Below are 57,671 nucleotides of genomic sequence, written 5' to 3'. Positions count from 1 at the left end.
ATATGGCGAAGCCGTCGAAGATGAAAGTGTTCGTGTATGGTGGCACCCGTAATGAGAAAGACACGACCATGAGCCCCATGGACTCTATTCGGTACTACAAACGGTTGCTCAATACAGGCTTTATGTCGATGGACCCCCGTTCAGGCTACGTCAAAGCGTGGGTTGGTGGAATCAATTTCAAACACATGAAATTTGATCACGTGCGCCAGAGCCGACGCCAGCCGGGTTCTACCTTCAAACCGTTCGTTTACCTCACAGCCATGGATCAGGGTTTTGTGACGCCTTGTAGCCACGTTGTCGACCGGCCTACTGTTTTCGCCCATGGGGAAGACAACAACAATGGTCCACCATGGATGCCCAAGAACTCCACCGGCCGCTACAGTGGCCAAAGCTTATCGTTACGGGAAGCGTTAGGACAGTCGATAAACACCGTCAGCGCGCAGCTGATCAAAAAAACCCGTGCGGCTGCTGTCATCAAGTACGCCCAGGATATGGGCATTCAGAGTAAAGACCTGCCCAATAACCCTACGCTCTGCCTTGGAACAGGCGATGTATCGGTGTATGAAATGGTGGCGGCCTACTGCGCGTTTGCCAATGGTGGCACCCGGGTTCGGCCCATGATGCTTGTTCGGATTACCGACAAAGATGGTAATGTGCTTAAAAACTTCACCCCAGATGCCAATCAGGTGATTAGCGCCAATCGGGCCTATGAAATGCTCCATCTTATGCGAGGGGCCGTTGAGGAACCCAATGGTACAGCCCAGCGCCTGCGAACACAATACAAACTGCTGGAAGGCGGCAACGAAATAGCCGCTAAAACAGGAACAACATCAAACTATTCAGATGCCTGGTTCATGGGCATGACCCAGCACCTGGTGTCGGGCCTGTGGGTTGGTGGCGACGATCGCCCCATTCACTTCCGTACCATCGAGCTAGGACAAGGGGGGCGCATGGCTATGCCTGCCTGGGCTATGTACATGCAGAAGATCTACAAAGATCCCTCGCTGACCCAGTATCGTCCTGAGCCATTTCGAAAACCCAACAACTTCAAGATCGACTGTGGCGGTTACCATATAGACTCTTCGCAACGGTATATTCCACCCAAAGTTGTACCGGAAGATGAAGAAGAAATTCTTCAATAAAACAAGCGCTTAGCGGGCTTGAAGTAGCCGTCTACAGCAACCTTTACCGCCTGTCATTTGTTAAGAAATACAGCTCGCGGATAATAGAAGGAGGACAGATTTTCACGAAAGCGTCAGCGTGTGTCTATCCTTTTCCTGTTGTCCGTGTGCTGTTTCCTATACATAACTATGCCGGAATTCGACCACAAAAAAGAACTCGCCAAGGTACCGCACGAACCGGGGGTTTACCGCTATTTCGATGCATCGGGTGAAGTGATCTATGTTGGTAAAGCCAAAGATCTGAAAAACCGCGTTGGCAGCTACTTTACTAACTCGAAGGGCCACGATCGGAAAACATTGCGACTTGTAAGTCAGATACGTAAGATCGAGTTCACTATTGTCAATACCGAATTCGATGCGCTATTGCTGGAAAATCAGCTCATTAAGCGGTACCTGCCAAAGTTCAATATTTTGCTGCGTGACGACAAAACGTACCCATTCGTTTGTGTCACCAATGAACATTTTCCACGGGTTATTACCACCCGGCGCATCGATCGTAAACAAGGCACATTTTATGGACCCTTTGCCAATTTAAAGCCTATGTACACGGTGCTGGACATGTTCAGCCAGTTGTTCACGATCCGTACCTGCAATTACAATCTTGCCCCGGAGAACATCCAGGCTGGCAAATACAAGGTCTGCCTGGAATACCACATCGGCAATTGTAAAGGGCCCTGCGAGGGTAAACAGGCCGAACAAGAGTACAATAAAGATATTGAGCAAGTTCACCACATTCTGAAAGGAAACCTGAAACCCGCGCAGGATTATTTTCGGGGGCGAATGGTGGAAGCAGCCGGTGAACTGGCCTTCGAGCAGGCCCAGACCTTTAAAGATAAGATGGATGTGCTGCAGCGCTTCCAGAGCAAATCGACGGTTGTAAACCCAAAAATTGCCGACGCCGATGTTTTCTCGATTGCCTCCGACGAAACAGCCGCTTATGTCAACTTCATGAAAGTTGTCAACGGCACCATTGTACAGGCCCATACCGTTGAAATCAAGAAGAAACTCGACGAGAGCGACCCTGATTTGCTGGCCATGATGATCATCGAATTCAGGGGACAATACGGTAGCAACGCGAAGGAGATCATCACGAACATACCGCTCGATATCGATTTACAGGCGGAGGTGACTATTCCGCAGATTGGCGACAAGCGTAAATTGCTGGACATGTCGTTGAAAAACGTACTGTACTTCCGGCGGGAACGCCAGGAACGGGCAGCCGCCGAAGCTACGGCCAGTGCCAGCAAAAAGGACCGGGTGCTCATTACGCTAAAAAAAGATTTACAGCTAAAATCGCTGCCTAACCGCATAGAATGCTTCGATAACTCCAATATTCAGGGTACCAACCCTGTATCGGCAATGGTCTGCTTTGTTGGTGGAAAGCCCGCCAATAAAGAATATCGACACTACTCCATAAAAACAGTGATCGGTCCCAACGACTTCGCCAGCATGTACGAAGTCGTTACACGTCGGTATAGCCGTGTGTTGGAAGAAGCTACGGGCTTACCCGACCTGATTGTTATTGATGGCGGTAAAGGCCAGCTCAGCGCGGCCTGTGATGCGCTCAAAGCCCTCGACCTTTACGGAAAAGTGCCCATCATCGGCATCGCAAAACGGCTGGAGGAGATCTATTTCCCGGAAGACAATCTGCCTTTGTACATCGATAAAAAGTCGGAATCGCTCAAACTAATCCAACGTATCCGGGATGAAGCTCACCGGTTTGCTATCACCTACCATAGGGATAAACGTAGCCGAAATAGCCTCATCAGCGAGTTGGAGAGTGTAGACGGTGTTGGCAAAAAAACAGCGGCCAAGTTATTGAAGCACTTTAAAGGCGTTACCAAAATCCGCGAGGCTTCACTAGACGAAGTAGCAGAGATCGTAGGGAAAGACCGGGCCGCTAAGCTGAAACAGTATTTTGAAGCCATGGAGCAGTAACGTACCGCGGACTTCAGTCCGCACTTAACTATTCAACACGGACTGAAGTCTGCGGTACAACAAAAAAGGAGCCATGTGGCTCCTTTTTTGTTGTTTCAAAAGACTCTTAGTATTCCCAAAGGCCATGCTCGGTTTCCATAAGCTCATACTCTGTCTGGTACGACTTCATAAGACCTTCCTTATCACCGTACATTCCCACTAAGTCGGTATCTCCAGGGTTAGCCACTTTGGTGATGCGACCGTAGAACAGACGAAGATCAAAGGCATCGGCCAGATTCTTGTGCTGAGCCTGGTTTTGTGGGTTATACCAGATAAACTTCTTCGGGTCGCTCCGGAACAGCTTGTCCAGATCTTTGTATTTGAAGGTAGCTAATGGCGTTTCAACACCAGCCGAGTTTTTGTCAGAAGGCAGATATACCGTAACTGTCTGGATGTCATAATACAAGCGGGACCGCTTGCGATCAAATATCCAGTCCTCCTTGATCTCCATAATATTGAAGTCCTTCGCGAAATATTCATCCCCCTGAATAGCTGGTACGGCTGCTACAGCAACGGTATCTTTAGGTGGCTCCACTACAGGCTTGGTACCCTTCTTGCCCTTCGTGTTTTTGGCAGTTGCCTTTTTCTTTGGCGATGGTCCCCAACCGTCGTCAGCTGGTTGAGCGGCCGCTTTCTTCGGCGTTCCCCAACCGTCGTCGGCAGGCTTGGCAGCTGTTTTCTTGGCGTCCTTTTTAGGATCGCCCCATCCATCGGAAGCACCGGTCGATGTTTCGGTTCCAAAGCCAGCCGCAATCTCTTCAGCTGATAACTGAGGAGCCGAGTTTGGCATGATCAACCGCTGCTGCATTTTCTCCGGAGTCAACTTGGTCGCTACCGAATCATTCTCATACCCATCGATCAAACCGGCTTTCATGGCTTCGATCAGGTACTTCGTTATTTCGTTGTTTTTCGAGAACATCGATTGATTCTGTTTCTCCTTCAGGTCGATCCGACGCCAAAGGGTCTTCTTCATCATAATGTCATTCTCGTTGATTCCGCGAACCGACAGCGAGTTGGTGCCGGTACTTGGTTTCTCCTGCGCCATTGCCCCCGTTCCGGCTACCGCCATCACGGTGGCGACTACTGCCATTGTTCTGATTTTTTTCATCTTCAGGTGTTTTTTCTTCGCCCTTGTGCGACTAGATAACGAACAGTAATTCGCTTTAGTACGCTTAATAGAGAGGAACTGTCTGTTGGGGACTACCCATTGGAACATCGCTGATATCGCCCCGGAAGTTACGGCGCTGTACCCCGTCGACCTGTATTGAATACCGGTCACCGGCCTGCGCTTCGGCGGCCAGCGAACCAAGAGAACCACCACCGGCACCCAGGTTGACCTGCCCTACTTTACGGGTTCCGCGAGCCAGAATGACCGTTATTCCCGTTACCCGGAAATTGGCATCATCCGGCGAGTAGTTACGAAAACTTTCGTCAGCAACCGCATTGACCCGAATACTACGCGCCGAACCTACCGGCACGCCCCGAGGATCACCAACTTTGGTTCCGCCAACAAAATACTCGATGGTTGGACGAGGTACCCGGTTAACCCGAAACTCGTTCTTACCCAGTAAGCTACCAGCGTTGCTTACATTCAGGACTACACGGTTTGAGCTTGGGATAATGGTAATCTTGCCTTTCTCTCCAGAGGTAATAACTGCACCACCATCTGCCGAGAAGTTTGGATTCCACAAAGCACCTAACTGCGGACTTTGTACACTCAGTTTATTAGCACAACCCAGATACAAAGGCGGGAAAGATCCGGATTCAATCTCATAAGAAGGCTTCGCAACGAAGTATTCCTGATTGAACGAGACCGTCTTGTTTTCGCCGTTCGGCTGCTGGTAAGAGATCGAGCCATTCAACGTGCGACGTGCCAGTCCATTTTTATCATACGCCCCACCCTGGGCCGTAAACTCGATGATACCCTGACCATCCTGAATTCGTACGGGACCACCGTTCAGGCTCATCCGTGGTTGAATTCCGGAAGAAGAAGCAGCCAGAAACATCTGACCTTTAAATTTCGTACCAGCAACGACCACCTTCGACTCCATGCTCAGCATGGCTAAGATCTTATCGAACTTCACATCCTGCGCGCCTACTTTGCTGGCCAGCAGGTTAAGCACTTCACCCTCAATTCGGCGAACATCCGATTGGCGCTGGGTCAATACGGCCAGGGCAGCGGGAACTGGAGTCTGCGCGAAGTTAAGCTCGGCAAAATCTTTAGTACGTTGCTCCGGCGACCGGCTCATAATTGGATCTTCTTTGCCATTCAATGCCAGTGATCCGTACTTGGCAGGTGAATACTTACCCAATCCGGTGATATAAGCGTCCAGTTTGTTTTTCAGCGAATAAGCTTCTCCGTTGCGGTTACCACCAATCATGATTTGAGCAACTTTCTCTTCTTCACTCAAATTACGAATGGATCCGGCTTCATCAACGCCACCACCCGCTTCAGTAATTATGCGTTGTTTCAGCGCGTCTATTTCGCCAATAACATTGCTCGTTTGCTTCCGTACGTCATCAGCCTGTTGTACGATAGCCAAGTCATTGGCCCGGTTACCGGATTTCTCTACGGTTGCCCGAATATTATCAAGGGTCGATTGGTTGACTTTATTAGCTGACCCGGTAGACTGCTCTAAGCTATTATTCAACAGAACGAATTTCTCCAGAATGGCCGACGTGACCTGCAGGGCCAACAGTGCGGTCAATACCAGATACATCATCCCGATCATCTTCTGACGGGGTGTTTCTTTTGTGCCTGCCATGAAATTTAATGAGTTGTAAAGTTATCAAGTTGTAAAGCCGCAAGGCTGTAAAGTTGTAACCAGGCGAAGCCTGACCATCACAACCTTACAACCCGCTGGCTCCATAACTTTTTTTAGTTACCGCGCATAGCGGTTAGCATGCTGCCGTATACGTTATTGAGCGATGCCAGGTTACCAGTAAGTTTCGCCATTTCGCTCTTAAACTGCTGCGTATCGCGGCTCGCGTCAGCCATGTTTTCCATCGCCGATGTCAGGCTGCCATAAAAAGCATTCATTGCTTTCAGGTGCTTGTTGGTGTCCTGTAACTCCAGCTCATAAACCGCATTGAGGGCACCCATATTCTTGGTTACCTTCTGAAACTGGTCACGGTAGTCTTTGGCATCAGTTGTCGCGTCGGCCATTGAGTTCATAGCTGTGATCGCTGTACCATAAGACTTATTCATTTCACCGATAGACGACGACGCCGACTTTACGTTGCGGGCATAATCATTGGTAGCTACCGTTGCGTCGGTCAAGTCGGTCAGTTTAGAGACCGTGTCATTCAGGTTGCGGAATCCGGAGCCAAGTCGCTCAAACACGTCGGGCGTCACTTTTGCTTGTGCCAGCATCTGGTCCATATTGCCAGTCAGGCCGTTTGCCTGTGGAGCTGGTTTACGAGCTTCGCCCTTGAAGTCGTCACCCAGTTCCGGGTATACTTTCTCCCAGGCGTAATCAGTTCCTCCTGGTATAGGCTGTGTAAAACTTTGTACAGCGTACAGTGCAAAAATAACTACTTCGGTAAGCAGACCGAGCGTCAGCATAAAACCGAACTGCTCGTTGTGGGTAATCTTGGCCCAGGCTCCGAAAATAACGACGGCGGCCCCTGCACTATAAATGGTTGGTACTAAACGATCCCAAAAGAAATTAGTGGACTTTGCTGTTGCCATGATAGCGATTATTGATTGAATTGGGTAACTGTCTTGTTGGATGTGTTAGGCTTTTGTTTTAGCCGATGACTTTTTGCTGCTTTTAGCCTTGCTACTACCCCCTACCCGACCACCGCGAGCCGACGCGGTACGACCTTCGAGGTTGTCCATTACGCAACGGAAACCGATATACGAACGCTTCTGATCTTCGTACTCAAAGTAACGGGTTCCAGTCTCAAGGTAATAAGCAATATCTTTCCAGGATCCACCCCGAACCACCTTACGAGGTTCATCAGCATTCTGGTTGTCGGGGTTCATATCCCAAACAATAGCGTTGGAGTTATCAGCGTAAGCATCGCGGCACCACTCGGCTACATTACCCGACATATTGTACAGACCGTAATCGTTAGGACTGTAAGCCGTTGCGGGGGCAGTGTATGGGTACCCATCGGCGTCGAAATTACCGCGTTGTGGCTTAAAGTTAGCCAGATAGCAACCTTTGCCATTGGCTACGTAGGGGTTACCCCAGGGGTACTTGGCTCCGTTTTTACCACCACGGGCCGCCCATTCCCACTCGGCTTCGGATGGAAGCCGGAACCGGGGGGCGTTAAACTGACCCTCTTTGGTACGGTAATCGTTGTAAGTATTGGTACGCCACTGGCTAAAGTGCTGTGCGGCTTTCCAGTTTACACCCACTACTGGATAGGTATCGAAGGCTGGATGCCCGAAGTAGTATTCCAGCATTGGATCACCGTTGTGGTACGTAAAGTCATTTTTCCAGACGGTTGTGTCCGGATAAAAATTAGCCATTATCTCTTCCTCGCCCAATACTGAGACTGAATCGGCCAGCAGTGCATTTACGTACTGCCGGTATTCATGGTTCGAGATCTCTGCATCATCCATATAGAACGAGCTGATTGTCACTTGCCGGTTCATATTGATCTGGGTGGCAGCCACATCTTCGTCGGCCTGACCCATTATAAACGAACCGGACGGTACCAGAACCATACCATATGGTGTCGTTTGTTTGTAACCCTTACGCCCGGTAGCTGTAATCTCTCCGTTTGTAACGCCTACATCACCCCCCTTACCACCTCCGCCAAACTTCGATTTCACAAATCCGCAACCCTGCATTAGCAGAACTACTGTTGCGACCATCATCACACGGGTTGCGTTGACTGTAAACCAGTTGTACTTCATCATTATAGGCTATTTTGACCGTCTTCTTGTGCGAGACCAGACTAAAAACGAAAATCTGTTTGGTTATTGTATGTAACAAATGGTTCAACCTGAAATTCTATGGCCATGACAACACAAGAGCGCTTACTTTATGAGGTATACTGCACCGTTGGCATAGCCTGTTTCCTCAAAAATACGGCACCAATTGCAAACAGCCTAACAAGAATGTTGCCAAAATGTTGACCATACCCCTACTCCGTTGAAATCCTTCAACTTTGTGCTTGCTTAATACCGGAATCGGGGAGTCCGGATAATTGGTTTTTTCCGGGCGTCGGGGGCAGGGAGTGCATAGCCTACCAGAATCTCATGGGAAGTCAAACTCTTGATTTGCGTACCGCCCGCAACAAGGTCCAGCGAGTATCCAATTCGTAACGCATTGTTACGCATCAGGTTGATGCCTGCCGTAGCCATAATTGCATCACCCAGCCGGTAGCCAACACCCGCCCAGATTCGATTGTCGTAGGTACCAACCAGGTTAGCCGTTATCGCAGTCGCTTTTGTCTGACCAGCCGTACTATACTGTACCAGAATCGATGGTTGTACATCAATATCATACCCGATACCGAGTCGATAACCAGCCGTCAGATTAATATTACGATCGAGAGGGTCGGTAGACCGGTCCGTCACCAGCGTATACGTAGCCGCGTTGAGGTGAGTCACACTTACCCCCAGCCAGTAATCCGTGGAATTATAATAGACACCCGCCGAAAAATCGGGTCTCGCCTGGCTGACACGTCCCGTTGGGATGGCTGGGTCGCCAGGTTCGCCGGGGCGGAACAATTCGCCGTAGTTGATACCCCTGTTGTACATCCCCGCCTGAACACCCAGCGCCAGTGTGCCACTCTTGAGCGCCATTCGATACGCGTAAGCAACCTGCACGGATTGATTTACGATTGCGCCTAATTTATCGTTAAACGCATAAACACCTATTCCACTTTTGATCTTAGCCAATGGCATATTGAACGAAAGCAGCTGTGTACTTTGTGCTCCTCCATCGCTGGCAATCGTTGGCTGATAACCCAGGTATTGGGTTCGGTGCGTAATCTGCATCCGCGACACACCCTCCGAACCGGCAGCCGCCGGATTATAGTACAACGGATTGTACATATACAGACTGAACTGAGGATCCTGTTGCGCCAGAGCCCTTGAGCCTAAGGCGGTTAGGAGTAGACATGAAGCAAAAACGTAAACAGTGCGAATCATACTACCAAAGCAAGAAAATGAAAACCACCACTAACCGAATCCGGGCGAAGAGCAATATACAACTTGAACCGATTCAACGTCTCTACACTAAACGCCTGCACGTCCGAAATATTGAACTAAAAAACAAAGGTTGGACGCCTTAAACGAGCACATATACCCGATTAGCGGCATCCAACCTTCTTATAACGTTACCCCCTTACTGATTGTTGGCCTTCTTGATGTAGAGTTCAAGCGCTCCGGTCATCGAAGGGGCGTTGGGTAATGGTGCTTCAATATCCAGCATTAGACCTGCTTCGGCAACAGCCTTAGCGGTGGTTGGACCGAAAGCCGCCATCCGGGTTCCATTTTGTTTGAAGTCCGGGAAGTTAGACATCAGCGAGTTAACACCAGACGGACTGAAAAATGCAATGATGTCGTAGCTTTCTATAGCCAAATCCGACAGATCGGTTGGTACAGTTTCATACATCACGGCCTCCGTCAGATGGAGACTGCTGGTATCCATGAACTCCGGAATATCATTGCCCCGAATATTGGAACAGGGAAATAGGAATTTCTCCGTCTTGTGTTTTTTAATCAGTTCGAAAAGCTCAGTAGCGGTCTTCGTCCCGTTAAAGATCTTACGCTTCCGAATGACAATGTATTTCTGGAGGTAATTAGCGGTTTGCTCCGATATGCAGAAATACTTCATGTCGGCAGGAACCTCGATACGACCTTCCTGGCAAACTCGAAAGAAGTGATCAATAGCATTTCGACTTGTAAAGATAATGGCCGTATGAGCCAGTATATTTATCTTCTGACGACGAAAGTCCTTGAACGACACGCCGTCGATCTGAATAAACGGCCGGAAGTCAATTTGAAGGTTGTACTTGCTGACAAGATCAAAGTAGGGAGACTTTTCGTCGGCAGGGCGGGATTGGGTGATTAGAAGTCGGTTGACCTTCGTAAGCCGGTCTTCGGCCGATTGTATGCTTGTATCGTTCATTGAATCTGTACTCGTTTCAATGGTCAGTTTAAGGCTGTACGTTTTGTTGTGTTTCGGTAAAATACCTGTGCTGAATATTTCCAGCGGCAACTTCCGTACAGACTCACTCATCAAAGTGCAAAACGCAATCCAATGATAAGTGGAATCAATTCAACGATACAAAGGTACGAAAATAAATAAAGATTCTTGATAGGCTCCATACTCCGAATAGCCAAATAGAGCAGAGCCAGACGGGCCGTGTAAAATATGATCAGGGGTATGAGCAGGCTATTCTGAGACCAGGTCAGCGTCGGCCCATTGAAGGCAACAATAGCCAGCAACAGGGTCATACCCGTAAAAAAAAGCAGTGATGACTGTAGTATCTTGAAAAAATGGACGTTGATAATACCCTGTAGTTTATAAAGTCCGCCAAGCACTTCCAGCAGTACATACTTGCCCATCAAAAATAGAAACGCCACGGCACTCAACAGAAAAAACTCACCGGTCAGCGCAACAAACCTATGCCCTCCCAGGAGCAGCGCCCGCGAAGCAAACACGTCTATATTACGGCTTTGTACAAATAGAATCAGGTAAGCCAGTACGAAACTCAGGTTGATCGTAAAAAGTATGTTCGTACTGCTAAGCGGTCGATTAATTAGAAAAGACTCTTCCTGAGCACGGAGCGACAGCAAATCGCGCAGGCTGTAAAAGCGCAAAAAGGCCCGGTGGTAGAGGCTGAATAAAAAAGCGTGTGTGGCTAGCAGGAACAGTAACCCAACGCTCAGAAAGCTATCATAGTCCGAAAACTCGCGGGGACGCAAACTCAGATTATCGTCGCGCAGTACAACCGTTTTCTGCGTTGCCGACTTGGGATATCCAATAAATAGCTGACGGTCGCCAAGGCCCGGCGCACCATAAAGGGTAAGAAATAGTTCGGGCTGCCGGTAAACGCGGTATAAGCTGTCGATACTCAACACCTGCCAGGTGCCCGCCCATAGTTTACGCTTCAGGGCAGCATTGATGAACAGATAGCCATCCTGCTGGGTCGAAATAAGCAGTACGTAATGACGATTGCTTTCCAGGTCGATATAGGCACTTAACGCCGTTTTATCGGCATGCTGCTCAACGATGTAAGGTACGTAGGCCTTTACAGCATCATCATACACCTGAAAATCATCCCGAAAATTCTGGACCGGATAATACCGATTTTCCGGACCTATACCTACATTCTTGCCGCTACTCTGCGCATTCGCAGACCAGCTCAATAGTAAACAAAGAAGCCCTGGCAACCAGCAACGTATCCAAATGGTAGGCATAAATAAAGCCGAAACGTTACCATTTCGGCCTTACAAAGGTAGTTCTTTTCGTTGCTCTTTCGATAATGGCCTTTTATTTGCCAAGTGCTTTAAGCATCGTATCACCGATAAGCGCCGGCGATTCAACTACGTGGATACCACACTCCCGCATAATCGCCATTTTGGCAGCAGCGGTATCGTCGGCACCACCAACGATGGCACCGGCATGACCCATCCGGCGACCTTTTGGCGCGGTCTGACCAGCAATAAAGCCAACAACCGGCTTACGGTTACCGTCTGCTTTGATCCAGTTAGCAGCCTCGGCTTCCATACCGCCACCAATCTCACCAATCATCACGATGGCCTCCGTATCGGGGTCATTCATCAGTAATTCAACAGCTTCTTTGGTGGTCGTACCAATGATCGGGTCGCCCCCAATACCAATGGCCGTACTCTGACCCAGCCCGGCTTTCGTCAGTTGATCGACCGCTTCGTAGGTCAGGGTACCTGATTTTGACACAATACCAATAGTGCCTTTTTTGAAGATAAAGCCCGGCATGATCCCGACTTTACATTCTTCAGCCGTCATAACGCCAGGGCAGTTAGGCCCAATCAGCCGGACCTCTTTATCACTCAGGTAGTGCTTGACAGCAATCATGTCGCTGGTAGGAATACCTTCTGTAATGCAGATGATGACCGCAATACCAGCCTCAGCCGCTTCCATGATGGCGTCGGCAGCGAACGCAGGTGGCACGAAAATAATCGATACGTTGGCGCCAGCCTGATCGACTGCTTCCTGAACGGTGTTGAAAACAGGCCGATCGAGGTGCGTTTGCCCCCCTTTGCCGGGTGTTACGCCCCCAACAACGCTGGTGCCGTATTCGATCATCTGCTGGGCGTGAAAACTGCCCTCCGAGCCGGTAAAGCCCTGGACGATAACTTTGGAGTCTTTATTTACTAGAACAGACATGACGGTTTGTAAATCGTTGGCAATGCAGTTAGTTTCCGGGAACGATGGATGATCGATAACAGGTACAAAAGATCAGCAAAAACAACAGGCGATGTAGTTGCGCGATCGAACGGCTTTTCTCGAACATCCAACGGCTTTGGGTGGCAAAAGTAGCCGAATCTTCGTAAATTACGTGATGATTTTTTCGCACATTCTATCCGGTTCCATTCTGGTCGGGGCGGGCATAGGCGTATTCTGGCATTATTTCGGTCGTATTTCTCTGTTTAACCGGCTGCTATGGGGGTTCTTTCTGCTGACGACGTCGCTGGCTGCGCTGATTGGCGTGTTCCAGTATGCAGGGAATGATTTGCTTGAGCCACTACACCGGTCGATGATTATTTTGTCCGATAGCCTGGGGGTCGTATGTGTCGTGACGGCGGTTTATGCGCTGCTCAACCAACGCACACTCTCGCTGCTTACCTTCCTGTCAACGGTTATTTTCGGGTTGTTTCTGTTTATTAGTCTACTACTCCCCGATATCCGTGTCTTTACGCCTATTGTGCCTTCTCTGGGCATTCTGGTGCTGATGTTGCTTGCCGTGTTTTCGCTGCTACAACGCAACAAACGGGGTTTGTGGGTAGTGCTGGCGGCAATGATGATGGGGCTGGCCACCAAAGCCGATGCCTTCGACGGATTTATTCATCCAACGGATTTTTACCACTACGCGAGCGCCCTGGCTTTGTGGTTTTTCGGAAAAGCAGCCCATCGCGATAACCAACTGCCTGTACGTTGAGTTTGCTAGCGAACAGTAGTGCCCGGCGGTCGGTAATTCAGTAACCGGCCGGCGTATCCTGACATAGGTGGCACCGCTTTTTGCTAAACTCAACGATCGTGAATTTATTAGAATTAGCCCATGACCCGGTGCAAACGGCCAAAGCAGCCCGATTGCGCTACATGACCGACAGCATGCCCGGAATCAGTCGTCAACTCACTGGCGATCAGTTTCAATACATCGATGCGCATGGAGATCCAGTCGATGATGAAGCAACACTGGCCCGCATCCGCAGTATGGCTTTGCCTCCGGCCTGGGAACGCGTCTGGATCAATCCCAAACCGAACGGTCATTTACAGGCCACTGGTATTGATACCAGAAACCGTAAACAATACCGCTACCACGCCAACTGGAACGCCATCCGGAGTGAAACGAAATTTTTTCGTATGGTGGCTTTCGGCGAGTCGTTACCCTTGCTGAGGGCTCGGCTGGATAAGGATCTTAAAAATCGGGAGCTGACACGAGAAAAAGTGATTGCCATTGCGCTGAGCGTTATGGAGCAGACACTTATCCGGATAGGTAACGCAGCTTATGAGAAAGAGTACGGCTCCTATGGGCTCACCACCCTGAAAGACCGACACGTAAAAGCAGAAGGCGCTGAACTCCGATTCAGCTTCAAAGGCAAAAAAGGCATTTATCATGACATAACACTCCACGATAAGCGCCTGACCAAACTGGTGAAGGCCTGCCGTGACATCCCCGGTAAAGAACTATTTCAATACTTCGATAAAGACGGTAGCCGGTGTTCCATTGACTCAGGGATGGTCAACGACTACCTGAAAGAAACGATGGGCGATGATTTCTCGGCCAAGGATTTCCGAACCTGGGCTGGCACGGTCAATGCACTGCGTTTACTGGTCGAACTGGAACCCTGCGACGCAGAAAAAGAACTGAAGAAAAATGTGAACACGGTCCTGGACGAGGTATCACATACCCTGGGAAATACCCGAACAGTTTGCCGAAAACATTACGTGCACCCGCAAATTCTGGAGGCTTACGAATGTCAGGATCTGAACCCCTACATCAAACAGAAAGCGCGGTTTCGGCGCAGCAGTCCACACGGCCTGGACGGTGTAGAAAAGTTGCTGTTGAAGTTCCTGAGCGATCAAGTCAAAAAGGTCGTGAAAAATCCGGTGGCTAAGAAAGAGCTGGCTTGATCTGATCGAACTCACTGGCTGATAGTAATTGGCCAGTGAGATTTTCATTGCGGCTTCGTGCGAATAGCCTTCACCCAACTCGACTGACTGCACCGGGAGCAGAATGGCCGATTGACGGGGGCTTCGAAGGTGTGTACATTGCCGCAGTTACAGCAGGCATAGCGTCCGGATTCGGCGATATTTTCTATTTTCCGGTCAAACTCTTTGGGCAAAATAGGTAACCCGGCCTTTACGCCCTCAGGCTCGAACCTGAAGAGGCTAAGTTGCCCGTTCGGCTCCAGGATAGCCACACGAATCTGGCCCAGATGCTCCACACCAGCCGCCCTCATATCGGAGAACAGTTCTGCAATTGTGAGATCTTCGCGGCCAAAATTTTCGATCAGGATACAGCCGTTCTCAATGACGTACACGGGCTTTCCTTCGATGACCTCGCTTACCCCTTTGTTGTGATCACTGATGTAGGTTATGAGCTTATAACAACTCATCATTACCACAAACACTACCACCGCCGAACTTAACGGTACATCGTGGTAAAACATGGGGTCGCCAGCGGCCGAGCCCAGACCGATCAGCAACACTAGCTCATAGATCGACAGTTGCCGTACTTCACGCTTGCCCGATATGGTCAGCGCCGTCAGTACAACCGCAAACATAAACACCGTCCGAAAAGCTACTTCCCCTAAATACGACCAGGGAAACTGGTCAATAATCATTCGTTCCCAATCAAAGGGCTGAACGGGATCGGGCATACGTAAGGAAGCAGAGTGAGTGAGGTAGTACAAAGGGTAAAGCAATAGAGGAGACAGGGCAGACTATAGTAGCCCGCTCTGCGCCACTTACTTTTTATTCTCCGGCGCGTTGTCCTTGCGGACTTTGATACTGCGCTTAAGCGCCCACGTTTCGGCCTGCGCGGTGGCAATAGCGATGGCTTTTTTCTCGTCGCTCCCGTCGGCCAGTAAAGCATTGGCTATTTCGATAGCCTTATTGCGAACCGGGGCCATAAAATTCTTCAGGGAGTCAGGATAGTCTTTTGTTGTCCAGGGCATAGCAGTGATCTGTTATTGATTGGCTAAGCATTGATTCAGTACTATAACTGACCAACTGGCTAATCAGATAACTGTTCAAGTAACTTACTGCACCAACTCCTGCGTGATGGTGCTGCTCAGACGAAGCAATTCAATTTCTGCCGCTTTAGCGTTGTATTCCGCTTCGATCAGGCGAATCTGGGCGTCGATCGCATTGCGCTGCACATCACGAAATTCAACAAACGTCGAATTACCAATGCGATACCGATCGTAAGCAATGTCTACGTTCTGATTGGCCAGCTTGTTATTCTGAACTTCCAGATTGAGCAAAGCCAGGCTGTTTTGATACGCCTGATACGTTTGAACCAGCGCTGACTGAAGCTGGAGCCGCTGATCGTTCTCCTGATTCTGGGCGATCAAGGTACCAACGCGGGCATTCTGAATCTGCCGTTTCAGGTTGTAGCCGTTAAAAATGGGGATTGTAGCCTGAAACACATAAGTCAACCCATTGTTGCGCGCGTTTCGAACACCAAAACCACCCTGGTTATTGATGAATTGATAGTTGTAACCTGCCTGAGCCGTTACTATCGGCAACTGTTGCGCATTGGCCAGCCTTATGCTCACGTCAGCCAACGTCCGGTTCAGGACAGCCGCCACTAACTGTGGGTTGTTCGTAGCCAACGATTCCTGCAACGGTGGAAGCTGTAGATCAGGACGTACCTGAATAGTATCCCGCACTGCGAATTCAGTTTGCACGTCCCGCACCAGCAGGGTGTTGAGGAGTACTTTGGCGTTGCGGAGTTGCTGCTCCTGCGACAACAAGGCAGCGCTGTCTGTGTTGTAATCGACTTGTGCACTCAGAAAATCGACTTTCGAGCGGGTGCCGACGTCGTAGGTAGCGCGAGCCAGTTCGAGCCGTTCGCGCGAAATGTCGAGCGCCTGCGTAAAGGCAATCAGCCGTTGCAACTGCCGCACAACGTCGAAATAGCCAGTAGCCACACTCGCTACGGTTGCTTCAACGTTAGCACGGGTCGTAACCGTGCTGATCTGTACCAACTGGCGCAGTTGATTATAAGTAGCCGACCGGCCATACCCATTGAAAATGGTGTAGTTCACATTCAGGCCCAGGTTCGTTGTCCGGTTGAAAATACCATTGATGATCTGACGGGGACGCAGGCCGTCCAGAAACGTTTGATCAAGGTTTTGCAAACCACCATTCGACGTAACGTTGCCGCTTACCACAGGTAAATAACCAGCATTTCCTTTGGTGTAATTATTTCGGGATATCTCCTCCTGCGACCGGTTTATCTGCACCTGATAATTTTTTTCGGTCGACTGGGCAATAGCCTGCTGCAACGTCAAGACTTCCCCCGGCTGAGGAAGCGTAGCAATAGTAAATGTTCGTTGCTGAACGCGCTGAATGGCATTTTGGGGTTGTTGAGCAAAGACCGGAAGGGTAAGCAAACTAAAAAGAATGCAACTATTGAGCTTCATTGATATGACGTTAACACGACTATTGGGTCAAATTTACAAGAATATGCCGTTGTTCAGCAGGCTTGTCAACTTTAGCTTAACTTGCGGGCTTTCCCAACCATTAATCATGAAATATAGTCTCCTCCTTTTTTCTACCCTATTTGTCGCGCTATCTGCCTGTTCGTCGAAAAAGAAAGCAGACCTTCTTGTCAAAAATGCCCGTGTTTACACCGCCGATTCGAGCTTTTCCACGGCCAGTGCTTTCGTTGTAAAAGACGGTATTTTTCTGGCAGTAGGATCAGCCGACAGCCTTACCGCGCTGTATGATGCCGATAGTACCGCCGACCTGGGCGGTCAACCGGTTTACCCAGGCTTATACGACCCCCACGCCCACTTTCTGGGCTTTGGCCAGGTGTTGAGTCAGGCAGATCTGGTTGGTGCCGAATCGTACGATGAAGTCATCGAACGGCTTAAAACCTTCTACCAGAAAAATCCGCAGGTGACCTGGCTTACCGGCCGGGGCTGGGATCAGAACGACTGGCCCGGTGAGGCATTTCCAACCAAAGAAAAACTGGACGCTGCCTTTCCGAATGTACCCGTTGCCCTGACGCGGGTAGATGGCCACGCTTTGCTGGTCAACTCCAAAGCACTCCGGCTAGCGCAGGTCACACCTACTTCGAAAGTAGCCGGGGGTGAAGTCATGCTGGCGAACGCCCAACCAACCGGTGTGCTGGTCGACAATGCCATGCAGCTCATCCGGCGCGTGTTACCCCGCCCCGACAACGCCGACAAAACCAAGATGTTGCTGGCTGCCCAGAAAGCCTGCGTGGCACTCGGCCTGACAAGCGTTTCAGACGCCGGTATCAGCCCCGACGAGATCAACCTGATCGACAGTTTGCAAAAAGCGGGGCAGTTAAAAATCCGCGACTACGCCATGGTGAGTCTGGGCGAACCAAACCTGAATTATTTTCTCAAACGCGGACCTTTCCAAACCGACCGGCTTACCGTTCGCGCCTTTAAACTCTATGCCGACGGTGCCCTGGGCTCTCGGGGTGCCTGCCTGCGCAAACCGTATTCAGACCGGGCCGACACGGGCGGTTTCCTGCTCCTTAGCCCTGCTGAACTGGAACGTGTCACGAAACTACTTTATGCCTCTAACTTCCAGGCCAATACCCACTGTATCGGCGACTCAGCCAATCACTTGATGCTGGACTTGTACGGCAAATTGCTAAAAGGAAAGAATGACCGGCGCTGGCGCATCGAACATGCACAGGTAGTGTCTCCGGACGATGTCTGGAAGTTCAACCGGTATTCGATCATACCGTCGGTACAGCCCACTCATGCCACTTCGGATATGTACTGGGCCACCGAACGCCTGGGATCGGTCCGGGTGAAGGGAGCCTATGCCTTTAACGATTTACTGAAGCAGAACAAGCTGATTGCGTTTGGCAGCGACTTCCCCGTCGAGCACCCCAATCCACTCTTCGGCTTTCACTCGGCCGTAGCCCGTCAGGACGCCAAGAACTTCCCGGCTGGCGGTTACCAGATGGAAAATGCGGTAGATCGGAAATCAGCGTTGCTGGCTATGACCCGCTGGGCTGCCTACGCCAACTTTGAAGACAAATTACGAGGCAGTATTTCGGCGGGCAAACAAGCGGACTTTGTCGTACTCGACCGCGACATTATGACCGTTCCAAACCCGCAACTACGACAAACAAAGGTCAAACAAACCTGGATCGGTGGTGATCGGGTTTATTGAACGGTTAAACGTATAACAGCCCACAACTTTAGTTGTGGGTGAACAAGCAATGAACACAGACTCAACGCCCCTTCCTGAGCGGATTCGTCCCCGCACCCTCGATGATGTTATCGGCCAGCATAAATTGATTGGTCCTACCGGTGCCCTGCGCCGGGCGGTTGAAGCCGGACGCCTGCCATCCATGATTTTGTGGGGACCACCGGGTGTAGGTAAAACCACGCTGGCGCTGCTATTGGCAGAAGCCGTTAAACGGCCTTTTGTAGCCCTGAGTGCCATTAATGCAGGCGTTAAAGAGATACGCGAGGTACTAAGCCGACCCAGTGGTTTTTTTCCACCGGTGGTGTTCATCGACGAAATTCACCGCTTCAACAAAGGCCAGCAGGATGCGTTGCTGGGTGCCGTCGAAAAAGGCCAGATTACCCTCATTGGTGCCACAACAGAAAATCCATCCTTCGAAGTAAACAGCGCGTTATTATCCCGCTCTCAGGTTTATATCCTGGAAGCACTTAGCCGCGATGAACTGGTGCAGGTGGTGGATCGGGCTATCGACCAGGATGCGTTCTTACGGTCGAAGCAGATCGCGGTCGAGTCATACGATGCGCTACTTCGGCTGTCCGGGGGCGACGGGCGAAAACTGCTCAATCTGCTGGAACTGGTAGCATCCGCTCATGTATCGACCGACCCGTTGGTGATCACCGATGAGGGTGTAACGGCCGTAGCGCAGCAAAATATTGCCCGTTATGACAAATCCGGCGAGCAGCATTACGATATCATTTCGGCTTTTATCAAATCCCTGCGCGGCTCCGACCCGAATGCATCTCTGTACTGGATGGCCCGAATGATCGTAGCCGGTGAGGACCCGATATTTATTGCCCGCCGTATGCTGATTATGGCTTCCGAAGATATTGGCAATGCCAATCCAACGGCCCTGATTATGGCTTCGGAAGCGGTGCAGGCAATCCGTGCCATTGGGATGCCCGAAGGCCGTATTATCCTCTCGCAGGTGGCGGTCTATCTGGCCACATCGCCCAAGAGCAACGCGAGTTATGTAGCCATTGACGAGGCCATTGCTTTAGCGGAGAAAACAGCTCACCTACCCGTTCCGCTGCATTTGCGCAACGCGCCAACAAAACTGATGAAACAGATTGGCTACGGAAAAGAGTATCAATATGCTCATTCCCACCCCGGCAACTTCGCCCAGCAGAATTTCCTCCCCGACGACTTGAAAGGCCACAAAATTTACGAGCCTGGCCACAATGCCCGTGAACAGGAAATAAGGCGTAACCTGGAAAAGTGGTGGGGCGATTGGTATGGCTACTAACGTTTTTTACAGCACCCGGCTTATAAAGACTTTTTGCGCGACGTTCCCCGGCTGTCTTCTATCTTCTGCTGGGTTGGAATAACAGACACGTCCCGCTCCCGTTCGGTCTGTTCAACATAAACGGCATAATCGGCCGGTTCGATTTTGATGCCGAAATGATTGGCATACGCCTGGGTAAACTCGGCACCGAAATAAAGAATAGCTGAGGTATAATAGATCCAAACCAGAATTACGATCAGCGAACCGGCCGCCCCGTAGGCCGAGCTGGTCGTTGTTGTTTCCACATACAAGCCAATCAGATAGCGGCCCAGCATAAACAGCAGTGCAGTAAAAAAAGCACCCCATCGTACATCTTTCCAGGCAATTTTAGCGTCGGGCAATACCTTGAAGATGATAGCAAACAGTGTTGTAATGACGGCGGTACTAATCAAAAAGTTGATACCGCTAATAATGATTACGCCAATTTGAGGAATATAACGCGTCAGGATACCACTCAAGGCCAGCAGCAGACCGTTTATAATCAACGAAACCAGTAGCAAAAACCCCAGACTGACAACCAGGGACGATGACAGCAGGCGATCTTTTATCAGTTTCAGCCAGCCGCGTTTTGGTTTCGCTTTCACGCGCCAGATCATGTTGACAGAATCCTGAATTTCAACAAATATGGTGGTGGCACCGATGATAAGTGTTACAATACCTATTATCAACGCGGTGCTGGACTTCCCCGATAATTCAGACGCTTTGATCATATCCTGGATCTGCCGGGCGGCCTGATCGCCTACCAGGCCGTTGATCTGGGAGAAGACTTGTCCTTGAATGGCTTCCTGCCCCAGAAAAATACTGATCAATGACATCACCAGCACCAATAAAGGGGCCAACGAAAAGACGGTGTAATAGGCCAGGGCGGCACTTAATTTCAAACAGCGATCGTCGATAAAGCCATTGAACGAATCGCTCAGCAACGTCCAGGTGTTGGCAAAAAACTGCTTAGGGGTTATAGTATTCATGTCGTCGAGTTCGTGTGTGTCCTGGTATTGCCTATACGCCCATTAGCGGGCTTGCGTTGCCTGTTTACCCGTCAACCAAACTACGCATGCCCGGTATTATTACAAATTCCGAATATACCGCTGCCCACCAAGAGCCCGCATCTGACGGGAAATCTGACGGGTACGGCGCTGAATATAACTGGATGGATTGCTGATAGAGAACAAACGGGGGTTAGGCAAAACCGCAGCGATACGGGCGGCTTCACTGCGGCTGAGCGATGACGCCGGATGTTTATAATAACGAACCGAGGCCGCTTCAAGACCAAACGTCATCGGACCTGTTTCGGCTACATTCAGGTATACTTCCAGAATACGCTTCTTGCCCCATATCAATTCGATCAAAGCCGTAAAATATACCTCCAGCCCTTTCCGGATGTAACTGCGGCCATTCCAGAGAAACACGTTTTTAGCCACCTGCTGCGAAATAGTACTGGCTCCGCGCGGTCGTTTCCGGTACTGATTTTCCTTGATAGCGTCCTGAATTTCGTCAAAATCAAACCCCCAGTGGGTCGGAAATGCCTGATCTTCCGATGCGACTACAGCCAGCGCAGCTTCCTTACTTAGCTCATCGTAGGACCGCCATTTCTTGTACACATGACTATTCTCGTCGGTACCCATAGTGTCGATCCAGCGGGACACGATAAGGGGCGTAACCCAAACGGGTACGTATTTCAGCACAACAACATAACCGATCGATCCGAAGAAAAGCCAGAGAAATGCCTTGACGCAGAACCAGTAAACCCGTTCCAGCAGGGGCCGCTCACGCATGAACCGGCGAGCCTGTTGCCAGCGGCCCGTCTTTTGCAATCGTTGCGACGCTCCGTGCGCTGCCTTTGGCCGGGGGCGGGGCGGTTGAGTCAAATTGCGAAACGAATTAACGGGACGTTGCGGGTTCATAGAAAACGGTCTGTGGCGCGAAAATAAGCGGAACCTGAGTGGAAACGCACGCTTAGGCAAATAACTTACCCAGGAGACTCGTTCCCCTTCCTTCAGCCAACGAACAAGGTAGATGCCACCCGGTCGGCAAATAGTTTACCAGCGTCGGTCAGGCGCAACCGGTCATCGGTATGTACCAGCCAGCCCGAGGCATACATCGTTGCCAGGTCGCGAGCCTGAACATACATAAAATCAGCACCAAGCAACGCATTCAGTTCGGCCACAGCGCATCCCCATATCGTTCGTAACCCCGTTAGCAGGTACTCGTTTACCTGATCGGCTCTGGTCAACTCCTCAACAGTCGCTGGTACGATCCCCTGTTCGATGGCAGCGATATAACGTGCATTGCTGGCAATGTTGTATTGCCGACTGTGCCCGTTATACGAATGCGCGCTCGGACCGATTCCGAGGTACGGCTGTCGTTGCCAGTAGGCGGTGTTATGACGAGCGTACTGAGCACCCCCACCCGCACGACGGCGGGCAAAATTAGAAATTTCGTAGTGCTCATAGTCAGCGGAGGAAAGCGCCCTGGTCAGTTCTTCAAACTGCTCGGCAGCCAGGTTCTCATCTACGGGTGGTAGCTTACCCTTCTTCTCCCAGCGACCAAAAGTGGTATCGGGTTCGATGGTTAGGGCATAAGCCGATAGATGCGGCACGTTGAGCGCCAGCACATGTGCCAGGTCGGCGGCCCACAGGGATTTCGGGCGGTTTGGAATACCATAAATCAAATCCAGGCTCATATTCTCGAAACCAGCATCCCGCGCCAGCCGAACGCAGGTTTCGGCTTCAGTGGCCGTATGAGCACGATTCATCCAGCGCAGGGTAGCTTCATCGAACGTTTGGATACCAATGCTCAACCGGTTCACATACCGGCGCAGCATTGTCAGCTTTTCCTGTGTCAGGTCGTCGGGATTCGCTTCGAGGGTTATCTCAGCCGGTTCACCAGCCGGGTTGGATGAAACAGTAAAATGGTGGTGAATGGTAGCAAAGATCTGCTCCAGTTCGGGCTCAGTTAATAATGACGGTGTCCCGCCCCCAAAGTAAATCGTATGTAAGACAGAACCAGTCAGATACTCTTTCTGGCGAATGATCTCCGCGCAAATGGCATCGACCAGTACCGATTTTCGACTCAGGTTGGTACTGAAATGAAAATCGCAGTAATGGCAGGCCTGCTTACAAAAAGGGATATGTATGTAAAGGTGCATGAACCAGTAGGACAACAAAGGCGGGCCGGGGGTTCCTTATAAGGTTTTCTCCAGCACAATCGTAAGACCTCGCTTTCCCGCTACAGTTCCGATAATGTCATAGCCCGACCGTATGTTCAGCACGAGCATATGGCGCCATTGATTGTAGGTATGTGTCCGAATAGTATGGTAGCCCTGTTCTTTGCACCAGTCGTGTTGCTGGCGCATCAATTCTGCGGCTATGCCCTGCCCCCGGCAGGACGGGCTAACACAACCCAGCCAGCTATAGAAATGACCGGGCTTTTGCTCATACCCTAGTTTACAGCCAACGACCTGATTATCGTCAAGCGCCAGCCCTGCCAGTACCGGGGTCCGAACCTGTTGGTAGGCTATTTCAGCTAAGATTTCCGGCTCGGTCAGTGCAGGAAAAACCTCAACCAGTAAGTTGAGCGTCGCGCTGAGCAAGGGGTCCGGTGGCAGCCCCAGATAAGTTTGGTAACGAATAGGCATCAGATGATAAAGTCGCTGGCTAGACCAGACGTACAGAAATCAGTCCGGGCACTTCTTACAGCGTTTGCCCTTTTTGTATTTCTTGCAACATGATTTCAGTACACATTCGTGACCGATAAACGGATTGACTTGACCGGGTAATTTGGCAATTACTGTATTGACGGTTTCTTCTGTACGGTTGAACCCACTTTCCATTGACTGCACATTATGTTCAGTACAAAAGTAAAACTATTTAGACTTATTAAAAATAATAAAGCAAGAAGTTTTATGCTGGCTATAAACCGTTACCTCACTTCGCTCGATCGCTTCCGCGATTATGCCCCATTTTTACTTCGGCTAGCCTTTGCCTACGAGCTGTTTGATGCGGCTGGTCATACGGCTCTTCATCCGGCAGATGGTATTCCGGGCTACGCCAGTTGGTTACAGGAACTCGGGTTCCCGTTCCCGGTCTTCAGCGCCCTGCTGTCGGCCTACACCGAATTTTTCGGTGCCCTGCTGATGGCACTGGGCTGGAAAACGCGCTGGGCTGCGCTGCTACTGGCTATCAACTTCATCCTGGCCATTGCTGTGGGCCATGTTGCCATTGCCGATACGTACAAGAATACGTTTCCAGCTATCAACCTACTGGCCATGAGCTTTTTTCTGCTGCTCAATGGCCCCGGAAAGCCATCCATCGATGAAGGCCTGTAGCCATTAAAGCAATCGTTATCAGAACCTCCGGATAGGGCAGGTTTTATTCCTTAATTTCGCCGGTCAGGTATAGCTGCACCTGACCCGAAATATCGACCCGATCTCCGTTGAGTTTGCACTTCAGATAACCACCCCGCGCCGAAAGCTGCCTGGCGATAAGCTCCTCTTTACCAAGCCGTTCGGCCCAGTACGGCACCAGGGTTGTATGAGCTGAACCGGTTACGGGGTCTTCGTCGATACCCGACTGCGGCCCAAAAAACCGCGAGACAAAATCGACACCTGCCGTATCACGGCTATCGCCTTCTGACCGGGCAGGAGCTGTAACAATAATACCCCGCGCCGGCACCGTAATCATCTCCCGAAAATCAGGCACCAGTGCTTCGATCTGCTCCTGTGTTTCATAGACGAGCATATAATCAGTTTTACCCTTGAATACCACCTGTGGTTTTTCAGTAAAACTAGTCAGTAAGGCAGGGGGCTGAACATACGCCCGTTGTACGGTATCTATAGGAAAATCGAGCGTGAGCCAGCCATCTTCGCCCCGGCAAACTTTCAGCAGGCCACTGCGCGATGTAAAATAAATCTGATCGGTGTCTGGCTTCTCTTCCAGATAAAAAATGACATGCCCGGTAGCCAGTGTCGCATGGCCACACAAATCGACTTCAACCGTCGGGGTGAACCAGCGAATGTGATACTGGGCATCCTCATCAGCTTTAACGTAGAAGGCGGTTTCAGCCAGATTATTCTCAGCAGCAATGTGTTGCATTTGTTCGTCGGGGAGCCAGTTGGTTAGCGGAACAACAGCAGCCGGGTTGCCAGCAAACAGCCGGTCGGTGAACGCATCGAGTTGATAAAGGCGCATGAAAGGTTTAGGCTAGGTGTTTAGGAGATTAAAGACGGTCTCGTTGAAGCTTGTCAACGACGGAATTTTATAGGTGGCAATATCGAATTTCGGGTCTTCACGTTCAAATTCGGCGGGAACGGCAACAGCGCGCATCCCGGCCGAGTGAGCCGAAATAAGACCGCTACCCGAATCCTCGAATGCAACGCAATCGGCTGGCTCGACCCCTAGCTTCCGGGCTGTGCCCAGGTACACATCCGGTGCCGGTTTATTACGGGCCTCCAGCGTAGCCGAATGCCAGAGTGTTAACAGCGGCCGAATGCCAATCCGGTCTACCACCACTTCGATGAGGCTCATGGGCGAGGCTGATGCGATAGCCGTTGGGATGCCGCGCTCGAAGAAAAAGGTGACCGCATCTACCGCCCCCGGCATTGGCTCGGCCAGGGAAGCAACCCGCTCATGAACCGACTCGGTTATCGCATCGGCCAGTTGCTGGTTACTCCGCCCGGATGCATCCTGCACCGACCAAGGCAGGCGGGCATACCAGTAATTCACCACATCCAGAATAGGCAAACCTGTCGTCTGCTTGCACTCGTCGTCGGTTAGCATCAGGCCAACCGATCCAAAAACGTCGCGTTCGGCAGCCCGCCAGTGTGGTTCAGAATCCACCAGGAGGCCATCCATATCAAATATTGCTGCGTGTATCAAAGCCGATTTATAAGTAGTAACTGTATACCGTATATACGGCATAAGCGGCATAGGTGTTCAGATGATTCGGGCGAAACTACGTATATACATCTATACATTCAAACTCCCAACCACTCGTTCCACCAGGTTTGCCTGTTCTAAACATCAGCCCGGCGGAAGGGCTTAACGTCAATTTTATCCCACACTCCCTGCACAATGTAAGGATCGGTTTTCAGGTAAGTGTCCAGTTGAGCTTCAGACTCCAGATCGAGCAGCAGCATGGAACCAATCATCTGGCCATCGGCATCGAGCAGGGCTCCGCCCAGTATAAACTGGCCATTTGCTTTCAGCTGGCGGACATAATCGAAGTGAGCCGGGCGAGCAGCCATACGCCGGTCGAGGGCGTTAGCATCCGTGTGATCGTACGCGTGGATAACGTATTGCATGGAATTAGACTAGGGTTTCGTCGGACAAGATACTTCTTTAGCAACAAAAAAATCCGTTCGGCCACCATTCCGTTCCGCATCTTTAACCAGTGGTATTGCACAGCCCGTAGCCATGGTCAGGGAACAGCGTCCAGATCAACGGACGAGACTACTGAAGCAGCTGCCAACGTTTGCATGAAGACGTGCCGGGATGCGTTTAACAGTCGAATCTGGCTTTATATTTCAGCCGTAGACCAAAGCGATCTGCCGTTTTCTTCCTAATTTCCGGCTCGTTCTTCCCTACGTTTAAATACCCCCTTCATGAATTGTTTTGTTTACTGGCCGCTAGCTCTGATAGCGAGTTCGGCGTTTGCCCAGCCCACGCCCAAAACCACTCAGCCCTCTCTCACTATTGAAACGATCATGCAGGACCCCAAAGACTGGATTGGTACATCACCATCCAATCCGTTCTGGTCCGATGATGCCAAAACGCTGTATTTTAGCTGGACTCCGGTAACTACGGGCGCTACAGAAAAAGCCAAAAGTGATTCGCTCTATAAAGTAACCTTTACTACGGGCCGGGGTAAATCACGAGTAGCCTCCTCCCCCATTAAAGTAAGTCCGCTCGAACGGCGTAATTTGCCAGCCCCCACCGGTGTTTATAACCGCGCCCATACCCAGCGCCTGTTTGAGCGGCAGGGCGATCTGTTCCTGCTGGACCTGGCCTCGATGAAGGTCCGTCAACTGACCAATACCGTTGAGCCAGAAATGGAGGCCCTGTTTGCGGGCGACGAGCAAAGCATTGTATTCCGGCGCCCCGGCTCCAACCTGTTCAGCATTCATTTGTCGACCGGCCAGCTCGCTCAACTAACCGATTTCCGGCCGGGTGCCAACGCAGATGCGTCCGGTGCGAAGCTTACCGATGAGGAAAAGTTTTTGAAACAGGATCAACTGCGACTATCGAGTGTACTGGCCGAACGTAAAGCCAGAAGAGAGGAAGGCGAGCGTATCAGCAAAGCAGACCGTCCTAAACGGCCTAAACCCATTTATCTCGACGGTAAACTGTTATTCAATCCGCAGACAAGTCCCGATGGTCGTTTTATAACCTATCGGCTGACCAAAAGCCCTACCAATGCTAAAATAGCGCAGGTGCCAAACTACGTGACCGAGTCAGGTTACACAGAAGAGCTATCGGCCCGTATCAAAGTCGGGGCTCCCTTGCCAACCCATGAGTTCTTCGTGTATGACATTGCCCGGGATACCGTTCGGGCAGTCAGTCTGAAAACGCTGCCAGGCATCTCAGATAAGCCGGACTATCTAAAGACAAGTAGTACAGCCAAACCGGATACAACGAAGAAAACACGTTCGGTTGTCGTTAGCGGTCCGGTCTGGTCGGCAGATAGCAAGCTTGGCGTTGTCGTGGTGAGGTCTTTGGATAACAAAGACCGGTGGATTTGCCGGCTCGATCCTGAAACGCTGGCCCTTACCGTTCTGGATCGGCAACACAACGACGCCTGGATTGGCGGGCCGGGGATCGGCTCCACCAACGCACCGGGCAGCATGGGTTTTCTGGCCGATCAGCAAACGCTTTGGTTTCAGTCTGAAGCTACCGGATACGCCCATCTATACACTGTGAATGTGTCAACCGGAGAACGGAAAGCGTTGACGAGTGGCAAATTTGAAGTGCAGCAGGTTCAGTTGTCGAGCGACAAAACTCAGTTCTTTTTACAAACCAATGAAGTTCATCCCGGCGAACAGCATTTTTACCGGATGGCCGCCAGCGGTGGTGAACGGATCCGGTTAACATCGATGACCGGCGCGAATGATGTAACCCTATCACCCGATGAAACCCAGATGGCTATCCGGTATTCGTCGAGCAACCAGCCATGGGAATTATACGTCGCCCCACTCAGTGTAGAATCCAGGGCAGTAAAAAAACGGTCATCCTCCGCCGTGTCTGTCTCCTCAACTGGTAGCACGCCCGTAAAACTGACCAGTTCCCAGACAGACGCCTTCAAGGCTTACCCCTGGCGCGAACCAGCCCTGGTTACCATTCCCGCCCGTGATGGGCAAACCATCTACGCCCGGCTCTACAAACCGACCAGTGGCGGCACCGGAAAAAGCGTGGTGTTTGTCCACGGGGCCGGGTATCTACAGAATGCGCATAAATGGTGGAGTCAGTACTTCAGGGAGTATATGTTCCATAATCTACTGGTCGACAAAGGCTACACGGTTCTCGATATCGATTACCGGGCCAGTGCAGGCTACGGCAGCGAATGGCGTACGGGCATTTACCGGCACATGGGTGGCAAGGACCTCGACGACCATGTCGATGCGGCAAAGTGGCTCGTGCAGACGCAGGGTGTAGACGCAAAACGAATTGGTATCTATGGTGGGTCGTATGGCGGCTTTATCACGCTGATGGCCATGTTTACGACACCAGACGTGTTCAAGGCCGGAGCTGCCCTGCGACCCGTCACCGACTGGGCGGCCTACAACCATCCCTATACGGCCAGTATCCTGAACGAACCTCAGGCAGATTCTCTGGCTTACAGACGTTCATCACCCATCAACTTCGCCGAGGGTTTGAAAGGCCACTTGCTCATCTGCCATGGCATTGTCGACGTAAACGTGCACGTGCAGGACGCTATCCGGCTATCGCAACGGCTTATTGAACTCAAAAAAGAGAATTGGGAGATGGCACTTTATCCCGTTGAAGACCACGGCTTCGTAGAACCCACCAGCTGGATGGACGAGTACAAACGGATTCTGAAACTATTTGACGAACGCCTGTAAACGGGCGAAGGGAACAAAAAACGGCTACGAAATAGCCGTTTTTTGTTCCCTTCGGAAATGATATAGTTAATAAAAGAGCCCCCAGTCATCGGGCGCATCATTGTCTTTATCGAAGTTATTGACCCATTCCACAAATAGAAGCCGGAACTGCTCAATTTCTTCGCGCAGAACATTTAAATAGGCCGTCTGCGCCAGTTTTTCGGCTTTGCAGTAGGAGGTTTGGGCGAGCAGTTCGCGGGCATGCATTTTAATGATGACAGCGTTCTCCATCCGCAGCGTGTACAAATCCCCTCCCTCTGCTCCAACAATTTTGGGAGCCAGCATCATGGCATTGGCGAGCATCTGCTCATGCATCATCAGCACATCTTCTTCCTTATTGATGGTCTCGACAATTGCCTGCGTCAATTCCATAAGCTCATTAGCTTTGCGCAGTATGGGCAGATTTTTGATTCGCCGGTTCTCAGCTTCCATTTCTGCACGGGCCTCCTGCGGGTCGTAATCCTCATCGAAGCCATCCCAGTCCATGAAGTTATCGTCGTCGTCCTCGTCGTCAAAGTTCATTGCGCTATGGCGAAGGGGTTGAACACCTTCTTATGGACAAAGTAAAACAAACCAATACCAAAAACAAACGATTCTGCCCGAATTCTGCCCGCCTACCCTGCTGAACTCAGCCCAGAACCCCCGATGATCGATCCGCTTTAAGCTACCACACGCGATTCATATTGGTAAGGCTCATCCAGGTACGGGTAGCCCGCAGAATGAATAATGTAGGCACCACCATATTTTTAGGATTAGATAAACGAATAGGTTTAAAAAAAGCATAAATTAGTGCCATAAGGTCACTAAAACCTACTGACTTTATCTACTTTATCCAACATGACTTTACGTTTACGAACATTCGCGTTGCTGGTAAGTATCTCTGCCATCACCTATCTGTGCCCACTTGAAACGGTTGCCCAAATCGATGTTACCTACCCGGTAAACCGGATGGTCATTCAGCGTAGCAATGATAATCAGGCAACTGTGCAGATTGCCGGCAGCTATGCCCAACCACTGGATGCTGTTGAAGCGCGTATGGTAGCCCGCGTGGCCAGCCAGGGTACCAGCACCAACTGGGCAACGTTACAAGCCAACCCCACCAACGGCCAGTTCAATGGAACGGTGGTAACCCGGGGAGGCTGGTATCGGATAGAAGTACGGGGAATGCGTAATGGGCAGGTCGTTGCCACCGACAGTGTATCTCGCTTTGGTGTGGGTGAGGTCTTCGCCATCATGGGCCACTCCAACGCCCAGGGGTCCAGTTGCGTCATCAACGGGGTCGATAAGTGTCCAACCATGGAAGGGGCCGCCGACGACCGCGTTACGGTGGTAGGCCTGGTTACCGGTACGCCCGAATTTTACCAGTATGAGTTGACCGCCGATACAAAATACATTCCCGGTCTCGCCTTCAGCCAGTTGATGACATTCAGCGGCATCTCACCTTTTGCCAAAGTGTCCTGGTTTTGGGGACGCATGGGAGACCTTCTGGTCCAGCGGATCAACGTCCCGGTCCTGATTTATAATGCAGGTTTCGGTGGGACCAACATGGAACATAATTATAAGGCAGCCTACGACATTCCGTTCGAGCATGGTTTTGTCAACTATTCTATTCGGATGCCGTTTGTCAACACGCGTAATATTATGAACCTGTATGTGCCGTCAACAGGCATCCGGGCCATGCTGCTCAACCACGGTGAAAACGACCGGGGCAACCCTACCGACCAGATCCTAATGCATCACTATGGGGTGATCGACAAGGTAAAACAGGAATTCAACAAGCCGGATCTGGCCTGGATCATTGCGCTTTCTTCCTTCGTTAGCGGGCCTTTCGATAATGTACGGTCGGCGCAGTATCAGGTAGCTCGTAACCCGAACTACCGTACTTATCCGGGCCCTGATCTCGACAACATCACGGCGCTCGACGACCGGCCCGATGGTATTCACTATTCGCCTTCCGGTCAGGCCAAAGCGGCCGAGCGATGGGCCAACGCCATTACCAATGAGTATCTCCAGTCTATTACGCCTTACATGGCCCAGACGCAGCCATTAGCCAGTATTGCCTGTACAAATAACAATCAGCTCCAGCTTACACAACCAGATGGATATGCTTACAACTGGAATACCGGCAGCACGAACCGAAACCTGACCGTTGGTGCAGGCACCTATTCAGCCCGGATTCGCAATGGACAGAATCAACAGTTTTTCCCGCCAGCGATAACGGTTCCTGCCACCGTACGTCCAGCGACTCCAACGCTTACCACGGCGGGGGGGGCGCTGGAAATCTGCCGATCCACCGGCCTGACGCTAACCTCCAGCAATCCGGACCTGAACAAGTGGAGCACTGGGGCAACAACACCTTCGATTACCGTTACTTCACCCGGCACGTACACTCTCCAGGCCCAGAATGCCGTATATGGATGCCTCTCGGATGCGGTTTCTAAAACGATCAGTTTAGCCGGTGCCGACTTGTCTCTGTCGATGCGCGTTAGCCGACGCACACCTGTCGTTGGCGATACGATCACATTTACCCTGATGGTACGCAATGAGAGTAGCTGCGACGCCGGTGCCGTAACCATGCGCAACCGCCTGCCCGATAACCTGACCTTTGTATCATCGGCCGATGGTCTGGCGGTTGCCAATGGTATCGTAAGCGGCACAGTAGCCGCTGTTCCTGCCGGCGGGCTGGTCAGCCGTCGGTATGTTGCCCGTCTGACGGCATCGGCTGTTTACCAGAACGCGGCCGAACTCGCCGTGGCTACCAACCCCGATCCCGATAGCCAGCCGGGGTCAGGCACCGGAGATGGGCAGGACGATGCGGCCATGGCTGACCTTCGCACGAAAGGGACGGGTACTCCGGGCTTTTATGTATCGCCCAACCCGAACCAAACACCGTTGCCCCCTGTGCAGGACAACCAGCCTGACCCCACCCCGGATAAAGCCGACCTGAGTCTGACTATGCTAAGCGACCAACGCACGTTACGCATAGGCCAGGTCGTTACGTTTACACTGACTGTCTCAAATGTTGGCAGCTTACCCGCCACTAATGTTGGGGTGCGCAACAGCTTACCCGCCGGATTACAATTTATTTCAGGCTCGGGAATGAATGCCACTGGACAAATCGTAAGCGGCTCCATTCTTTTGCTAGCGCCCGGCTCCAGGACAACGCTAACGTTTACAGCCAGGGCAACAGCCAGTGGCTCAGTCACGAATGAAGCCCAGATCAGTGCTTCAGATCAGCCTGATCCGGACTCCACCGTCAACAACGGAACAGATAAGGGTGAAGACGACGAAGCCCAAACGGATTTGCGGATTTTAACACCCTGACAGAGCCAGTTTGCCTGGCCAGAAGGTCATCAACCAAAGGCTTTTTAAGAAAACAGGCGTACAAACCGAACAAAAACGGGGGTAACCTGTATATTTGTTGGGCATACACTCTGCTTTCCCACTGTTAAGAATGACATATTGTTTAGGTATCAAAGTCGCGTCAGGGTTGGTTGCTATCGCCGATAGGCGCCTGACTTCAGGTACGGAAGTGTCATCGAACCGAAAAATGTCGGTTCATGAAGTCGAAAATCACTCCCTGTTCATCATGACATCGGGCCTGCGCTCCGTGCGTGACAAAGCAATTACTTATTTCAATGAAGTACTAGCTGAACGCGACCGCTCCTTCAACAAGCTTTATAAAGCCGTCAATGCGTTCGGCGAACAGGTGAAACGGGTAGCGCAGGAAGATAAAGCCTCGATTATAGCCGGTGGAATGCATTTTAACCTGAACGCTATTGTTGGCGGGCAACTGGAAGACGACGAAGAACACAAACTGTATATGCTCTACCCCGAGGGTAACTGGGTAGAGGTCGATCAGGGATCGCCCTTCAAGATTATCGGAAACTCCGGTTATGGCAAACCGCTGCTGTTCCGCAACCTTTCGTACGAAACCAGTTTACAGGAAGCGCTCAAGATTGGCTTCCTGGCGTTCGATGCCACCCGCGTTAGCGCTAATGACGTAGATTACCCGCTGGATGTTGTTGTGTATCCCAAAGACAGCTTCCATATGACCGAATACCGACTCGAAAAGGAAGATATGGACGAGGTATCTCACCAGTGGAGCGCTCTGTTGAGCAACTCAGTCCGTAAATTACCAACCTACTGGATGGACCCAATTTTTGACAAAGTCAAAAGCCGGGTTTAATGGACATTACAACCCAAACGAATGATGAATGATAAGCGATGAATGCTTACGCGTTAACTTATTCATCGTTTATCATTCATCATTTACCATCCTACTATGCACCTCCACGTTCGGCACGAATCCGAATACACGTACAACTACCCGGTTGCGCTTGGTCCGCAAACCCTGTATTTGTATCCGCGGGCTTATCCCTATCAGCGGCTTCTGGCGTATGAACTGACCATCGACCCCCTGCCATCCCGTATTGTTCGCAATATCGATGTGGAAGGCAACGTGCAGCAACTGGTCTACTTCAACCACCCCACCCGGCATCTGAGCGTGACGGCAGAGATGGAACTCCAGTCCGATGAGTTCAACTCATTCGATTTTGTCCTGTTTCCTTTTGATACACAGCGGGTGCCATTTCACTACCCTAAGTCGGTAGAAGATCTGTTACAACCTTACTTACAGCAGGTTGGTGTATCGGAGAAAGTAAGAAAATGGGCAGAGGAAATTGCCCTTGGAGCCGACTGGCAAACGACGGCTTTTTTAATGGCGCTGAACCAGACCATCCGGGAGTTTACCTACGAAGTGCGCGAATTAGGAGCGCCTTTTCCTCCCGAGCAAACCCTGACGCTTTGTAAGGGCTCCTGTCGTGACTACACCACATTATTCATTGCTGCCTGTCGGAGTTTAGGCATTGCAGCCCGCTTCGTTAGTGGCTATCTACTTGGAAACCCGCAGCAGGAACACCAGCTCCATGCTTGGGCAGAGGTTTATTTACCCGGTGCCGGCTGGCGCGGCTTCGACCCAACAGAAGGGTCTGTCGTTGTAAACCGGCATATCTTTCTAACCTCCACCGCCAAACCAGAACTGGCGGCTCCTATCAGCGGAACCTACAGCGGTCGTGCCACCTCGACACTCCGGTCTGACTTGACGTTTCTGTAATATACGTCGGGATAAGGAGCGGCCGTTTGTGAACTCAACCGGCAAATTTTCCATTTTCTGACCGTTGGCAACTATCTTTGTGACGTTATCTGAATACTTACCTAACCCATCAGCGTGGCATTAATTAAGTCTATTTCCGGAATTCGAGGAACGATTGGAGGGCGCAGTGGCGATGGACTGACGCCACTAGATGTGGTGAAATTTACGGCTGCTTTCGGGCAGTGGCTGCGACAACGTAACCCTACCCGGCAAACCGTTGTGATCGGGCGAGATGGACGATTGTCGGGCGAGATGGTCTCCAAGTTAGTAGCAGCAACTTTACAGGGCATTGGCCTGAACGTAATCGACCTGGGTCTTTCTACCACGCCGACCGTTGAACTGGCAGTTACGGGTGAAGGAGCATCGGGAGGCATTATCCTGACGGCCAGTCATAACCCAATTCAATGGAACGCGCTTAAATTACTGAACGAGACAGGTGAGTTTATTTCGGCTCAGGATGGGGCCGACGTGCTCGACATCGCTGACGCCGACGCGTTCGATTTTGCAGAAATTCGTAAACTGGGTTCGTATCAGACCGACAATACCTGGCTCCAGAAACACATTGACCAGATCCTGGCGCTATCCCTGGTAGATCGTGATGCCATAGCCGCTCGTAATTTTCGGGTAGTCGTCGACGCCGTTAATTCTACGGGTGGTTTGGCGGTCCCACTGTTGCTGGAGGCACTGGGCGTTGAGCAGATTACCAAACTACACTGCGAACCAACAGGAAACTTTGCCCATAACCCCGAACCTCTTCCCGAAAACCTGCGCGACATCATCAAGGAAATGGAGAAGGGGTCTGCTGATCTCGGGATTGTCGTCGATCCGGACGTCGACAGACTGGCCCTTATTTGCGAAGATGGTTCACCCTTTGGCGAAGAGTATACGCTGGTAGCCGTGGCCGACTACGTCCTCAAAAACGGTAAGGACACCCCCGGCCTGTCTGGCAACACGGTCTCGAATCTATCGAGTACCGTGGCCCTGCGTGACGTTACCCAGCGACACGGTGGTCAACACTTTGCGTCGGCGGTAGGCGAGGTAAATGTTGTTGAAATGATGAAGGCAAATAACGCCCGTATCGGGGGCGAAGGAAACGGCGGCATCATTTATCCCGAACTGCACTATGGCCGCGACGCGCTGGTGGGCATTGCCCTATTCCTGACGCATCTGGCCCGATTTGGTAAGTCGGCGTCCATGCTTCGCCGGACATATCCAAACTATTATATTTCCAAGAACAAAATTGAACTGACGCCAGACATCGACGTTGATGCCGTTCTGGAGCGGATCAAAGCGAAATATGCCCGAAACCCGATCAACACCATAGATGGGGTTAAAATTGAATTCAATAAGGAGTGGGTTCATTTACGCAAATCCAACACGGAACCTATCATTCGTATCTACTCCGAATCGGAGACGTTAGCCACCGCCGACCACCTGGCCAGCAAGATCATCAGTGATATTCGGGAAGTCATATCCGAAAAACGCTGATTCATACGTACCTGATCCGAAAGGCCGACCGATGAAGTTTCATCGGTCGGCCTTTCGTTTATACAGCATTTTTAGTTTTCCTGACGCCTATATTGAAAAGTTGTGTGAGTGGCGTTTGCCCCCACTATGTAGAAAAACCTACTCAACTCTCACCTGGCCATTTTTTAGTCTATCGTTACCCGGGCAAACAATCGACTAGAAATCAATAGCTTACCAGATCAATCAGTATGTGGCACAGTTTTTAGACAATGTATTGAGTAATATCAAGACAACGATTAAACTAACACTAGAACTCATGAGCTTCTTCAAAGGACTATTGACAGGGCTGGCTATCGGTTTACTAACGGCTCCCCGGAGCGGTAAAGAAACCCGTGATAAATTGACCACCGGTGCAAAAGATTGGCAGGATCAGATCAACGAAGGATTCAACCAACTGAAAGATCAGGTCGATCAACTGACAGGTCAGGCCAAGGAAACGGTTAACAAATACACGGGTAAAGCAGAGAATGCCTACAACCAGTATAAAGAGGAAGCCGAGTACAACAGCGATCAGACCAAGTCAGATTATAACGACGGAGTTGACGACGCTGCCGATGCCGCTAAATCTGGTATCAACAAAGCGGAAGACGCTTTCAAAGTGAACTAAGTAACAGATTGCTTTTTGATTTACTCAACATCATGAAAAAGTGGGCTCCCGCTTGGTATACGTACCGGGCGGGAGCTTTTTTTGCTTACCCTTAGTAAATTGACTACCTGTTTACGAAAGAGCGCTCCAAATCTCGTCTACTACGAAAAGCGCACAAGCAACTAGGCCAGGTCATAGATAGCTTTCAGTCAATTATTCCTGACTACGAATGTATCATCCACCTTACTAATTGATTGACCCCGCCTACATACTTTATCATAGAAGCAGTAAAGACAGAAGGTCCGAACTGAAATCAGCTCGAACCTTCTGTCTTTACTAGTTAGATAGGGATAGCCAGTTTTTTACTACCGGCCACTCTAAAAATTCTACCGGTTTGTAAACAGCGTATCGTCGCTGTCCAGATCGGTCCGTTCCGTACGAACGGTTGAATCAGTTGTGCCTAAGTTTTCAACGTCCACTTCAGTCTTACGAACCGTATCACGAATCGTTTCCTGACGCTCGTTCACTTCTTTACCGATCGAAATTTCCTCTACGACGTTGGCCGTTTTAGAAACTACAGGTACTTCGGCATGCTCAACCAGCTCGATCTGTCCTTCCTGGAACGCATTCAGGTCAGCCGATGTAGCAGCCCGGTTTACAGGATTGCGCTGAATCGTTACACGCTCTTCGCGCAGACGCAGGCTTTCTTCGACTGGGCGTTCTACGATACGACTCCGTACCCGAACACCACCCGTTTCTACTTCACGCTTGCCTACCTGTAAGTTTTCTTCGATTACTTTGATCGTCTGATCATTGTTTACCAGATCGGTCCGATCGCGGTCTGTCAGGCTATCGCTGGTGTAAGCGGCATCGGACGTCGTCAGATCACCGGATAAGCCCGTTGCACCAACAACACCACCCGTTGTACCGTAGGCAGCGGTCGTACTATCGTAAGAGCCGGTCGTGCTGCCATAGGTAGCAGCCCGCTCATCAACATCTACCGCACCGTTATCGTCAAGAATATCGGCGGCCCGTTCTGCTTCATCTTCCGATTGCGTATGCACCGTAACGATCGAGCTGCGGTCGGCAACCCGCGTATATTTGTCAGCGTCATCGTTACTGTCGAACAAAGAGCTGAAAAAATTACCAATGCTGCTACCTACGTCTTTGGTATCATCTACCACTTCTTCAGTGCGTGTGCCACTCGTATTTTGGTGACGGTCAGGTACAAGATCGCTGTCTCCGCTATTGTAAGCACCCGATTGAGCTGACAGGTCGATGTTGCTACGGGAGAAACCATCGTTTACCAGCGCTTCTACTGCCTGCTGTGCTTCGTTTGCGTTGTCGAAAACGCCTACTACTGTTAATGATGCCATGACTTTTTTGTTTTGGGTTTACGTTGAGAACTTATTAATCTATAACGAGGGTCTGCCATCAGACCGAACGTCCGCTTCATTGTCAATCCGCTCAACCGTTACTTCTTCCTGCCGGAGCGTAACCTGCTGCGTATCGATAGTTGTTATTTGCCGTTTAGTAATGCGCACTTCCTCCACAAGTACCAACCGGGTTTCTACAACTACTACCTCCTTAACAACCGGCACTATAGTTACATCACCTTCGTAACGAATGGCCGGAGCAACATCCACATACTGATTGACAGGAACACGCTCTACACTAAGCTCTTCGTGTACAAGGGGCGTAGTAACTACCCGCTCCTCTTCCCGAACTGCTTTATTGATCAGCAAACGACCTGTTTCAACGAGCTGCTTCTCAATCTGCACCTGCTCTTCAATTACCGGAATGCGTAGTACGTCAACCAAGCCTGAGAGATTACCCTGAGGGCTAACTCCATTAGCAGGCGTATCGGCATTGTCGGTATTATTCATCAGCGGTGTATCGGTTAAACGCGTTAAAGCGTGTTCATGCAGTCCTTCCGGATTGGCGTATGTATAAGCCAACCCATACCCCTTTTGTTCTATAATTTTAATAGTCTTTATTTTCAGATACTGATTACCAGCCTCTTAAGTGCTGGTAAATTTAAATGTTAACAAACTGATAATGGATAGGACTCTTTAATAGGCACTTGGTCGAACTTCCTCTTCTGCATGAGTTAATCCCTCTCGGGAAATGACCACTTAAGCGAAGTTTCCAACAGTTTCAATTAACAGCTGTTATACAAGCTCAACAATAGTAAATAGTCTCACATGAAAGTAAAACAACTTATTTTCGGTCTGTCGGTAGCTGTTCTTTGTGGCACGACCCAGTTTTCCTGCAACTCTAAGCCAGAAAACAAGGCCGAAGAAGTAAAAGACGAAAAAGAAGAGGTTATCGAAGCGCAACGCGACGGTGAATCCAAAGGAGATGTAATGGAAGAACAAGCTGACCTTGATTCGGCTCGTAAAGATTACAAAGAAGCCGTTAAAGACTCCGTACGGAATAACTAAAGCTCACTTCATAAAAAGCATCGGGGTAGCCGGGAACAAAACTCTGTTCGTGGCTACCCCGATGCTTTTTATGAAATGCCGCTTTTTATACCAAACCGAACAAATCTGTTACGCCCAGCATTCGTTTGGTTGTATACCCTTCGCCAAACTCGGCCCCAATCATGTGTCCATGCTCACGGGTACGAGCCTCCAGAAATTTCATGAATGCCTCGCCCGAGATGTAACTCTGCGGCTCCGGACTATCGGGGTCGAAAAACTGACTTTTATAGGCTTTTATAGCGGCAATTTTGCCATCCCAGTAGGGAGTAACGTCAACCACAAAATCGGGGGTTAACGAGCGATCCTGAATAAAATGATAGACAAACGAAGGGCGGTGGGCTTCCTGAGGCTTTCCGTCTTTGCCAGTCGTCTTAATCTGGCGCAGGCCAGCGTAAAAACAGGATTGCACGACCAGTTCAGCTGCCCGGCCATGGTCGGGGTGGCGATCGTCGACCGCATTGGTCAGCACAATTGTAGGTCGGTAGTGCCGTATGACTGAAATAACCGCCAGTTGATGCTCTTCATCATTACGAAAAAAGGCATCGCGGAAACCCATATTTTCGCGAGCTGCCAGTTGCATCAGTCTGGCCCCTTCTGCCGATTCGCGAAGCCGAATTTCGGGGGTGCCCCGTGTACCGAGTTCACCCCGCGTCAGGTCAACCCCCGCTACCGTCTTCCCCTGTGCTACCAGCGAAAGAACGGTACCGGCACAGGTCATTTCAATATCATCAGGATGGGCTGCAATGGCCAATACATCAACGGTCATGGAGTATTATTTCAAAAAAACAGAATGTAACGTTTATCTGATAAGTACTACAAACTGAGCCTGAAAGTTCGATTCATTGCCTGAGCGGTGTAACCAGCGTCTTTGTTTTACGCTTAAGCTGCTTATGCTTTGTAGCGAAATCATTACGCTTAGCCTTGGGTAAACTGCTTACCGGGGTTTGGCTGAAAATTGGTATTTTGCGGTCATTTTGGCCGTGCCGATAGCTGTTCAGTGATTGAATTACCCACCACCCTAACCATGCATTCATGTCCTACAAAACCCTTGCCCTTCAAGTAACCTGCCAGTCTGTTAATTCATGCACAACTCGTGATGAGGCCGAAACGGTAATGCTCCAGACAATTGAGCGCATCGAAAAACAGATTGCTGCATCTATTGGCCTCGCCGGCCGCGACACCCTGTTGGTTGTGGTACCCGAATCGTTTCTAACCGGTTTTCCAATGGCTGAAACCATTGACGAATGGCGGGAAAAAGCAGCGCTCGATATTGACGGCAACATCTATGAAGCCCTCGGTGCGATGGTGCAGCGCCAGCAGATTTATTTTTCGGGCAACGCCTACGAACAGGACCCTTTTTTCCCGGAGCTCTACTTTCAAACCAGTTTTATCCTTGGCCCTAACGGCGACGTACTGCTGCGCTACCGACGCCTGAACGCCTTACATATACCCACCCCGCATGATGTGTGGGAGTTATATATCGACGCTTACGGGTATGACTCCCTGTTTCCGGTGGTAAAAACCAACATTGGCAATCTGGCCTGTATTGCTTCAGAAGATATTCTTTATCCTGAAGTCGCCCGCTGTCTGTCGATGCGGGGAGCTGAGCTACTCCTGCACTCAACCTCCGACGCGAGCAGCCCCCAACCAACGCAAAGAAGTGTGGCTAAACTGGCGCGTGCCGCCGAAAATATGGCTTACATCATATCGGCCAACTCAGCAGGCATAGCAAACAGCCCCCTTCCTGCCGATTCCAATAACGGCAACTCGATAATTGTCGATCCTAAAGGGCGGGTGCTGGCCGAAGCCGGTTATGGTGAAAGTATGGCGGCTAACGCCGACATCGATCTGGTTGCCCTACGTGAATTTCGGCAACGCCCCGCAGCAGCCAATCTGCTGGCCCGGCAGCGGCTCGAACTCTACAGCGAGAGCTACGCAAAAAACACCATATACCCTCCCAATACACTCCTGAATCACCCCGCCGACCGTCAGCACGTTACCCGTGTACAGCAGGAGGTGATCAAAAAAATGTACAACTAATCGGGTCAACTTTCAATAACCTTTGCTTTTCGCCGGCGTTTCAGCCGGAAGAGGTTACTACCAGCCTGTTCCGGCGTCTGGTCGCCCAGCAGCACTCCCCACGGCCGGAGACTGTCGACCCGATCGAAGATCACTTTCATGATGGCAATGGCGGGAATAGACAAAAACATGCCCGAGACGCCCGCCAGCGCCCCGCCAACGAGCACACCTACAATGGAAACCAGCGCGTTTACCCGAACTTTGGAACCAACGATGAGAGGAACCAGTAAGTTATTATCGATAAACTGAACAAACAGAAAGACGCCCAGTACACCAAACATGATCGACATATCGGGCTGGTTACCAAACGTGACAAGCACCGTCAGCACGGTAGCTACCAGTCCGCCGATGTAGGGAATCAGATTCAGGATGGCTGCAATGATTCCGAGCAGAACCGCATACTGAACACCCAGAATTAAAAGCCCTGCCGAGTTGAGCGCAGCTACGCAGGCTGTTTCGATCAGCAGGCCCACCACATAGCTCTGGATAACGATTTTTACCTCCCCCAGTACTTCCCGTACACGCTCAGTATGTTTTTCAGAAAACAGCACGACAACAAAGTGTAGCAACATAGAGCGGTAATAGAGAAGCAGGAAGACATAGATCGGTACCAGGGTCAGGGTGCCCAGCGGCCCTGTGATAACACCCAGCGTACTGGCACTCTGCAAACTGTCGAGCGTTTGGGTCTGGGCTTTCTGGAGGTATTTCTCCTGCTGGCGGTAGCTGACATTGTACTCACGCCGAACCCACTGCCGGGCATCGTCGACCAGATCATTGATATTCTGGCGGAGTTTGGGCAGATCGTCCGAAAAATCAGCCAGTTGCATGGAAAGGATCACGCCCAGTCCGGCTACCACAACAATAGCCAGCAGCAGTGCGATACTAATGGCAAATACTTTGTGCAGACCCAGGCGAATAAGCCGCTCTTCAACCGGCCGTAGCAACACCGCAATCAGTCCTGCCATAGCAAGTGGCACCAGGATATCCTGGCCCAGGTAGATAGCCACAGTCAGAATGGCCAACGATAATAACGAATGGGAGAATTGGTGGTAGTGGGGGCGGGTTGGCTCGGGGTTCATGACGTTGGTGATAAATCAGGTGCAAAGTAGTCATTACACCTGCTCTCCCCAAAATCCCTTATTTTTCGCGACTCCATACTTCATCGACCCGCCCCCCTGTCGAACTTCGACCGCTATGACGCCACTCATTGGGGCTAACGCTTGCCTCAAACGTAAGCGAACGACCCACGCGGCTATTGTCTCGCGAAAAGAAATCAATCGTTTCCGTGTACTTACCTTCTTTCAGCGCATAGGTACCGCCCCCTGTTCCAGAAAACTGCTTTGTTTCCGGATTGATCGCTACCCATTGAAACCGGCTACCCGTCAGCAATTTAAGGGTCTTGCGGGCACCACGCTGCATTGTCGTTAGCTGACCGGCTTCGTTGGCTCGGCCCGTAATACGCCACAACCCGGTCAGCGGGCTTGATGTTGACGGTTCGTTAACCCGGTCATAGGTCTGGCTCCCCGAAGGACTGGTTACAACGAGCCGGCCATCACGCCAGGTAACCTGATACGTTTCAAGCTGCCCCACTCGGTTACTATCTTTCGTATCGAACTCGACCAATACCGTAAAGCCTTTATCGGTCTGCTGGTATTTACCACCCCGGCTGCTATGAAACCGGTCAGGTTCATAGGCTGTTTCCATCAGGTAAGCATCGGCGATGGTCAACATAATCGTAGTACCAGACGGCTCTACAAATTGCCAGGCTCCGTTCAGGCCGGGTTGAACCCGCAGAAACGCGGTAATGAGTCCAATGACAAGTAAGGTTATTGGAAGTAGGTGGCGTAGGCTCATAGGATTAGTTGAGTTGATACGTTAATGAACAGACAGCAACTGAACAGGGCTGAAAAGAGAAATAGTCCTGCTTCACTACTCAACAGCGCTGTTCTTCCATCCTTTTTCTGTCGATTACAGGCCTTCCTCATTCACTACTCCGGAGACCGGGCCGCTTTTGCCGGGGCTCCGCTGGCGAGTATCAGCGGTCTTTCGCTGAACTTGCCGTACTTTTGCGGGTTAATTAGCCATGACGTCAAACACCCGCGATATCGCCTATCAACTCCGGCAGGGACAACTCATTGCCCTTGCCGACGAAACGGGCTGGTCCCTAGTGGCCGACCCCGCCAACGACAAAGCCGTCGAAGCGCTTCTGGCGCTCCGCTCCGTTATGCCCGCCGGTCTCTATCCAACGGTAATCATTATGAATACCGACCAGTTGGGTATGTATGTAGCCAAAATGCCGGACGTAGCCTATGATCTGACCGAGTTTGCCGAAGATCCGCTGACCGTCATTTATGAGCAGGGCAAGAACGTATCGCTGCGGCTGTGGGCCGATGAGAAACAGCCGGGAGAAATACCCGCCGAGGCAGGTGAACTGGCCGTAAGGCGGTCGCTGAGCAACGACGTACAGCGGTTGATTGGTAGTTTCAGCCGGGGCCTGCTGTCACTACCGCTGGAGTCCTTGTCGCTGCCACCATCCGTTACGGGGGCTTTTGCCGAGCGGTTTGGCACATTACCCAGTACGCCCAAACGACCACGCATTCTGTGGCTGGCCGTGAATGGAGGCATCAAGTTTATCAGAAAATAAGTCGGCAATCAGGTTATCAACCATACCGGGCTGTGCCGGACAACAGCCCTCTCACCGAAGCCTGATTACCGAAAATCGACCATCAGTACAATGAATTTCAGGGATACCCTAGATAAGAATCCACTATTTGACCGTATCGCGCAGGAAGCCCAACAGCTGGGTATGCAGGCCTACGTCATTGGCGGGTTCGTGCGCGATCTGGTGATGGGCCGCCCGTCGAAAGACATCGATATCGTTTGTATCGGCAGCGGCATCACACTGGCCAGAGCCGTCGGGCATACGTTGCGAACGCATGTTTCTGAATTTCCCAGTTTCGGTACGGCCATGCTGAAAGCCGAACATGAAGGCAAAATCTGGGAAGTTGAGTTCGTGGGTGCCCGAAAAGAATCATACCGGGCAGACTCCCGCAAACCCATTGTGGAGGATGGCACCCTCGAAGATGATCAGAACCGCCGGGATTTTACTATCAATGCCATGGGCATCAGTCTCGACCGGGCGACGTTCGGTGAGTTACTCGACCCCTTCGATGGCGTGACGGCTATCAAACGCAAGATCATTCGGACGCCACTCGGACCGGACATCACTTTTTCCGATGATCCATTGCGTATGATGCGGGCCATCCGCTTTGCCTCGCAACTTAATTTCGATATCGAGCCCGACACGTTCGACGCTATCATTCGTATGAATGAACGCATCACTATCGTGTCGCGGGAGCGCGTAACCGACGAGTTGAACAAGATTATTCTTTCGCCTACGCCATCGTACGGATTTAAATTGCTGTACCATGCCGGCCTTCTGGAGCGAATTTTCCCTGAACTGATCGCGCTGAGGGGTGTAGAAACCATCGAGGGGAAAGGCCATAAAGATAATTTCTACCACACGCTGCAGGTTCTGGATAATGTGGCCAATCGTACCGATAGAAATCCAGTCCTGAGCGAGAATGAACTCTGGCTGCGCTGGGCGGCTTTGCTCCACGACATTGCCAAACCTGCTACCAAACGCTTCGACCAGCGGGTTGGCTGGTCGTTTCACGGGCATGAAGACATGGGAGCACGCTGGGTGCCCGGCATTTTCAGAACGATGAAGCTGCCGCAGAATGAACACATGCGCTTTGTGCAGAAACTTGTGCGGCTACACCTTCGTCCTATTGCGCTCACCAAAGAGCAGATTACCGACTCGGCTATACGCCGGTTGCTGGTCGATGCGGGCGACGACCTCGACGGGCTGATGGCTCTTTGCCGGGCCGACATCACCTCGAAAAATTACGAGAAAGTACAAAAACACCTGCGCAACTTCGATCGGGTCGAGCGGAAGCTCCATGATCTCGAAGAACGCGACAAACTGCGTAACTTCCAGCCGGTAATTACGGGTGAGTTGATCATGGAAGTATTTGGTTTGCCGCCTTCCAGGGACGTAGGCGAGATAAAGACCCTTATCCGAGAAGCTGTTCTGGACGGCCTTATTCCAAACAAACTGGATGTCGCCTTTCCATTTCTGGTCGATGAGGGTCGGAAACGCGGGTTGACCGTCGTAAAACAATTATCAGAATTAAGTACATCCGGACCAGTCAATGTCGAGGATGAAAAACCTGTTTAACTGAATCAATGGAGAATAAAACAAATTTTCGGCGCTTCTTTGGCGCATCGCTTACCATCCTTGGCGTCGTTGTCATACTATTCGCCCTGGTCGCTTTCCTATCGGACGGCAAACCGGTTTTAGGGCTTAGCGTCTCAAAAGGAGAGGCAGCCGCACCTTTCATTGTCGGCATGATCTTTCTTGTCACGGGCGTAAACCTGGTGCGGGAGTCGTAGGGGAGTGATGAGTGGGGAATGATGAATGATGAACGATAAATAAATGCGACCGAAGGATCGTTCATCGTTCATCGTTCATCATTCCCCACTCATCATTCATCGCTCATCACTCAGTTAGACGTTCTGGCGGTTATGAGCCACTGGTAGGAGTTGAGCGGCTGCGGGAGTCCATCGGGTTGAATTTGCAGATACATCAGATGCAGATGTGTGGGGGAACGTGTTTTGTACGCATTGAAACCGGTACGGCCCATTTCTGCGATTTTCTGTCCCGCCTGCACCCATTGCCCCGTCACTACGTGAACCGCGCTGTTATGGGCGTAATAGAAAAGACCGTGCAGGTTTGGGTCATAAACCCACACCCAGTTGCCGCCCCGGTAATCGGAGCCGGGTTTCCAGCCAGTTTCAATAGACACGACAAGTCCACTGCTCATGGAAAGAATATCGACCGGCTGGCTCGTTCGATCGTCGAGGTTGTTCTGGTTGCGGTCGACAACGAAAATATCCTGAGCCGGGTGGCTGCCCCGCACCGTATAATCAAATAAATCGAAGCCTTTTCCGCGATAACCTTCGCCATGCGTACCCCCAATAGCGCTGGTCGAATAGCCTCGTACCGGGAACCAGAAGTAGTCTTTTGTCTGGCGCAGGCTGTCCCGCTGGAGCGAGTCGACCCGGAAGCTCTCCGCACTCTGGAAACGTGACTGTAGCCCCTTCATGATCGTGCTGAACTGCATCCGGGCAGAATCAGGAACAACAGTCTGCTCACGGATCTGGGTGTATAAACGCTGAAATTGCTGACAATACGCGTATACAGTAGGCTCGTCTGAATTACTGGTGATGACCTGCGACGAGGCTATGTTAAGCCCTCCCATCAACAAAGCGCCTGCAATACCTGCTATTCGCATGAACGAAATTACATCAATCCTCACTAATCTGCATGGTGTCGTGTTGAGCTGCCAAAAGTACGCAAAGTAATGGGATGGGGAAAGAAATAGGCCATTCAGCCGGAATGATAGCGGTTTGGTCCACCCACCCGGCTCACTACGGACAGACGATCTTGTAAAATGTATAGCTCACTGTCAATGCGGTATAGGTATAACTGTCCCGAAGTACGGGATTACCCTGAGCTGTCTTATTGGTTGTTATGCCATATGTCCGTTCGCCCAGACCATCGAGGTAATCATGCTTGGTAAAACGGGTGCCAAACTCAAGCCCCACACTCCAGGGCCGGTTGATCTCATACTTCACCCCCACCCCCAGCGGAAAATTAATAATACCCCGCGCCCGTACGACCGGGTTGCGGAAACTACAGAGGCCAACCCCGCCAAATACATAAGGTGTCCAGTTCTTTGCTTTTGGCGTCAGTTTATAGTTAAGGAAATTATACTGAAGGTCGATCGTCGCTTCACTCAGGCGACTCCTGAACGAGTAATCGCGGGTCTTCTGGAGCGGATCACGACTAAAGCGGTCGGCAGCGCCAATACTACCAATGCCTAACCCGGCCCGTAAGGAAAACGAACGGCTCGCGTTATACCGAAAGAACAGATTGGCCGCTGGCCGGTAGAAACGCGGATTCAGCGACGTTGATACGTCGCCTTTGTAAAGCATTCCGCCCAGGCCACCACCAACTTCCATTTTCTGTGCCTGTGCCGAGAGTGTTATAAAAAGCCCGGCTATCAGTAGCCGGGCAGTGTTGATTCGTGTATGGTTCATAAGGATAGGCAACAAGCTACGAGAAACCATTTCAGTGGGCCTGCCTGCCAATTTCAGCTTACCGGATGGGCGGGCATTTGATCTTACCCGGAATAACGTATTGAATAGACAGATTGGTCAGGATATACCCGTCTCTGGTAATACCAGACCCACCACGAGCCGAAGTCGTCAACGCATCCTGAACCACCAGTTGCTGGTCAGGCGTACCGCTATCAAATAATTGTTTTATGGGAGCATACCGGTCCGGACCATTTGCTTTGCGGGCAGCGATGACCTGAAACCGACGATCGGCCATCTTAGTAGCCAGCCCTTCCAGTAGTGCCGGGTCGCCGTACCCATTACCGCTGACATCATCGAGGTAGTCAGAAAAGGTGTACCGGAAGCCAATTTCTAAACCAACGTTAAACAGTTCGTTGATTCTGTAACGGGCTCCAAAGCCAATAGGAATGGCTACGGTAACCAGCGAATAAGGCTTCTCACGACCGGGCTGCCCCTGACCTTCCGTACGCAACGGCTGAAGTTTCACCCACCGGCGGGCTTCGTAAGGCTCATTATCGGGTGGTGCCGGCGTGCGGGCTTCGGGACTGTGGGCTACCAACGCCAGACCGCCAAAGAGGTAGGGCGTGAACTTGGCCCGCTGGTTGGAATTACGGCCGTCTTCTACAAAATTGTAAATACCTGTCAGCGCAAACTCTTTCAAATCGTTTCTAAAATGCAGATTTCGGGCATACTGGGCAATGTATTTCTCTACGTTGTTCTTGTTGAACGTATAATCGTCGCCCGCGATACGTGCCCAGGTGAAGGTCGCTCTGGCCGCAAAGTGCGGAGTGAACTGGCGGGTATAGCCCAGGCCTACGTTCCAGCGGGGCATGATATACGTGGCTCTGAGTGCCCGACGGTATCCGGCCACATCACCGTAGTAGTGCGACGAGCCAGCACCAAATGACACGGATGAATACGGAGCGAAGCGAGTGTTGGGCCGTCGTTGCGCTGAACTTTTCGTGACATGGTTCGTCAGAATCAAGACCACGGCTAAGCCGGTCAGCAGAGACTTGTATTTTTTCATAGATGTGTAAGACGTGAATCAACCTTGTGCGGCCCGGAAACCAGCCATTTCCGAAACGGCCGCAATGTTGTTTTTATTGGCGAAATGGCCGGAAAATTACAAAACAGGAAAGTCTAGTTTCTGATATCCCAGCCCCAGTTGAGCTTGCTGCGGAGCGTATTCAGGAAATTATCGTCGCTAAGTTTGACCAGTCGGGCGGGGAAGGTTTCCTTTTGAACACTGATCCGGACCGATGTTTCGACGGTAAAGGAACGGGAGTCGAGGGCCGCCAGAAAATTACCGCTACGACTCTCAACTTCAAAGGCCAGCTGACACGAATCCATCACGATCATAGGCCGTACATTGAGATTATGAGGACTGATGGGCGTGATGATGAAGTTATTCGTCTGGGGCAACAGTACAGGCCCGCCACAACTGAGCGAGTAACCCGTTGACCCGGAGGGCGTCGAGATAATCACCCCGTCGGCCCAGTAGGAGTTCAAGAATTCACCGTCGAGGTAGGTATGTACCGTGATCATCGACGATGTTTGTGTACGCGTGATCGTGAAGTCGTTGAGACCAAAGGGCAGGTTACCAAAAATATCCTGATTGGACCGTACGCTCACCAGTGACCGTTCGTCGATGCTGAACTGGCCGGTGAAAAGCGCATCGATCATAAGCCGGATGGACGGTGGGGCTACCGTAGCCAGAAAACCCAGCCGGCCAATATTGATCCCGATGATTGGAATAAGCCGCGGCCCGACATGCGTAACCGCATCGAGCAGCGTACCGTCCCCCCCCAGACTAAAGATAAAGTCGGCATTGGCAACCCCTTCAGTCGTGGAGTAGGTAGCTTCGCTATAATGCGCAACCCCCGCTTTATCCAAAAAGTCGCGGTAGCCTTCCGAAATAACGACTTCGGCCTGCCGTTTGGCCAACTCTTCGAACATGGACTGGATGTAGGGCCGGGCCGATTCGGGAAAGTTGCGCCCGTGAATGGCAATTCTCATAGGAAAAATCAGACGGTCAAAAAACGAGTCGTAAGTCGTCCAGGTTGTAAGTCATCCGTGAGGCTTCCAGCCGCCAAATGGCCCTTACGACTTATACGGGTTACGACTGGTTAACTAAGGTTACGTGTTTAGAAAGCGGAGCAGCGAATCGAGCCGCTCCTGATCGATGCTTTCGACGGGCGCATTGGCAAAAGCCGCTTCAATACGGTAACCGAAGCGTTCGAGGGTTGAAATGACGGATGTTATCTCCCGGCGGTTGAGTTTCAGGGTTAGCCGCGACCGGTCGGGCATGCCATAAGCGGCACTGGAGAAGTAACTGCTGATGATCTTGACGTTGTTCGACTCAACAAGCCGACTAATTTCAGTCAGCGAGTAGTCACGCTCGTTCATATTCAGGATCAAAATAGCGCCGGCTTCCTGCACCCCCAGTTCCTGAGCAAACTGTTTCAGCAATTCGCTGGTGGAAATAGTCCCGCTGAATTCCTGCTCCTCGGTCAGGACAGCTACTACTTCCATCCGGTTCTGAAGGATCAGCCCGATGATTTCGTACAGATGCTGATCTTCGTATACAAAGGTCTGCTCGAACAAGCGCATCACATCGCTCAGGCGTTGCTCATCATCGGCAACATCCATCAGCAACTCTTCACTAATTACGCCCCGATACTCTCCCTGATCGGTTAGTACGAGTTGCCCGACACGATGCTCCTGCATCCAGTCCAGCGCCTGCGCCACCGAATCGGTTAGCTTCAGCGATGGAAGCATCGGGTCAATGAGATCGGAAGCCAGCATAGTAAATGGTCGTTAAAAAGACTGTATGGCAGAAAACTACAGAAATTATACCATAGTTTACACATGAAAGGAAATTCGTCAGCAAATAACAGCAGTTAATGATTTAGTAAGTTGGTCAGAGGAAGCTGGCATCGCGTTCTGCGCGATTACGTCAGCCACATATCAACTGACCAGTTCTCCCATCGGGTGGTTAATCAGCCAGTTATCGAGCAACTCATTAAACCGGTCGGGACATTCCATCATGGGTGCGTGGCAGCACTTATCGATAAAAAACAACTCCGAATCAGTAATCAGCCGGTTAAACTCGTGACCAACCTCGGCGGGTGTAATGGTATCGTTCAATCCCCAGACGAGTAACGTTGGCACCTGGATCTTATGCAGATCTTTAGCCACATTATTCCGCTGAGCCGATTTGGCAATACCCACGATACTCATGCATTTGGGTATGCTGCTCGTAATGTCGAACACCTCGTCGATCAGTTCTTTCGACGCCACCTTCGGATCGTAGAACGTGTAGGCAACCCGCTCGGCAATGTAATCGTAGCTGCCGCGCTTGGGAAACGACCCGCCCATCCCATTCTCGAACAGGCCCGAACTGCCGGTAAGTACCAACCGGCGAACCTGGTCGGGATTGGTGAACGTGTAAAGCAAAGCCAGATGGCCCCCCAGTGAATTACCCAGCAGGGTGAGGTCCTGGAGCGATTGCTGAGCAACAAATTTCTGTACAAACCCCAGCAGCCCCTCCAGACTCGCCTGCCGGAGTGGCATTTCATAGATCGGAAGCAGCGGGATTACGACCCGATAGCGGTCTGAAAACGTATCGATAACGCTGTCCCAGTTACTGAGGGCTCCAAAGAGACCATGTAACAGCAATAACACTTCGCCCTGGCCTTCGTCTACGTAGCGAAAGCCCGCTTCCTCCCGGATTGTATAGTTCATGCGACTCGAACGGTTAACGGTGCAGTAGCTAGCTGCTTAACTTTATAACGTTTTATTGAATCGACCCAGTTTATCAGTAATTGCAGGCCGTTTTGGGTCAGTACGGCCTCCGGATGAAATTGTACACCCCACAACGGTAATGTCCGATGACGCAGGGCCATCACTTCACCACTGTCGGTGGCAGCCGTGGCAATCAGGTCGGCGGGCAGACTCGTCAGCAGCAGGGAATGATACCGCGTTACGGCAAATGTGGACGGCAGGTTTCGTAACAGTTCGTCAGCGGCCAGCACCCGAACATCCGACACTTTTCCATGCATCGGCCGATGAGCCGTCACCAGACGCGCACCAAAGAACTCCCCCAGCGCCTGATGCCCCAGACATACACCCAGAATAGGAACACGTTGGTAAAAATGAGCGATGATATCCATTAGCTGACCGGCCTGACGGGGGACACCCGGCCCCGGCGACAACACCACCCCATCGACCCATTCGCTGGTAAACTGTTCCATCGGCTCATTATTCCGCACAATCCGGCACTCCGCCCCGGCCTGCCGCAGGTAATCGACAAGCATGTACGTAAATGAATCGAAGTTATCGACGATTAACAGCTTCATACGGATAGAACACAACCAACTGTGGCAAAATTAACAATTCACCATAAAAAGCAAAATAATACTTTTTATATGTACTGATAATCAGCATATTAAATTATCATTACCTAAGTTTTAGTCAATTTTTATAAAAAAAGTACCACACAATTCGATTATAGCTCATTTGTCAATTGGGCTAGTCCATACCTTTGCTTTTCATTCATTTGTTTTAACTCATTCGTATGTCGTCTGTCGATTCACCGGTAATTATTATTGGGGCCGGGATGGCTGGCCTGACCTGCGCGGTATACCTGAAGCAGGCGGGGATCGCAGCCCTGCTCATCGACGCAGCCGATGCGGTTGGCGGGCGGGTCCGTACTGATGTTGTCGGCGGGTTTCAGCTCGACCGCGGGTTTCAAATCCTGCTCACCGCCTATCCCGAAGCCCGTCGGCTCCTCAACTACGAGGCCCTCGAACTCCAGCGCTTTCGGTCGGGCGCGCTGATCCGGGATCAGGCACCCAATGCTGCTGCCCAATGGATGACTTTGCTGAACCCGTTCCAGGAACCATTTTCTGTATTCAAGACCCTGGCGTCGCCCATTGGGACGCTGAGTGACAAGATCCGGATTTTCGAGTTGATGCGCCGAACACAGGAGCTACCTATCGATGAACTCTTCCGGCAGACACCCACTACTACGCTGGCGCTGCTGCATGAAATTGGCTTTTCGGATCGGATGATCGAGCGGTTTTTCCGGCCGTTCTTCGGGGGTGTTTTTCTGGAGGACGCGCTTATCACCTCCAGTAACTTTTTCGAGTTCTGCTTTAGAATGTTCTTCTCGGGCGATGCGGCTGTGCCAGCCAGTGGTATCGGGGCAATTCCGGCTCAATTGGCAGGTCGGCTCTCTCCAGCCCAGATCCGACTAAAGACGACGGTCAGCCACATCGACGGGCAGACTGTCGTACTCGACTCGGGCGAGTCCTTAACGGGTCGGGCCGTAGTGCTGGCCGTCGATGCAGCGCAGGCCGACCGGCTGCTGGGCGTTCCTACAGCAAGCCATAGCGAGTTGAGCGAGCGGTTATTCAATCATACGACCTGCACTTATTTTGCGGCTCCCCGTAGCATCGATCCGCCTGCCATACCCGCCAAAAAGCTGTTACTCCTCAATACCCATCGAAGTTCGGCCATACATAACATTGCCCTGATGAGCGATGTAGCACCCGCCTACGCACCGGCTGATCAAACCCTTGTTTCGGTTAGCACACAGGGGCTGGAGACGGTCAACGAAACCGCCCTGACGGAACGAATCCGACTGGAATTGATGGAATGGTTTGGGGCTGATGCCCGCCACTGGAAGCATTTGCGTACCTATCACCTCCCGCAAGCCCTACCCGCTTATCCGCCGGTTGTCGATACGCCGACTTCGATACACCAGCCAGCGGTTCATAAACCACTGAAGCTAAGCGAATCGCTATACCAGTGTGGCGATCAAACTACCTATCCGTCGCTCAACGCGGCTATGCAAACCGGCCGGGAGGTTGCCGAGCTGATCGCAGCTCATTAAACCTGTAGCTGATATGGCACTACGGCTGGCTTACGGCTTCAACAGGGTCATTTCCACCCGTCGGTTCATCTGCCGGGTAGTCTCCGCGTTGTTGCTGCCAATGGGTCGTGTAGGACCGTAACCACGGGTAACAATCCGGTTAGCGGCAATGCCGTTGGCTACCAGATAGGCTTTCACTACCTCGACGCGCTGTTTCGACAGCCGGACGTTTTCATCGAAGTCCCCCTGATTGTCGGTATGCCCGGCCAGTTCGATCTCGGCGGTAGGATTGGTCCTGAGAAAATCGGCCAGTTGTTCCAGTGCGGGTTGTGCATCGGGCAGAAACTCGGCTTTGCTCTGTACAAACTGAATGGCGCGTAGCTGCGTGGTTTTGCCGGGAGCCGCTACTACGAGCGGGGGCGTGTAAACGACTTTGGCATCGAGTGTTTTGGGGGGCGTCAACCGCTGACCGGATGAAACGGAAGCTGACGACTGATTGGTCGTCGTGGCAACCGACGCCCCGGAAGCCCCTCCCGACGAAGCGGCCACAGACCTGCTCTCGATAGTGCTCTCATTTCGATGGATAGGTGGCTTTTCGCCTGTCTTATACAAAACGAAACGTTTATTACCAATGCTGCTTGTACTGAGCGATGTGTTCGTATTCGACGAAGCAAAAGCCATTGGCTCAGCCAGTGACTCATAGCCTGCTGCAGTGGCTTTTATGATGTACGACTGCTTAGGATCGAGCGTGAACTTAAATACCCCATCATCACCAACCGTTTGCTGAGCACTTACCACCCCTAACTTCGTCTCTGCCAGTATAACGGCCCCGGCAATTGGTTTCTGACTTTTAGCATCCAGCACGAATCCTTCCAGTGAAGTCTTGCCTGCGGCTACGGTAACAGAACTGTTAGCGGGGGGAGTTATCGTCCGACTTCGCGACTGTGCCTGTGTCGCTATTGACGGGCTAACGGCTAGCGTCAGGCTCCCGACAATCAATCCATAGTGTATCCAAATCATCGTCTGCAAAGAACGGAAAAATGTGGTTCATAGTGTCTACGCAACTCCGAAAACCTACCTAAGCGACCTCAGAAAAAAGGATCAAAAATAAGTCACAAAGAACACTAAAAATTGTGCTTAAGTCATTGTAGTTCAGCGACTTATAATACACAAAAAATAACTCAAAAATGAACGCCGGGAGACCCGTTTTCGTTAGTATTATATGACACAGATAACCAACGTTTCGATGCATTCTACGAACGCTCAGGCACCGCTTGCACCGGCTCCGTCGGTCAACGTTTCGCCGGACGAGAACTGGCGAAAATCCATCCCGGCGCAGGTGTTTCTGAACCATTTTTTTGCGATGGATTACCACATCCAACACCAGAATGACCTGTTCGATGTGGCTAAGTTTCCGGTTTTTCAGCAGTTCCATGGCCGGGCTACCGACGAAAGTCGCCGGGCTCTGGAGAAGCTGTTGCTCAATAGCTGGAGTGCTGAGTATGCGCTTCGTATCACGCCTGTCGTCAACGACGAGCAGTACCTGCAAAGCTCCCTCCACTGGACGTTTCCACAGGCTTATTACAGCGCCCTCTTCAGCGCACGCGCGTTTCTGAGCGTGCAGGGCGTCAATGTCAGCAACGAAGAGCTGATCCGTAAACGGATTGGAAATATGGTTGTACGGGGCTATTACCCCGCATCTATCGGCTATTATGCCCTTGGTCCTATCAACGGGTATCGCATTCAGCGGTTGCCCATGGCCAAACGGTTCAGTGTAGCAACGAAAACAGACCTTCTCCTGCCATCGAGGTCAGGGTCGGCCCAGGCCGAGTTGGCGCAGTTTCTGAAGACCACCCGCGACCAGCGCGTGAAGTCGCTGCGCAATGCTATTCAGAACAACCCGAAGACAGCCCTACGGAGCCCTAAAACGGGTGAGATCTTACAGAAATTCAGTGTTGAGCAGTATAAGCAGCTGGCCAAACAAATTGGCTATACCACTTATTTCGATATGCTGAGCCGCCTTCGTATCTCGTCGACCAACCGCGAGATCGAACGGTTTGTCGATTCAGAGATCGATGTCAAGTTGTTCCACCAGAGTCTGGTCAACATTGTGTCTCATGTGAACTCGGTGCACGAAGCCTATATTGCCAAGTCGCTCGGTATCGAAGCGTACCGGCAGTTAGTGGCCAAGCTCCCTTCCTATCTCCAGGAGAGCTTCGTACGGGAGCGGATGAACACGATCATCACTCCCATGCTGGAGCAGCCTGACGACCAGGAGCCCGATCTGCGTATGGCGGCCTAGCCGTTGCCCGAAGCCTTCGGTTATCTGGTTCGCTCCCGAATTCAAAAAGCCGCTCCCCCATGCAGGGGAGCGGCTTTTTTTGGATAAAGCTATTCGTTGTGCTCGGCTGGCGGCTTAGTTGGATGGGCCGTTCGGATTGGTATCGATCCAGTCTATGATAGCAAACTCACCTTCTCTGTACTGGTACTTTCCGTCGACAGCGTGTGGCTTCAGGTAGATCTCGTTGATGACGTTCCGCCATTCGGGGTTCTTGCTAAGGTCTATTTCATAGGTTCGGAACTGCCCATCGCCAATTACCGGGAACATCTTCACCTGCTCCGGCCGATCGGATGTACCATCCGGGTAACGCGCACTTTCTTCGTTGCCATGATGCCCGCTAAAGTCCAGCTTGCCGTCTCCCTTTTGCCGATTCCGGCGGAACCGGAGGCTCCACTGTTTTTCGTCACCCGTATAGGCCATACGAATGTATATCTTGTTGAACAGGCTTGCTTTCCAGGTAGCCCCGGGTGAACTGATTACGGCATTGGAGCCGGCACTGAAATAGACTTTCCAGCCATTCCGGGGCCGACCTGTATAGGGTTCATCCCAGGTATGGCGGTCATCGCCATCGCCCGAGTTAAGACTCCAGCCCTCGCGACCAGCCGTATTGAATTTAAACGAAGGTTTATCGGCCGGGCGGTATGAGTTGGCGTACACATAAGCCCGGATTTCATCGACCGTACCAACGATAACTTCTGTCCGGTGCCGCCATTTGATGTTCATGTCGAGCATCTCGTTCATGGCATGGGCTATATAGCCGTAGCTACCTCCTTTGTTGGGTTGTGCGTAGTTACCACCACCATCACCCCAATACCCGATGAAGCTTCGGATGTTATCTTTCAACATCAGCGCAATGCCATACCCGTCTTCGCCAAACAGACCCACCCATGGTTCGGTTACGTACAATCCACCGGCCCGCTGCCCATTGGGACTGTTCGGCGAACTGGCATTCCCGTTCGATGACGTTGGTGCTACAAACGTTGTTATTCCATCACCACTGTATGGATTATCGCCGTTGTAGTACTTGAATATCCGCAGATTGTTAACATACAGGCAGGGAGATTCCTGCCCTTTGGTTACCACCCGCTCGTTAGCCGACCGGTTGAAGGTTGTCTCATAATTCAGGATCAGCGCACGATCTTTCACTTCACCCCATTTCTTCATCAGCACCTCATTCGCCGGGGCCCGAACCTGCCCATATAGCATTGGCGTCATTTCGGTGTAAAACTTGGTATTACCAGCTTTACCGTACTTCAGCAAGCGGCCCGAGTTGCCATGATCATCACCCACTTCGTTCGGATTATAGCCCAATGATGGGTTTTCGGGTGGTTCGTTTGTTTCACTCAACCCGAAGTAAGGACGCGGCATTTGATAGAGACATTCCGATAGTCCCTGCCCGGTAAATATCTGATTCGGTGGTCCGTTACGCGGTATCCCCTGATCTTCGCCTTTCCAGACGAGCGCATTATACACCAGCGTATGCCCCGGCCGCTGTTTATTGTAAATCTGGTAGACAGCTCCGCCCATGCCTGGTGCGCTCGACGTAGAACTCTGATCACGTAGCGCCAGCGTCACCTTGATCTTATCTGTTTCGAAAACAGGAAACGGATCACTGGAAGGGTCTGCCGCCGGTAAGGATTCGTAGTTGAAATTATCCCCCCGGTAGCCATAGTATCCACTCGTACTAGGGGTAGGGGGTGGTGGAGTGGTCGGCGGTGTGGTAGTTACCGTTGTGGGTGGTGTGGTAATTGGAGGTGGGGTACCGTTACAGGTAGCCTGTCGGGACCAGGTATAGGTAATGGTCTTACCCGACTGTTCGACGTAGATCGTGAAGGGGGGCGTATCGGCGTTGACCCGCGAGCCCTGGTCCAGGTATTGACTGGGATTAGTGGTCCAGTCGGTGATGCCCGCAGCTTTAAAGCGAATGGTGGTCCCATTGCCCCCGCTGGTGTTGAAGATGATGTTACCCGTGGCGCAGTTGTAGGTTGGAGGCAACATCGTCAGCGCCCCACCCAGTGTAGTGGTGACCGGGGGCGTGACCGTGACCGTGGTGGGCGGAGTGACCGTGACCGTCGTGGGGGGCGTCACCGTGACCGTCGTAGGCGGAGTGGTAGTTGGAGGTGGGGTACCGTTACAGGTAGCCTGTCGGGACCAGGTATAGGTAATGGTCTTACCCGACTGTTCGACGTAGATCGTGAAGGGGGGCGTATCGGCGTTGACCCGCG

At 51.3% G+C, this 57,671-nt stretch carries 52 protein-coding genes and 1 pseudogene (1 of these 53 running past the window's edge); 20 read left to right on the top strand and 33 right to left on the bottom strand.

What is annotated here, in order from left to right; translation table 11 throughout:
- Together FH603_RS18650 and uvrC are read left to right on the top strand one after the other, a co-directional pair.
- Nucleotides 1-1,142, top strand: partial view of a penicillin-binding protein 1A gene (locus tag FH603_RS18650; RefSeq protein WP_186739178.1) — the 3' end only. It extends 1,213 nt beyond the left edge of the window; 1,142 of the gene's 2,355 nt are visible here — the last part of the coding sequence; the start codon falls outside the window, past its left edge; its stop codon occupies nt 1,140-1,142.
- 168 nt (nt 1,143-1,310) lie between these two features.
- Nucleotides 1,311-3,119: an excinuclease ABC subunit UvrC gene (gene uvrC, locus FH603_RS18645; RefSeq protein ID WP_186739176.1), complete on the top strand. Its 1,809-nt coding sequence runs from the start codon at nt 1,311-1,313 to the stop codon at nt 3,117-3,119.
- Between the two features lie 106 nt (nt 3,120-3,225).
- On the opposite strand, the gene porN is transcribed toward uvrC, so the two are convergent.
- The 8 genes from porN to sucD form a co-directional block, all read right to left on the bottom strand.
- On the bottom strand, nt 3,226-4,266 hold the full coding sequence (gene porN, locus FH603_RS18640; protein ID WP_186739174.1) for a type IX secretion system ring subunit PorN/GldN: 1,041 nt from the start codon (nt 4,264-4,266) through the stop codon (nt 3,226-3,228).
- A gap of 64 nt (nt 4,267-4,330) precedes the next feature.
- Nucleotides 4,331-5,923, bottom strand: a complete 1,593-nt coding sequence (gene porM / locus FH603_RS18635; protein WP_186739172.1) for a type IX secretion system motor protein PorM/GldM — start codon at nt 5,921-5,923, stop codon at nt 4,331-4,333.
- Between the two features lie 113 nt (nt 5,924-6,036).
- Complete coding sequence (gene porL, locus FH603_RS18630) at nt 6,037-6,849, bottom strand: type IX secretion system motor protein PorL/GldL (protein ID WP_186739170.1); 813 nt, start codon at nt 6,847-6,849, stop codon at nt 6,037-6,039.
- 45 nt (nt 6,850-6,894) lie between these two features.
- Complete coding sequence (gene porK, locus FH603_RS18625; RefSeq protein ID WP_186739168.1) at nt 6,895-8,031, bottom strand: T9SS ring complex lipoprotein PorK/GldK; 1,137 nt, start codon at nt 8,029-8,031, stop codon at nt 6,895-6,897.
- A 261-nt stretch (nt 8,032-8,292) separates the two neighbouring features.
- Nucleotides 8,293-9,270 carry a PorP/SprF family type IX secretion system membrane protein gene (locus tag FH603_RS18620; protein ID WP_186739162.1) on the bottom strand — a complete coding sequence of 326 codons (978 nt, stop codon included), beginning with the start codon at nt 9,268-9,270 and terminating at the stop codon, nt 8,293-8,295.
- A 196-nt stretch (nt 9,271-9,466) separates the two neighbouring features.
- A complete protein-coding gene (locus FH603_RS18615) occupies nt 9,467-10,252 on the bottom strand; it encodes a uroporphyrinogen-III synthase (RefSeq protein WP_186739160.1) in 786 nt (261 codons plus the stop codon).
- 110 nt (nt 10,253-10,362) lie between these two features.
- Nucleotides 10,363-11,496 carry a DUF4271 domain-containing protein gene (locus FH603_RS18610; protein ID WP_235985446.1) on the bottom strand — a complete coding sequence of 378 codons (1,134 nt, stop codon included), beginning with the start codon at nt 11,494-11,496 and terminating at the stop codon, nt 10,363-10,365.
- Between the two features lie 124 nt (nt 11,497-11,620).
- Complete coding sequence (gene sucD, locus FH603_RS18605; protein WP_186739156.1) at nt 11,621-12,496, bottom strand: succinate--CoA ligase subunit alpha; 876 nt, start codon at nt 12,494-12,496, stop codon at nt 11,621-11,623.
- Nucleotides 12,497-12,593: 97 nt separating this feature from the next.
- Between sucD and FH603_RS18600 the strand changes: the two genes are divergently transcribed.
- Nucleotides 12,594-13,268: a DUF6962 family protein gene (locus tag FH603_RS18600; protein ID WP_317171267.1), complete on the top strand. Its 675-nt coding sequence runs from the start codon at nt 12,594-12,596 to the stop codon at nt 13,266-13,268.
- Between the two features lie 98 nt (nt 13,269-13,366).
- Nucleotides 13,367-14,464, top strand: coding sequence for a DNA topoisomerase IB (locus FH603_RS18595; protein ID WP_186739155.1), 1,098 nt, complete (start codon nt 13,367-13,369; stop codon nt 14,462-14,464).
- Nucleotides 14,465-14,508: 44 nt separating this feature from the next.
- Here FH603_RS18595 and FH603_RS18590 read toward each other — a convergent pair whose 3' ends face one another.
- The 3 genes from FH603_RS18590 to FH603_RS18580 all read right to left on the bottom strand — a co-directional run bounded on the left by FH603_RS18590 (nt 14,509) and on the right by FH603_RS18580 (nt 16,983).
- The gene (locus tag FH603_RS18590; protein ID WP_186739153.1) at nt 14,509-15,213 is read right to left on the bottom strand and encodes a DUF421 domain-containing protein; all 705 of its coding nucleotides are present in this window, start codon (nt 15,211-15,213) and stop codon (nt 14,509-14,511) included.
- An 87-nt stretch (nt 15,214-15,300) separates the two neighbouring features.
- Complete coding sequence (locus FH603_RS18585; RefSeq protein WP_186739152.1) at nt 15,301-15,510, bottom strand: DUF2188 domain-containing protein; 210 nt, start codon at nt 15,508-15,510, stop codon at nt 15,301-15,303.
- 84 nt (nt 15,511-15,594) lie between these two features.
- Nucleotides 15,595-16,983, bottom strand: a complete 1,389-nt coding sequence (locus tag FH603_RS18580; protein WP_186739150.1) for a TolC family protein — start codon at nt 16,981-16,983, stop codon at nt 15,595-15,597.
- A 106-nt stretch (nt 16,984-17,089) separates the two neighbouring features.
- Between FH603_RS18580 and FH603_RS18575 the strand changes: the two genes are divergently transcribed.
- Nucleotides 17,090-18,721, top strand: a complete 1,632-nt coding sequence (locus FH603_RS18575; RefSeq protein ID WP_186739149.1) for an amidohydrolase — start codon at nt 17,090-17,092, stop codon at nt 18,719-18,721.
- Nucleotides 18,722-18,770: 49 nt separating this feature from the next.
- Nucleotides 18,771-20,042: a replication-associated recombination protein A gene (locus tag FH603_RS18570; RefSeq protein ID WP_186739147.1), complete on the top strand. Its 1,272-nt coding sequence runs from the start codon at nt 18,771-18,773 to the stop codon at nt 20,040-20,042.
- A gap of 20 nt (nt 20,043-20,062) precedes the next feature.
- Here FH603_RS18570 and FH603_RS18565 read toward each other — a convergent pair whose 3' ends face one another.
- The 4 genes from FH603_RS18565 to FH603_RS18550 form a co-directional block, all read right to left on the bottom strand.
- The gene (locus FH603_RS18565; protein WP_186739145.1) at nt 20,063-21,049 is read right to left on the bottom strand and encodes a YihY/virulence factor BrkB family protein; all 987 of its coding nucleotides are present in this window, start codon (nt 21,047-21,049) and stop codon (nt 20,063-20,065) included.
- 99 nt (nt 21,050-21,148) lie between these two features.
- Entirely contained in the window at nt 21,149-21,985 is an 837-nt protein-coding gene (gene mtgA / locus FH603_RS18560; protein WP_186739143.1) for a monofunctional biosynthetic peptidoglycan transglycosylase, read from the bottom strand.
- 92 nt (nt 21,986-22,077) lie between these two features.
- A complete protein-coding gene (gene hemW / locus FH603_RS18555) occupies nt 22,078-23,229 on the bottom strand; it encodes a radical SAM family heme chaperone HemW (RefSeq protein WP_186739142.1) in 1,152 nt (383 codons plus the stop codon).
- A 36-nt stretch (nt 23,230-23,265) separates the two neighbouring features.
- Complete coding sequence (locus FH603_RS18550; protein ID WP_186739141.1) at nt 23,266-23,718, bottom strand: GNAT family N-acetyltransferase; 453 nt, start codon at nt 23,716-23,718, stop codon at nt 23,266-23,268.
- Between the two features lie 267 nt (nt 23,719-23,985).
- Here FH603_RS18550 and FH603_RS18545 point away from each other — a divergent pair, with 267 nt between their 5' ends.
- Nucleotides 23,986-24,408, top strand: a complete 423-nt coding sequence (locus tag FH603_RS18545; protein ID WP_186739139.1) for a DoxX family protein — start codon at nt 23,986-23,988, stop codon at nt 24,406-24,408.
- A 43-nt stretch (nt 24,409-24,451) separates the two neighbouring features.
- On the opposite strand, the gene FH603_RS18540 is transcribed toward FH603_RS18545, so the two are convergent.
- The 3 genes from FH603_RS18540 to FH603_RS18530 form a co-directional block, all read right to left on the bottom strand.
- Nucleotides 24,452-25,270 (bottom strand): PhzF family phenazine biosynthesis protein, encoded by an 819-nt coding sequence (locus tag FH603_RS18540; RefSeq protein WP_186739137.1) that lies wholly within the window; start codon nt 25,268-25,270, stop codon nt 24,452-24,454.
- Between the two features lie 12 nt (nt 25,271-25,282).
- Nucleotides 25,283-25,999 (bottom strand): hexitol phosphatase HxpB, encoded by a 717-nt coding sequence (gene hxpB / locus FH603_RS18535; RefSeq protein ID WP_186739135.1) that lies wholly within the window; start codon nt 25,997-25,999, stop codon nt 25,283-25,285.
- Nucleotides 26,000-26,094: 95 nt separating this feature from the next.
- Entirely contained in the window at nt 26,095-26,382 is a 288-nt protein-coding gene (locus tag FH603_RS18530) for a YciI family protein (RefSeq protein WP_186739133.1), read from the bottom strand.
- Between the two features lie 300 nt (nt 26,383-26,682).
- Between FH603_RS18530 and FH603_RS18525 the strand changes: the two genes are divergently transcribed.
- Nucleotides 26,683-29,157, top strand: a complete 2,475-nt coding sequence (locus FH603_RS18525) for a S9 family peptidase (protein ID WP_235985448.1) — start codon at nt 26,683-26,685, stop codon at nt 29,155-29,157.
- 66 nt (nt 29,158-29,223) lie between these two features.
- Here the strand turns inward: FH603_RS18525 and FH603_RS18520 are convergent, their stop codons facing one another.
- Nucleotides 29,224-29,718: a hypothetical protein gene (locus FH603_RS18520; RefSeq protein ID WP_080241076.1), complete on the bottom strand. Its 495-nt coding sequence runs from the start codon at nt 29,716-29,718 to the stop codon at nt 29,224-29,226.
- Nucleotides 29,719-30,033: 315 nt separating this feature from the next.
- Here FH603_RS18520 and FH603_RS18515 point away from each other — a divergent pair, with 315 nt between their 5' ends.
- From FH603_RS18515 to FH603_RS18495, 5 genes are all read left to right on the top strand, one after another.
- Nucleotides 30,034-32,520, top strand: a complete 2,487-nt coding sequence (locus FH603_RS18515) for a DUF11 domain-containing protein (protein ID WP_186739131.1) — start codon at nt 30,034-30,036, stop codon at nt 32,518-32,520.
- A 130-nt stretch (nt 32,521-32,650) separates the two neighbouring features.
- Nucleotides 32,651-33,385 (top strand): proteasome-type protease, encoded by a 735-nt coding sequence (locus tag FH603_RS18510; protein WP_186739130.1) that lies wholly within the window; start codon nt 32,651-32,653, stop codon nt 33,383-33,385.
- A gap of 96 nt (nt 33,386-33,481) precedes the next feature.
- Complete coding sequence (locus FH603_RS18505; protein ID WP_186739128.1) at nt 33,482-34,312, top strand: transglutaminase family protein; 831 nt, start codon at nt 33,482-33,484, stop codon at nt 34,310-34,312.
- Between the two features lie 114 nt (nt 34,313-34,426).
- Nucleotides 34,427-35,839, top strand: coding sequence for a phosphoglucosamine mutase (gene glmM / locus FH603_RS18500; protein ID WP_186739126.1), 1,413 nt, complete (start codon nt 34,427-34,429; stop codon nt 35,837-35,839).
- 295 nt (nt 35,840-36,134) lie between these two features.
- Nucleotides 36,135-36,485, top strand: a complete 351-nt coding sequence (locus FH603_RS18495) for a YtxH domain-containing protein (protein WP_186739125.1) — start codon at nt 36,135-36,137, stop codon at nt 36,483-36,485.
- A gap of 365 nt (nt 36,486-36,850) precedes the next feature.
- Here FH603_RS18495 and FH603_RS18490 read toward each other — a convergent pair whose 3' ends face one another.
- Together FH603_RS18490 and FH603_RS18485 are read right to left on the bottom strand one after the other, a co-directional pair.
- Nucleotides 36,851-37,840 (bottom strand): YsnF/AvaK domain-containing protein, encoded by a 990-nt coding sequence (locus tag FH603_RS18490; protein WP_186739123.1) that lies wholly within the window; start codon nt 37,838-37,840, stop codon nt 36,851-36,853.
- A 39-nt stretch (nt 37,841-37,879) separates the two neighbouring features.
- Complete coding sequence (locus FH603_RS18485; RefSeq protein WP_186739122.1) at nt 37,880-38,350, bottom strand: YsnF/AvaK domain-containing protein; 471 nt, start codon at nt 38,348-38,350, stop codon at nt 37,880-37,882.
- 318 nt (nt 38,351-38,668) lie between these two features.
- Here FH603_RS18485 and FH603_RS18480 point away from each other — a divergent pair, with 318 nt between their 5' ends.
- On the top strand, nt 38,669-38,908 hold the full coding sequence (locus tag FH603_RS18480) for a hypothetical protein (RefSeq protein ID WP_186739121.1): 240 nt from the start codon (nt 38,669-38,671) through the stop codon (nt 38,906-38,908).
- Nucleotides 38,909-38,993: 85 nt separating this feature from the next.
- On the opposite strand, the gene bshB1 is transcribed toward FH603_RS18480, so the two are convergent.
- Complete coding sequence (bshB1, locus tag FH603_RS18475; RefSeq protein ID WP_186739119.1) at nt 38,994-39,713, bottom strand: bacillithiol biosynthesis deacetylase BshB1; 720 nt, start codon at nt 39,711-39,713, stop codon at nt 38,994-38,996.
- Between the two features lie 266 nt (nt 39,714-39,979).
- Here bshB1 and FH603_RS18470 point away from each other — a divergent pair, with 266 nt between their 5' ends.
- Complete coding sequence (locus FH603_RS18470) at nt 39,980-40,987, top strand: nitrilase-related carbon-nitrogen hydrolase (protein WP_186739117.1); 1,008 nt, start codon at nt 39,980-39,982, stop codon at nt 40,985-40,987.
- A 5-nt stretch (nt 40,988-40,992) separates the two neighbouring features.
- On the opposite strand, the gene FH603_RS18465 is transcribed toward FH603_RS18470, so the two are convergent.
- Nucleotides 40,993-42,105 (bottom strand): AI-2E family transporter, encoded by a 1,113-nt coding sequence (locus FH603_RS18465; protein WP_186739116.1) that lies wholly within the window; start codon nt 42,103-42,105, stop codon nt 40,993-40,995.
- Between the two features lie 58 nt (nt 42,106-42,163).
- On the bottom strand, nt 42,164-42,880 hold the full coding sequence (locus tag FH603_RS18460) for a membrane or secreted protein (RefSeq protein WP_186739114.1): 717 nt from the start codon (nt 42,878-42,880) through the stop codon (nt 42,164-42,166).
- A 229-nt stretch (nt 42,881-43,109) separates the two neighbouring features.
- On the opposite strand from FH603_RS18460, the gene FH603_RS18455 reads away from it, so the two are divergent.
- The 3 genes from FH603_RS18455 (at nt 43,110) to FH603_RS18445 (ending at nt 45,481) form a co-directional block, all read left to right on the top strand.
- Nucleotides 43,110-43,670 (top strand): L-threonylcarbamoyladenylate synthase, encoded by a 561-nt coding sequence (locus FH603_RS18455; protein ID WP_186739112.1) that lies wholly within the window; start codon nt 43,110-43,112, stop codon nt 43,668-43,670.
- Between the two features lie 90 nt (nt 43,671-43,760).
- On the top strand, nt 43,761-45,266 hold the full coding sequence (locus tag FH603_RS18450; protein ID WP_186739110.1) for a CCA tRNA nucleotidyltransferase: 1,506 nt from the start codon (nt 43,761-43,763) through the stop codon (nt 45,264-45,266).
- An 8-nt stretch (nt 45,267-45,274) separates the two neighbouring features.
- On the top strand, nt 45,275-45,481 hold the full coding sequence (locus FH603_RS18445) for a hypothetical protein (protein ID WP_080241091.1): 207 nt from the start codon (nt 45,275-45,277) through the stop codon (nt 45,479-45,481).
- Between the two features lie 110 nt (nt 45,482-45,591).
- Here the strand turns inward: FH603_RS18445 and FH603_RS18440 are convergent, their stop codons facing one another.
- From FH603_RS18440 to FH603_RS18410, 7 genes are all read right to left on the bottom strand, one after another.
- Complete coding sequence (locus FH603_RS18440; protein WP_186739108.1) at nt 45,592-46,383, bottom strand: M23 family metallopeptidase; 792 nt, start codon at nt 46,381-46,383, stop codon at nt 45,592-45,594.
- 136 nt (nt 46,384-46,519) lie between these two features.
- Entirely contained in the window at nt 46,520-47,191 is a 672-nt protein-coding gene (gene porG / locus FH603_RS18435) for a type IX secretion system protein PorG (protein WP_186739106.1), read from the bottom strand.
- Between the two features lie 58 nt (nt 47,192-47,249).
- Nucleotides 47,250-48,257: a DUF6089 family protein gene (locus FH603_RS18430; RefSeq protein WP_186739105.1), complete on the bottom strand. Its 1,008-nt coding sequence runs from the start codon at nt 48,255-48,257 to the stop codon at nt 47,250-47,252.
- A gap of 113 nt (nt 48,258-48,370) precedes the next feature.
- The gene (locus FH603_RS18425) at nt 48,371-49,246 is read right to left on the bottom strand and encodes an NAD kinase (protein WP_186739103.1); all 876 of its coding nucleotides are present in this window, start codon (nt 49,244-49,246) and stop codon (nt 48,371-48,373) included.
- A gap of 120 nt (nt 49,247-49,366) precedes the next feature.
- Nucleotides 49,367-50,035 carry a CBS domain-containing protein gene (locus tag FH603_RS18420; RefSeq protein WP_186739101.1) on the bottom strand — a complete coding sequence of 223 codons (669 nt, stop codon included), beginning with the start codon at nt 50,033-50,035 and terminating at the stop codon, nt 49,367-49,369.
- Between the two features lie 162 nt (nt 50,036-50,197).
- Nucleotides 50,198-50,974: an alpha/beta fold hydrolase gene (locus tag FH603_RS18415; RefSeq protein WP_186739099.1), complete on the bottom strand. Its 777-nt coding sequence runs from the start codon at nt 50,972-50,974 to the stop codon at nt 50,198-50,200.
- Nucleotides 50,971-51,588, bottom strand: coding sequence for an anthranilate synthase component II (locus FH603_RS18410; RefSeq protein WP_186739098.1), 618 nt, complete (start codon nt 51,586-51,588; stop codon nt 50,971-50,973). Before FH603_RS18410 ends, FH603_RS18415 begins: the two co-directional genes overlap by 4 nt.
- 218 nt (nt 51,589-51,806) lie before the next feature.
- Here FH603_RS18410 and FH603_RS18405 point away from each other — a divergent pair, with 218 nt between their 5' ends.
- Nucleotides 51,807-53,126, top strand: a complete 1,320-nt coding sequence (locus FH603_RS18405; RefSeq protein WP_186739096.1) for an NAD(P)/FAD-dependent oxidoreductase — start codon at nt 51,807-51,809, stop codon at nt 53,124-53,126.
- 30 nt (nt 53,127-53,156) lie between these two features.
- Here the strand turns inward: FH603_RS18405 and FH603_RS18400 are convergent, their stop codons facing one another.
- Complete coding sequence (locus tag FH603_RS18400) at nt 53,157-54,125, bottom strand: OmpA family protein (RefSeq protein WP_186739095.1); 969 nt, start codon at nt 54,123-54,125, stop codon at nt 53,157-53,159.
- A gap of 226 nt (nt 54,126-54,351) precedes the next feature.
- Here FH603_RS18400 and FH603_RS18395 point away from each other — a divergent pair, with 226 nt between their 5' ends.
- Entirely contained in the window at nt 54,352-55,407 is a 1,056-nt protein-coding gene (locus FH603_RS18395; RefSeq protein ID WP_235985449.1) for a hypothetical protein, read from the top strand.
- Between the two features lie 114 nt (nt 55,408-55,521).
- Here FH603_RS18395 and FH603_RS18390 read toward each other — a convergent pair.
- Nucleotides 55,522-57,671, bottom strand: a pseudogene (locus FH603_RS18390) (hypothetical protein); the annotation flags it as partial.

Origin of the sequence: Spirosoma utsteinense (genome assembly GCF_014282275.1) — a bacterium.
GTDB lineage: Bacteria > Bacteroidota > Bacteroidia > Cytophagales > Spirosomataceae > Spirosoma > Spirosoma utsteinense.
Note: the sequence above shows the minus strand (reverse complement) of the source record. Positions and strands in the feature narration are given on the sequence as shown.

Bases quoted from the DNA above. Each gene is read 5' to 3' on its own strand.
- FH603_RS18520 (WP_080241076.1), bottom strand. From the start codon at position 29,718: ATGAACTTTGACGACGAGGACGACGACGATAACTTCATGGACTGGGAT.
- FH603_RS18585 (WP_186739152.1), bottom strand. From the start codon at position 15,510: ATGCCCTGGACAACAAAAGACTATCCTGACTCCCTGAAGAATTTTATG.
- FH603_RS18470 (WP_186739117.1), top strand. From the start codon at position 39,980: ATGTCCTACAAAACCCTTGCCCTTCAAGTAACCTGCCAGTCTGTTAAT.
- porG (WP_186739106.1), bottom strand. From the start codon at position 47,191: ATGAACCATACACGAATCAACACTGCCCGGCTACTGATAGCCGGGCTT.
- FH603_RS18395 (WP_235985449.1), top strand. From the start codon at position 54,352: ATGCATTCTACGAACGCTCAGGCACCGCTTGCACCGGCTCCGTCGGTC.
- bshB1 (WP_186739119.1), bottom strand. From the start codon at position 39,713: ATGACCGTTGATGTATTGGCCATTGCAGCCCATCCTGATGATATTGAA.
- FH603_RS18450 (WP_186739110.1), top strand. From the start codon at position 43,761: ATGAATTTCAGGGATACCCTAGATAAGAATCCACTATTTGACCGTATC.
- FH603_RS18505 (WP_186739128.1), top strand. From the start codon at position 33,482: ATGCACCTCCACGTTCGGCACGAATCCGAATACACGTACAACTACCCG.
- hxpB (WP_186739135.1), bottom strand. From the start codon at position 25,999: ATGCCGTATATACGGTATACAGTTACTACTTATAAATCGGCTTTGATA.
- FH603_RS18530 (WP_186739133.1), bottom strand. From the start codon at position 26,382: ATGCAATACGTTATCCACGCGTACGATCACACGGATGCTAACGCCCTC.
- porN (WP_186739174.1), bottom strand. From the start codon at position 4,266: ATGAAAAAAATCAGAACAATGGCAGTAGTCGCCACCGTGATGGCGGTA.
- FH603_RS18485 (WP_186739122.1), bottom strand. From the start codon at position 38,350: ATGAATAATACCGACAATGCCGATACGCCTGCTAATGGAGTTAGCCCT.
- FH603_RS18445 (WP_080241091.1), top strand. From the start codon at position 45,275: ATGGAGAATAAAACAAATTTTCGGCGCTTCTTTGGCGCATCGCTTACC.
- hemW (WP_186739142.1), bottom strand. From the start codon at position 23,229: ATGCACCTTTACATACATATCCCTTTTTGTAAGCAGGCCTGCCATTAC.
- FH603_RS18440 (WP_186739108.1), bottom strand. From the start codon at position 46,383: ATGCGAATAGCAGGTATTGCAGGCGCTTTGTTGATGGGAGGGCTTAAC.
- FH603_RS18415 (WP_186739099.1), bottom strand. From the start codon at position 50,974: ATGAACTATACAATCCGGGAGGAAGCGGGCTTTCGCTACGTAGACGAA.
- FH603_RS18565 (WP_186739145.1), bottom strand. From the start codon at position 21,049: ATGAATACTATAACCCCTAAGCAGTTTTTTGCCAACACCTGGACGTTG.
- FH603_RS18615 (WP_186739160.1), bottom strand. From the start codon at position 10,252: ATGAACGATACAAGCATACAATCGGCCGAAGACCGGCTTACGAAGGTC.
- FH603_RS18510 (WP_186739130.1), top strand. From the start codon at position 32,651: ATGACATATTGTTTAGGTATCAAAGTCGCGTCAGGGTTGGTTGCTATC.
- uvrC (WP_186739176.1), top strand. From the start codon at position 1,311: ATGCCGGAATTCGACCACAAAAAAGAACTCGCCAAGGTACCGCACGAA.
- FH603_RS18430 (WP_186739105.1), bottom strand. From the start codon at position 48,257: ATGAAAAAATACAAGTCTCTGCTGACCGGCTTAGCCGTGGTCTTGATT.
- FH603_RS18525 (WP_235985448.1), top strand. From the start codon at position 26,683: ATGAATTGTTTTGTTTACTGGCCGCTAGCTCTGATAGCGAGTTCGGCG.
- FH603_RS18410 (WP_186739098.1), bottom strand. From the start codon at position 51,588: ATGAAGCTGTTAATCGTCGATAACTTCGATTCATTTACGTACATGCTT.
- FH603_RS18540 (WP_186739137.1), bottom strand. From the start codon at position 25,270: ATGCGCCTTTATCAACTCGATGCGTTCACCGACCGGCTGTTTGCTGGC.
- mtgA (WP_186739143.1), bottom strand. From the start codon at position 21,985: ATGAACCCGCAACGTCCCGTTAATTCGTTTCGCAATTTGACTCAACCG.
- FH603_RS18545 (WP_186739139.1), top strand. From the start codon at position 23,986: ATGCTGGCTATAAACCGTTACCTCACTTCGCTCGATCGCTTCCGCGAT.
- FH603_RS18570 (WP_186739147.1), top strand. From the start codon at position 18,771: ATGAACACAGACTCAACGCCCCTTCCTGAGCGGATTCGTCCCCGCACC.
- porL (WP_186739170.1), bottom strand. From the start codon at position 6,849: ATGGCAACAGCAAAGTCCACTAATTTCTTTTGGGATCGTTTAGTACCA.
- FH603_RS18620 (WP_186739162.1), bottom strand. From the start codon at position 9,270: ATGATTCGCACTGTTTACGTTTTTGCTTCATGTCTACTCCTAACCGCC.
- FH603_RS18420 (WP_186739101.1), bottom strand. From the start codon at position 50,035: ATGCTGGCTTCCGATCTCATTGACCCGATGCTTCCATCGCTGAAGCTA.
- FH603_RS18480 (WP_186739121.1), top strand. From the start codon at position 38,669: ATGAAAGTAAAACAACTTATTTTCGGTCTGTCGGTAGCTGTTCTTTGT.
- FH603_RS18590 (WP_186739153.1), bottom strand. From the start codon at position 15,213: ATGCCCGATCCCGTTCAGCCCTTTGATTGGGAACGAATGATTATTGAC.
- FH603_RS18425 (WP_186739103.1), bottom strand. From the start codon at position 49,246: ATGAGAATTGCCATTCACGGGCGCAACTTTCCCGAATCGGCCCGGCCC.
- FH603_RS18495 (WP_186739125.1), top strand. From the start codon at position 36,135: ATGAGCTTCTTCAAAGGACTATTGACAGGGCTGGCTATCGGTTTACTA.
- FH603_RS18405 (WP_186739096.1), top strand. From the start codon at position 51,807: ATGTCGTCTGTCGATTCACCGGTAATTATTATTGGGGCCGGGATGGCT.
- FH603_RS18490 (WP_186739123.1), bottom strand. From the start codon at position 37,840: ATGGCATCATTAACAGTAGTAGGCGTTTTCGACAACGCAAACGAAGCA.
- FH603_RS18550 (WP_186739141.1), bottom strand. From the start codon at position 23,718: ATGCCTATTCGTTACCAAACTTATCTGGGGCTGCCACCGGACCCCTTG.
- porM (WP_186739172.1), bottom strand. From the start codon at position 5,923: ATGGCAGGCACAAAAGAAACACCCCGTCAGAAGATGATCGGGATGATG.
- FH603_RS18400 (WP_186739095.1), bottom strand. From the start codon at position 54,125: ATGATTTGGATACACTATGGATTGATTGTCGGGAGCCTGACGCTAGCC.
- sucD (WP_186739156.1), bottom strand. From the start codon at position 12,496: ATGTCTGTTCTAGTAAATAAAGACTCCAAAGTTATCGTCCAGGGCTTT.
- FH603_RS18455 (WP_186739112.1), top strand. From the start codon at position 43,110: ATGACGTCAAACACCCGCGATATCGCCTATCAACTCCGGCAGGGACAA.
- FH603_RS18575 (WP_186739149.1), top strand. From the start codon at position 17,090: ATGAAATATAGTCTCCTCCTTTTTTCTACCCTATTTGTCGCGCTATCT.
- porK (WP_186739168.1), bottom strand. From the start codon at position 8,031: ATGATGAAGTACAACTGGTTTACAGTCAACGCAACCCGTGTGATGATG.
- FH603_RS18460 (WP_186739114.1), bottom strand. From the start codon at position 42,880: ATGAGCCTACGCCACCTACTTCCAATAACCTTACTTGTCATTGGACTC.
- FH603_RS18515 (WP_186739131.1), top strand. From the start codon at position 30,034: ATGACTTTACGTTTACGAACATTCGCGTTGCTGGTAAGTATCTCTGCC.
- FH603_RS18465 (WP_186739116.1), bottom strand. From the start codon at position 42,105: ATGAACCCCGAGCCAACCCGCCCCCACTACCACCAATTCTCCCATTCG.
- FH603_RS18580 (WP_186739150.1), bottom strand. From the start codon at position 16,983: ATGAAGCTCAATAGTTGCATTCTTTTTAGTTTGCTTACCCTTCCGGTC.